Annotated in this window: 55 protein-coding genes, 1 tRNA gene and 2 pseudogenes (2 of these 58 cut by a window edge); 23 read left to right on the top strand and 35 right to left on the bottom strand. The window is 55.6% G+C overall.

Going from position 1 to position 56989, the window contains the following annotated elements; all coding sequences use genetic code 11:
- Positions 1-430: the 5' portion of a Cof-type HAD-IIB family hydrolase gene (locus GKQ23_RS21565; protein ID WP_212409395.1), read on the bottom strand. It extends 380 nt beyond the left edge of the window; only the first 430 of its 810 coding nucleotides appear in the window; its start codon is at positions 428-430; its stop codon lies off the left edge, out of view.
- A gap of 285 nt (positions 431-715) precedes the next feature.
- Entirely contained in the window at positions 716-1948 is a 1233-nt protein-coding gene (locus GKQ23_RS21560; RefSeq protein ID WP_371820037.1) for an MFS transporter, read from the bottom strand.
- 100 nt (positions 1949-2048) lie between these two features.
- Between GKQ23_RS21560 and GKQ23_RS21555 the strand changes: the two genes are divergently transcribed.
- Positions 2049-2990, top strand: coding sequence for a LysR family transcriptional regulator (locus GKQ23_RS21555; protein ID WP_249168449.1), 942 nt, complete (start codon positions 2049-2051; stop codon positions 2988-2990).
- 131 nt (positions 2991-3121) lie between these two features.
- Here GKQ23_RS21555 and GKQ23_RS21550 read toward each other — a convergent pair whose 3' ends face one another.
- The 5 genes from GKQ23_RS21550 to GKQ23_RS21530 all read right to left on the bottom strand — a co-directional run bounded on the left by GKQ23_RS21550 (position 3122) and on the right by GKQ23_RS21530 (position 9153).
- Positions 3122-3952, bottom strand: coding sequence for a hypothetical protein (locus GKQ23_RS21550; protein WP_056235278.1), 831 nt, complete (start codon positions 3950-3952; stop codon positions 3122-3124).
- Positions 3949-5934 (bottom strand): hypothetical protein, encoded by a 1986-nt coding sequence (locus GKQ23_RS21545; RefSeq protein WP_212409394.1) that lies wholly within the window; start codon positions 5932-5934, stop codon positions 3949-3951. The genes GKQ23_RS21550 and GKQ23_RS21545 overlap by 4 nt, the downstream gene beginning before the upstream one ends.
- A 14-nt stretch (positions 5935-5948) precedes the next feature.
- The gene (locus tag GKQ23_RS21540) at positions 5949-7532 is read right to left on the bottom strand and encodes an OmpA family protein (RefSeq protein ID WP_212409393.1); all 1584 of its coding nucleotides are present in this window, start codon (positions 7530-7532) and stop codon (positions 5949-5951) included.
- Positions 7533-7823: 291 nt separating this feature from the next.
- Entirely contained in the window at positions 7824-7982 is a 159-nt protein-coding gene (locus GKQ23_RS21535) for a hypothetical protein (RefSeq protein WP_212409392.1), read from the bottom strand.
- Positions 7983-8244: 262 nt separating this feature from the next.
- Positions 8245-9153, bottom strand: a complete 909-nt coding sequence (locus GKQ23_RS21530; protein ID WP_056235286.1) for a LysR family transcriptional regulator — start codon at positions 9151-9153, stop codon at positions 8245-8247.
- Positions 9154-9283: 130 nt separating this feature from the next.
- On the opposite strand from GKQ23_RS21530, the gene GKQ23_RS21525 reads away from it, so the two are divergent.
- From GKQ23_RS21525 to GKQ23_RS21515, 3 genes are read left to right on the top strand one after another with little or no spacing between them, the layout of a single operon-like run.
- On the top strand, positions 9284-10594 hold the full coding sequence (locus tag GKQ23_RS21525) for an MFS transporter (protein WP_056235289.1): 1311 nt from the start codon (positions 9284-9286) through the stop codon (positions 10592-10594).
- Positions 10595-10612: 18 nt separating this feature from the next.
- Positions 10613-11701: a tartrate dehydrogenase gene (locus tag GKQ23_RS21520; RefSeq protein WP_056235292.1), complete on the top strand. Its 1089-nt coding sequence runs from the start codon at positions 10613-10615 to the stop codon at positions 11699-11701.
- Positions 11701-12963 carry a glycerate kinase gene (locus tag GKQ23_RS21515; RefSeq protein WP_212409391.1) on the top strand — a complete coding sequence of 421 codons (1263 nt, stop codon included), beginning with the start codon at positions 11701-11703 and terminating at the stop codon, positions 12961-12963. The genes GKQ23_RS21520 and GKQ23_RS21515 overlap by 1 nt, the downstream gene beginning before the upstream one ends.
- A gap of 152 nt (positions 12964-13115) precedes the next feature.
- On the opposite strand, the gene GKQ23_RS21510 is transcribed toward GKQ23_RS21515, so the two are convergent.
- The 9 genes from GKQ23_RS21510 to pckA all read right to left on the bottom strand — a co-directional run bounded on the left by GKQ23_RS21510 (position 13116) and on the right by pckA (position 20938).
- Positions 13116-13790, bottom strand: a complete 675-nt coding sequence (locus tag GKQ23_RS21510; protein ID WP_056235299.1) for an HAD family hydrolase — start codon at positions 13788-13790, stop codon at positions 13116-13118.
- A 66-nt stretch (positions 13791-13856) separates the two neighbouring features.
- Positions 13857-14768, bottom strand: a complete 912-nt coding sequence (locus tag GKQ23_RS21505; protein WP_056235301.1) for a tagatose-bisphosphate aldolase — start codon at positions 14766-14768, stop codon at positions 13857-13859.
- A gap of 15 nt (positions 14769-14783) precedes the next feature.
- Positions 14784-15344 carry an AAA family ATPase gene (locus GKQ23_RS21500; protein ID WP_056235304.1) on the bottom strand — a complete coding sequence of 187 codons (561 nt, stop codon included), beginning with the start codon at positions 15342-15344 and terminating at the stop codon, positions 14784-14786.
- Entirely contained in the window at positions 15341-15778 is a 438-nt protein-coding gene (locus tag GKQ23_RS21495; protein WP_056235309.1) for a PTS sugar transporter subunit IIA, read from the bottom strand. Before GKQ23_RS21495 ends, GKQ23_RS21500 begins: the two co-directional genes overlap by 4 nt.
- A 6-nt stretch (positions 15779-15784) precedes the next feature.
- On the bottom strand, positions 15785-16048 hold the full coding sequence (locus GKQ23_RS21490; protein ID WP_146005490.1) for a hypothetical protein: 264 nt from the start codon (positions 16046-16048) through the stop codon (positions 15785-15787).
- A gap of 73 nt (positions 16049-16121) precedes the next feature.
- Complete coding sequence (locus tag GKQ23_RS21485; protein ID WP_212409390.1) at positions 16122-17459, bottom strand: PTS sugar transporter subunit IIC; 1338 nt, start codon at positions 17457-17459, stop codon at positions 16122-16124.
- Between the two features lie 15 nt (positions 17460-17474).
- Positions 17475-17765, bottom strand: coding sequence for a PTS sugar transporter subunit IIB (locus tag GKQ23_RS21480; RefSeq protein ID WP_056235317.1), 291 nt, complete (start codon positions 17763-17765; stop codon positions 17475-17477).
- Between the two features lie 9 nt (positions 17766-17774).
- A complete protein-coding gene (locus tag GKQ23_RS21475; protein ID WP_056235320.1) occupies positions 17775-18755 on the bottom strand; it encodes a 6-phosphofructokinase in 981 nt (326 codons plus the stop codon).
- Positions 18756-19327: 572 nt separating this feature from the next.
- Entirely contained in the window at positions 19328-20938 is a 1611-nt protein-coding gene (pckA, locus tag GKQ23_RS21470; protein WP_212409389.1) for a phosphoenolpyruvate carboxykinase (ATP), read from the bottom strand.
- Between the two features lie 160 nt (positions 20939-21098).
- On the opposite strand from pckA, the gene GKQ23_RS21465 reads away from it, so the two are divergent.
- Positions 21099-21983, top strand: coding sequence for a LysR substrate-binding domain-containing protein (locus GKQ23_RS21465; protein WP_212411922.1), 885 nt, complete (start codon positions 21099-21101; stop codon positions 21981-21983).
- 166 nt (positions 21984-22149) lie between these two features.
- On the opposite strand, the gene GKQ23_RS21460 is transcribed toward GKQ23_RS21465, so the two are convergent.
- Both GKQ23_RS21460 and GKQ23_RS21455 read right to left on the bottom strand, forming a co-directional pair.
- Entirely contained in the window at positions 22150-22803 is a 654-nt protein-coding gene (locus tag GKQ23_RS21460; RefSeq protein ID WP_212409388.1) for an RES family NAD+ phosphorylase, read from the bottom strand.
- Entirely contained in the window at positions 22796-23515 is a 720-nt protein-coding gene (locus GKQ23_RS21455; protein WP_212409387.1) for a hypothetical protein, read from the bottom strand. The genes GKQ23_RS21460 and GKQ23_RS21455 overlap by 8 nt, the downstream gene beginning before the upstream one ends.
- Positions 23516-24084: 569 nt before the next feature.
- Between GKQ23_RS21455 and GKQ23_RS21450 the strand changes: the two genes are divergently transcribed.
- The 3 genes from GKQ23_RS21450 (at position 24085) to GKQ23_RS21440 (ending at position 27842) form a co-directional block, all read left to right on the top strand.
- On the top strand, positions 24085-26100 hold the full coding sequence (locus tag GKQ23_RS21450) for an ATP-binding protein (protein WP_212409386.1): 2016 nt from the start codon (positions 24085-24087) through the stop codon (positions 26098-26100).
- Between the two features lie 22 nt (positions 26101-26122).
- Positions 26123-26554, top strand: coding sequence for a hypothetical protein (locus tag GKQ23_RS21445; protein ID WP_212409385.1), 432 nt, complete (start codon positions 26123-26125; stop codon positions 26552-26554).
- Between the two features lie 706 nt (positions 26555-27260).
- The gene (locus GKQ23_RS21440) at positions 27261-27842 is read left to right on the top strand and encodes a recombinase family protein (RefSeq protein WP_212409384.1); all 582 of its coding nucleotides are present in this window, start codon (positions 27261-27263) and stop codon (positions 27840-27842) included.
- A gap of 16 nt (positions 27843-27858) precedes the next feature.
- Here GKQ23_RS21440 and arsC read toward each other — a convergent pair whose 3' ends face one another.
- From arsC to GKQ23_RS21425, 3 genes are read right to left on the bottom strand one after another with little or no spacing between them, the layout of a single operon-like run.
- Positions 27859-28284 carry a glutaredoxin-dependent arsenate reductase gene (gene arsC / locus GKQ23_RS21435; protein ID WP_212409383.1) on the bottom strand — a complete coding sequence of 142 codons (426 nt, stop codon included), beginning with the start codon at positions 28282-28284 and terminating at the stop codon, positions 27859-27861.
- Between the two features lie 12 nt (positions 28285-28296).
- Complete coding sequence (locus tag GKQ23_RS21430; protein WP_212409382.1) at positions 28297-29586, bottom strand: arsenic transporter; 1290 nt, start codon at positions 29584-29586, stop codon at positions 28297-28299.
- Positions 29587-29632: 46 nt separating this feature from the next.
- A complete protein-coding gene (locus GKQ23_RS21425; RefSeq protein WP_212409381.1) occupies positions 29633-29953 on the bottom strand; it encodes a metalloregulator ArsR/SmtB family transcription factor in 321 nt (106 codons plus the stop codon).
- Positions 29954-30039: 86 nt separating this feature from the next.
- On the opposite strand from GKQ23_RS21425, the gene arsH reads away from it, so the two are divergent.
- Both arsH and GKQ23_RS21415 read left to right on the top strand, forming a co-directional pair.
- Positions 30040-30738 (top strand): arsenical resistance protein ArsH, encoded by a 699-nt coding sequence (gene arsH / locus GKQ23_RS21420; protein ID WP_212409380.1) that lies wholly within the window; start codon positions 30040-30042, stop codon positions 30736-30738.
- 238 nt (positions 30739-30976) lie between these two features.
- Positions 30977-31192: a hypothetical protein gene (locus GKQ23_RS21415; protein WP_212409379.1), complete on the top strand. Its 216-nt coding sequence runs from the start codon at positions 30977-30979 to the stop codon at positions 31190-31192.
- Between the two features lie 250 nt (positions 31193-31442).
- On the opposite strand, the gene GKQ23_RS21410 is transcribed toward GKQ23_RS21415, so the two are convergent.
- The 5 genes and pseudogenes from GKQ23_RS21410 to GKQ23_RS21385 all read right to left on the bottom strand — a co-directional run bounded on the left by GKQ23_RS21410 (position 31443) and on the right by GKQ23_RS21385 (position 35552).
- Positions 31443-31676 (bottom strand): hypothetical protein, encoded by a 234-nt coding sequence (locus GKQ23_RS21410; protein WP_212409378.1) that lies wholly within the window; start codon positions 31674-31676, stop codon positions 31443-31445.
- Positions 31677-32004: 328 nt separating this feature from the next.
- Positions 32005-32607, bottom strand: a complete 603-nt coding sequence (locus tag GKQ23_RS21405) for a hypothetical protein (protein WP_212409377.1) — start codon at positions 32605-32607, stop codon at positions 32005-32007.
- A gap of 116 nt (positions 32608-32723) precedes the next feature.
- Positions 32724-33341: pseudogene (locus tag GKQ23_RS21400) on the bottom strand (HEPN/Toprim-associated domain-containing protein).
- A 398-nt stretch (positions 33342-33739) separates the two neighbouring features.
- Positions 33740-34501 (bottom strand): DUF6650 family protein, encoded by a 762-nt coding sequence (locus GKQ23_RS21390; RefSeq protein WP_212409375.1) that lies wholly within the window; start codon positions 34499-34501, stop codon positions 33740-33742.
- Positions 34502-35333: 832 nt separating this feature from the next.
- A complete protein-coding gene (locus tag GKQ23_RS21385; RefSeq protein WP_212409374.1) occupies positions 35334-35552 on the bottom strand; it encodes a hypothetical protein in 219 nt (72 codons plus the stop codon).
- A gap of 54 nt (positions 35553-35606) precedes the next feature.
- Here GKQ23_RS21385 and GKQ23_RS21380 point away from each other — a divergent pair, with 54 nt between their 5' ends.
- Positions 35607-36014, top strand: coding sequence for a hypothetical protein (locus GKQ23_RS21380; protein WP_212409373.1), 408 nt, complete (start codon positions 35607-35609; stop codon positions 36012-36014).
- A 266-nt stretch (positions 36015-36280) separates the two neighbouring features.
- Here the strand turns inward: GKQ23_RS21380 and GKQ23_RS21375 are convergent.
- Positions 36281-37034: pseudogene (locus GKQ23_RS21375) on the bottom strand (DNA/RNA non-specific endonuclease).
- A gap of 399 nt (positions 37035-37433) precedes the next feature.
- Between GKQ23_RS21375 and GKQ23_RS24025 the strand changes: the two are divergent.
- The 5 genes from GKQ23_RS24025 (at position 37434) to GKQ23_RS21355 (ending at position 40362) form a co-directional block, all read left to right on the top strand.
- Positions 37434-37688 carry a hypothetical protein gene (locus GKQ23_RS24025; protein WP_249168448.1) on the top strand — a complete coding sequence of 85 codons (255 nt, stop codon included), beginning with the start codon at positions 37434-37436 and terminating at the stop codon, positions 37686-37688.
- Between the two features lie 83 nt (positions 37689-37771).
- Positions 37772-38014, top strand: coding sequence for a hypothetical protein (locus GKQ23_RS24020; RefSeq protein WP_249168447.1), 243 nt, complete (start codon positions 37772-37774; stop codon positions 38012-38014).
- Positions 38015-38433: 419 nt separating this feature from the next.
- On the top strand, positions 38434-38790 hold the full coding sequence (locus GKQ23_RS21365; RefSeq protein WP_212409372.1) for a hypothetical protein: 357 nt from the start codon (positions 38434-38436) through the stop codon (positions 38788-38790).
- 453 nt (positions 38791-39243) lie between these two features.
- Complete coding sequence (locus GKQ23_RS21360; protein ID WP_212409371.1) at positions 39244-39930, top strand: PAS and helix-turn-helix domain-containing protein; 687 nt, start codon at positions 39244-39246, stop codon at positions 39928-39930.
- A 150-nt stretch (positions 39931-40080) separates the two neighbouring features.
- On the top strand, positions 40081-40362 hold the full coding sequence (locus GKQ23_RS21355; protein ID WP_212409370.1) for a helix-turn-helix transcriptional regulator: 282 nt from the start codon (positions 40081-40083) through the stop codon (positions 40360-40362).
- 102 nt (positions 40363-40464) lie between these two features.
- Here GKQ23_RS21355 and GKQ23_RS21350 read toward each other — a convergent pair.
- The 5 genes from GKQ23_RS21350 to aspA all read right to left on the bottom strand — a co-directional run bounded on the left by GKQ23_RS21350 (position 40465) and on the right by aspA (position 46467).
- Positions 40465-40540 (bottom strand) — tRNA-Phe (locus tag GKQ23_RS21350).
- Positions 40541-40650: 110 nt separating this feature from the next.
- On the bottom strand, positions 40651-41226 hold the full coding sequence (locus GKQ23_RS21345; RefSeq protein ID WP_056235338.1) for a transcriptional regulator: 576 nt from the start codon (positions 41224-41226) through the stop codon (positions 40651-40653).
- A 27-nt stretch (positions 41227-41253) separates the two neighbouring features.
- Positions 41254-43218 (bottom strand): protein-disulfide reductase DsbD, encoded by a 1965-nt coding sequence (locus GKQ23_RS21340; RefSeq protein WP_249168446.1) that lies wholly within the window; start codon positions 43216-43218, stop codon positions 41254-41256.
- 397 nt (positions 43219-43615) lie between these two features.
- On the bottom strand, positions 43616-44917 hold the full coding sequence (locus GKQ23_RS21335) for an anaerobic C4-dicarboxylate transporter (protein WP_212409369.1): 1302 nt from the start codon (positions 44915-44917) through the stop codon (positions 43616-43618).
- A gap of 116 nt (positions 44918-45033) precedes the next feature.
- Entirely contained in the window at positions 45034-46467 is a 1434-nt protein-coding gene (gene aspA / locus GKQ23_RS21330; protein WP_056235347.1) for an aspartate ammonia-lyase, read from the bottom strand.
- A gap of 454 nt (positions 46468-46921) precedes the next feature.
- Between aspA and GKQ23_RS21325 the strand changes: the two genes are divergently transcribed.
- The 4 genes from GKQ23_RS21325 to GKQ23_RS21310 all read left to right on the top strand — a co-directional run bounded on the left by GKQ23_RS21325 (position 46922) and on the right by GKQ23_RS21310 (position 50203).
- Positions 46922-47383, top strand: a complete 462-nt coding sequence (locus GKQ23_RS21325; protein WP_056235350.1) for an FxsA family protein — start codon at positions 46922-46924, stop codon at positions 47381-47383.
- 233 nt (positions 47384-47616) lie between these two features.
- Positions 47617-47910 carry a co-chaperone GroES gene (locus GKQ23_RS21320; RefSeq protein WP_056235352.1) on the top strand — a complete coding sequence of 98 codons (294 nt, stop codon included), beginning with the start codon at positions 47617-47619 and terminating at the stop codon, positions 47908-47910.
- Between the two features lie 46 nt (positions 47911-47956).
- Positions 47957-49603, top strand: a complete 1647-nt coding sequence (groL, locus tag GKQ23_RS21315; RefSeq protein WP_056235355.1) for a chaperonin GroEL — start codon at positions 47957-47959, stop codon at positions 49601-49603.
- Between the two features lie 252 nt (positions 49604-49855).
- Positions 49856-50203: a DUF4156 domain-containing protein gene (locus GKQ23_RS21310; protein WP_056236363.1), complete on the top strand. Its 348-nt coding sequence runs from the start codon at positions 49856-49858 to the stop codon at positions 50201-50203.
- A gap of 399 nt (positions 50204-50602) precedes the next feature.
- Here GKQ23_RS21310 and epmB read toward each other — a convergent pair whose 3' ends face one another.
- On the bottom strand, positions 50603-51631 hold the full coding sequence (gene epmB, locus GKQ23_RS21305) for an EF-P beta-lysylation protein EpmB (protein ID WP_212409368.1): 1029 nt from the start codon (positions 51629-51631) through the stop codon (positions 50603-50605).
- A 41-nt stretch (positions 51632-51672) separates the two neighbouring features.
- Between epmB and efp the strand changes: the two genes are divergently transcribed.
- A complete protein-coding gene (efp, locus tag GKQ23_RS21300; protein WP_056235362.1) occupies positions 51673-52239 on the top strand; it encodes an elongation factor P in 567 nt (188 codons plus the stop codon).
- A gap of 163 nt (positions 52240-52402) precedes the next feature.
- Entirely contained in the window at positions 52403-52534 is a 132-nt protein-coding gene (locus GKQ23_RS21295) for an entericidin A/B family lipoprotein (RefSeq protein WP_056235364.1), read from the top strand.
- Positions 52535-52574: 40 nt separating this feature from the next.
- Here the strand turns inward: GKQ23_RS21295 and GKQ23_RS21290 are convergent, their stop codons facing one another.
- Positions 52575-53099, bottom strand: a complete 525-nt coding sequence (locus tag GKQ23_RS21290) for a lipocalin family protein (RefSeq protein ID WP_212409367.1) — start codon at positions 53097-53099, stop codon at positions 52575-52577.
- Positions 53100-53262: 163 nt separating this feature from the next.
- On the opposite strand from GKQ23_RS21290, the gene epmA reads away from it, so the two are divergent.
- Positions 53263-54240 (top strand): elongation factor P--(R)-beta-lysine ligase, encoded by a 978-nt coding sequence (gene epmA / locus GKQ23_RS21285; protein WP_056235370.1) that lies wholly within the window; start codon positions 53263-53265, stop codon positions 54238-54240.
- A 117-nt stretch (positions 54241-54357) separates the two neighbouring features.
- On the opposite strand, the gene mscM is transcribed toward epmA, so the two are convergent.
- A protein-coding gene (mscM, locus tag GKQ23_RS21280) for a miniconductance mechanosensitive channel MscM (protein ID WP_056235374.1) crosses the window boundary here: on the bottom strand, positions 54358-56989 show its 3' portion. 704 nt of this gene lie beyond the right edge of the window; the window shows 2632 of its 3336 coding nt (coding positions 705-3336); its start codon lies off the right edge, out of view; its stop codon occupies positions 54358-54360.

Below are 56989 nucleotides of genomic sequence, written 5' to 3'. Positions count from 1 at the left end.
TGTCGTTCAGCTGGCTGAAATCCTGACGCAGCTCCAGCCGGTGGTAGTGTTTCGACATCAGCGTGACCAGCGCCGGCGGCGACGTATCCAGCATGTAAGCGCTGCGCGGGCCGCAGACTACCACGTGAACGTAGGGCAGGTCAGACAGCACCGACAGCACCTTTGCCAGGTGATCCTGACTCAGCTCGCCGCAGAACAGCGTTTCGCCTTTATCGACAATATTGGCGCCATTTTCGGCAACGAAGGCGATCTCATCGCGGATTTCCGGGAAAAAACTGATCAGCTGGTAGTACTGGTTGCCGCTGGCGACGACAAACTTGATCTCCTGCTGTTTAATCTGCTGATACTGCTCAAGAAAGCGCGCTTTATTGTAGCGTTTCTCATCATTCAGAAAGGTGCCGTCCATATCGACGGCGATCATCTTAATCATTTTGCCAGGCCCCGGGTCAGTAGAAAGAACAACTTCTGTCATCATCGCGGGAAAATCATGCATGAAAAAGAGGTTGGTTTTTCCGGTTTTTTCCCCTTTTATCGCCTCTGCGGGTGCAGCAGTGGCTTTTATCAGAGAGAAGGCGGCCGGTTTTATGCCGCCAGGCTACTATCCGGTAATAAGGGGAAATCTTGAGTCAATAAAGCGGAAACTATTGTAAACGCTTATGACCTGTCCGACATACCGGGTGACCCGCCGGACAGGTGGATCTGCATCCCGGCGTGGCTACTCTGTGCAGCCCTGCGCCAGCGGCGTACGACGCTCGCTGATTCTCACCACAAAACTGGCGGCCCCCGCCAGCGTCAGCAGCACTACCACGCCGTTCCAGCCGGCTTTTTCCAGCACCAGACTGCCCAGCGCCGATCCAACGGCCATGCCGATAAACACGCCGGTAAACATCAGCGCATTCAGGCGGCTGCGGGCGGCCGGTTCGAGGCCGAAAATCAGCGTCTGATGGGAAACCAGCGTGGCCTGCACGCCAAAATCAAAGCCCACCGCCGAGACGGCAATCAGCGCCAGCTGCAGCGGAACCGGCAGCAGCGGCAGCAGGAACAGCGTGGCGAAGGAGACGGTAGCCAGCGCGGTGGCAACGCGGGTGACCAGCGCCGGGCCGTGACGGTCGGCCATCATGCCCGCCAGCGGCGCGGCCAGCGCACCGGCTGCCCCGGCCAGGCCGAACGCCCCGGCGCTGGCGCTGCCCAGCCCGTAACGGCCGTGCAGCATCACCGCCAGCGTCGACCAGAAGGCGCTAAAACCTACCGATAACAGTCCCTGAGCCAGCGCCGCACGGCGCAGCGCGCCATGGCGCAGCCACAGGTGACGCATCGAGGCCAGCAGCGCCGGATAGCTGAGGCGGGTGCTGGGGGCGATATGCGGCAGGCGGCGCCAGAGGATCAGCGTGATCGCCAGCACCAGCCCGGCGGCCAGCATAAACATTGCCCGCCAGCCGGCATACTCTGCCACCGCACCGCTGACCACCCGCGACAGCAGGATGCCGAGCAGCAGGCCGGTCATCACCGTGCCGACGGTTTTGCCGCGCTGCGCGGCCGGTGAGAGGCTGGCGGAGGCCGGTACGATATCCTGCGCCATGGTGGCGGTAATGCCGATCGCCAGGCTGGCAATCAGCAGCAGCGTGATACTGCCCGCCGCCGCGCTCATCAGCAGCGCCAGCGTCAGCAGCACGCCTTTCAGGGTGATGATGGTGCGGCGATCGTAGCGGTCGCCGAGCGGGGCCAGCAGCAGGATGCCCAGCGCATAGCCGATCTGGGTCAGCGTCGGCACCAGCCCGGCGGTGCTGACGCCGGCCTGCAGCCCGGAGGCGAGCAGCTCCAGCATCGGCTGGCTGTAGTAGATTGAGGCGACGCTGAAGCCGGCGCCCGCCGCCAGCATCAGTACGGTGCGCGCGGCCAGCGGTGACGCGGGCTGTTCAGCAGAAGAGAGCAGGGTGTCAGTGGACATGATTGATTACCTGATTAGGTCGTTAAGATGGCGCTATTGTGCGGGGTTGCCGTGATGCCCGGTAGACGGCTGAAAGGTAGAAGTGTTATACGTCATACGTATGAATATGATTAAATCACCTGCCACCGATCGCATAGAACTGATGCAGACCTTTGTGCGTATCGTCGAGGCCGGCAGCCTCTCCGCGGCGGCGGCGCGTCTTGCCACCACCCAGCCTACCGTCAGCCGACGCCTGCAGGCGCTGGAGAGCCTGCTCGGCCTGAAGCTGATCCAGCGCACCACCCACCAGATGAAGCTGACCGAGGATGGCGAACGCTGTTATCAGCACGCCTGCCGCCTGCTGGAGAACTGGCAGGGGATCGAGGACGATCTGCGCGGCGTCACCGAAGAGCCGCAGGGGGTGCTGCGGGTGCTGGTGCCGCATGCGTTTGGTCAGGACCAGATGATCGCCCCGCTGCAGGCCTATCTGCAGCGCTACCCGCAGGTCACCGTCGAGTGGATGCTGCACGACAGGCAGGCGGATTTTCTGGCCGAGGGCATCGACTGCGCGGTACACGTTGGTGAAGTCACCGAGCCTTCGGTGGTGGCGGTGAAGGTGGCGGAAGTGCCGCGTATCGTGATTGCCGCCCCCTCGTTGCTGCAGGGCCGTGCGGTGCCCGACCGGCCGCAGCAGCTGCAAACGCTGCCCTGGCTGGCGCTGAGCACCTTCTATCGTCACAGCGTGGCGCTGACCCGTACACAGGGCGGAGAGGTGCAGCGTTTCGATATTCAGCCACGCCTGCTGACCGACAGCCTGTACGCGCTGCGCAACGCGGTGCTGGCCGGTCTGGGCGTCGGCATCTCGTCGGCGTGGGTGGTGCAGGAGGATATTGCCCAGGGGCGGCTGCTGCAGCTGGCCCCGGCCTGGCAGGCGGCGTCGCTGCCGGTGTATCTGGTCTATCCGCACGCGCGCTACTACCCGGCGCGCTTACGCATGTTTCTGGCGATGATGCGTGAAGCGATGCCGGTGATGAGTGGCGCCCGGCGCCCGGGCGGGCGCTGAAGGGGGGCAACGTCACTGGCTGAGGATCGCAGTACAGGTCGGGAAGGGGTACCAGGTGGTGAACGCGTCGCGCGTTCCGGTGAGAGGAGGGCAGGCCACGCGACGTTCTGCACGTGGCCTGCCCGGGAGGATTAACGCAGATCCACCGTCAGCTCCGGCGCGCCAAAGCTGACTACCGTCGCATGGGAGGCCTCAAACCAGCCGCGCCAGAAGGTTTCCAGCTGCTGCATGATTTTTCCGGAACGGTAGTTATTCTTCGCATCCGTATCGATTAACCCGGCGCCGGCGATATAGACCCGGCTGCCGGCAAAATCGGCCAGCAGCTGCTGCTGGCTGACCCGCGCCATCTCTTTCGCCGGGGCCAGCAGGCGGATCTGATTGCTGCTGTAGAAGCTACCGAAATCGCTGTTTTCCAGCATATCGGAGACCAGCAGCACGGTACGCTGTTCGGCCGGGGTGGCTTTCAGATCGTCGGCAATACGCTTCAGGCTGTCCATGATTTCACTTTTCGCCACGTTATCGCCCTGACCGGCGAAGGCCGCAGCCATCTTTTTGCCGATGCTCTGGTCAAAGAACTGCTTCTGCTGCAGCAGGCAGCCGTCCAGTGATTTCAGGCTGTCCATGCCGAGGCTGTTACGCGCCTTTTGATCGGTAAACGGGCGCTCCAGCGTGCCGTCGAAGGCGCGCTTCATGTAGTTGTCCTGCAGCAGCGCCGAGAACTGATACATGATGATATGGTCGCCGGGCTGGGTGTAGCGCACCACCTGCTGCCAGATCGACTTTTTCAGGTCGTCCGGTACTTTGACCGTCTGATCGACGATCAGCACCAGCTCACGGCCGCCGCTGGCCGGACGCTGGGCGTCCAGTCTGGCAAAGCTGTAGCAGCTTGGGATGTCGTTACGGTCGGCAGCATAACCGCCAGCGGAAGCCGCCAGCAGCAGCAGGGCCATCAGACGCTTCATACCGTGGCTCCCCGCGCTTTATTCATCACCTGCTGCAGCTTCTGATGTTTCACCAGCGCGGCCAGCGGCAGATCCGTCCCTTCGGCCATCACTTCCAAATCTTCCTGATTCAGTACGGTCAGGTCACCCAGCTCGCTGATACGCTGCTTCAGCTCAGCCTCTGCGGCCGGGTTGGCCGGTGCGATAGCGGCGGTTAACGTCGTTGCTGCAGGGGCTTCAGCGGGTGCCGGTGCCGGGGCTGCGGGGGCCGCCGCTGTCACCGTAGCGACGGGCACGCTATCCGCCGGGCTACCGCCAGCCGGAGCCGCCGTCGGGGCTGGCGCATAGCCGGCAGAGGTCACTGCCGCCGGGGTATAGCCGGCCGCCGTTACCGTCGGAGCCACGTTTTCTACCGGCGCAGCGGCGGGCGCAGGCGGAGCCACGTTTTGTACCGGCGCAGCCGGAGCCACGTTTTCTACCGGCGCAGCGGCGGGCGCAGGCGGAGCCACGTTTTGTACCGGCGCAGCCGGAGCCACGTTTTGTACCGGCGCAGCGGCGGGCGCAGCCGGAACCACGTTTTGTACCGGCGCAGCGGCAGGGGCCAGCGGAGCCGCAGGCGTTACCGACGCCACGGCCGGCACAACGGATGCGGCGACGGCGGCGGCGGCGGCGCTGACGGCCTGGGCTTCAGCCGCTTTTTTCAGCTGGCGTGCCTGCTGGTCGGCTTCACGCTTGTCGGCTTCCTGCTGCTTGCCTTCAATATAGTCCTGGAAGGTCGGCAGGCGCGTAAGCGCTTCACTCTGGCTCAGGCTGCGTTTCATCAGCAGCCGGTTCTGCAGGGTGGCGAGTTTATCCTGGGCGCTGCGCGCCACCTGCTCACGGCGCATGGCGTGGAAGTCGGCAAATTCCTGCGAGCTGCTGAAATCGCCGACGTACTTCGCCGCCGCCTTCGAGTCAATCCCGACCAGCGAGTAGTACATGCCGATCAGGATGCCGATCAGCTGTACGCCGACGAAGATCACCGACAGGATGATAAAGGTCAGCTTGGAGGCAAACACCCGGTTGCTGGCAATCTCTGCGCCGGCCTTGTTATCTGCCGCCGCGTTATCGGCCACCGCCTCTGCGGGCAGATCGAACGGCGACGCCGCAGGGCTGACCTGCTGGCTGAACGGTGAACCGTTCACGGCCTGGGTGTCCTGGTTATCGATGGTGGCGGCGCGGACAAAGTAGGCACCGATGGCAAAGAACAGGATCAGCGCCACGGCAATCCCGGTGGCCCAGTACTGCGGCGTCACCTGAGCGTTGTGCGGTACGCGGTTGAGCATCTGCAGATAGTTCGGCTGGTTGTCATCCTGGTAAGTGGTTTCCAGCGAAATATCTTTGTCATTCTGCAGCGCCAGCGCCGTATTACTGTGGCGGGCTTCGGTGTGCCAGTAGCGAATCTTCTTCAGCAGGGTATTGCGGTGCAGCTCTTTACCCATGCGGTGGGTGGCCGGTACCAGGATCACCCCGATCAGCACCGAGACCACGATCGCTGAGGCTTCGGCCTGGTTGGCGGTAATATTGGTGGCGATAAACGGTGACAGCACCAGCGCAAAGATAAAGGCTTCCAGCGCCACCAGCCCGGCGGTGCAGAACCACAGCAGCAGGCTGGTTGGTTTACGGCCGCGCTCGTCCACCTTGCTCAGGTAGTCGACGCAGTGCAGATAGAAGTCGGCGGTGTGATTGGAGGTGCGGTAGTACTTCCAGTACTTGGCGCAGATCGCCTCCTCGGACGGATACCACAGGCCCTGACCGGTGCCGGTTCGGCGCGGTTCACTGGCGCGTGACAGACGCGCAATATGGCCGATCACCGGCAGGCTGCACATCAGGTTCAGGAAGAAATAGCTGACCTGATCCCACCAGCGGATCACCACCACCGTCAGCACCAGCAGGCTGAGCACCGGCACAACGATATGGCGATACAGGGAGAACGCCTCCATAAGACTTTGCAAAAATTCCATCTGAGTTCCTTGAATTAGCTGCGTACCGGGGTATAGCCGGCCATATATTCGCTGTTTTGATTGCTGTAGAAGAGTTGTCCCTGCTGCGCCTGTTTGGCCTTATTGGGCACCAGCAGATCGATACAGGAGATCGGCTGCTGTTGCGCATTCTGCAGCCAGACGCGGTAAAGAATGCCGTCTTCACCCTGCCAGGCGTTGGCCACCGCGCTCAGCGCGGCGTCGGGTTTGCGGTTGTTTTTCTGGTAATCGCGGGTGATATAGACCTTCGGATTCTGCGTTACCGTGGCGTCATCGCTGAGCACCCACACCGGGGAAAGCGTCACCAGATGGCCGTTAACCAGTCCGGCCCAGGCGCGACCGTTCATGCCCGGCAGATACGCTTTGGTGGCGGTATCGACCGCTTTGCCGCTGGCGAGGTTTTTCGCCTGGCCGCTGAAGCGGGCGCTGTCGCTGTAGCAGCTTTTCATCACGCCACCGGCGTTGGCTTCGGAGATCAGGCTGAAGCCGCTGCTGCGCGGTTTCAGGTTCAGCGCCAGCGACGGCGTGCCGCTGCTGACCGGCTGGCCGCCAAAATCAACCAGCGCCACCGGGCCACCGGCGCGTGCAGCGTTTTTTGCTGTCGTAGTCGGCTTCTCAGCGGCGGCGGTGCGTGAGGATGGGGTGGAGGACGCTGGCGATGCAGAGGAGGCTGATGCAGCGACAGAAACCGGCGAAGACGATGATGCAGGGGCGGATGCCGTAGCCGACGACGATGCAGAGGAAGATGCAGACACCGATGCAGTTGACGCCGAACGTGAGGTTTTCACCGCAGTGGTGCTGCGCCGCGTCGGGGAAGCTACCGGCGTAGCAGCAGTGCCGTAGCGCAGATAGGCGAGGTTGCTGCCCTCCTGCTCCAGGCGCTGTTTCAGCAGTGCTTCGCTGGCCAGCGCGGTCAGCTCCACGCGGCGGTTGGCCGCGCGGCCGTCGACGGTGGCGTTATCAGCCACCGGGCGTGAGGAGCCGGCGCCCTGGAAATAGAGGTTTTTCGCGCTCAGACCGGCCTGTTCCAGCACCCGCCCGACGTTCTGCGCGCGCTGTTCTGACAGCCGCTGGTTCGACTGCGCGTTGCCGCTGGCATCGGTGTGGCCGACGATCAGGATCACCCCGCCCTGGTTGCCCTCTTTCATCGCGGCCGCCAGTTTCTTCACCTGACGCAGGCCGTCGCTGGAGAGGCGGGCGCTGTCGGTATCGAACATGCCCTTGTCCTCGACCTGCGCCACCAGGCCTACCGCCTGCTTGCTGCTTTTGGCCTGGGCTTCCAGCGTGCGGGTGCGGATGGCGATATGCTCTTCCGCGGCGATTTTAGCCAGCGCCTTTTCGCGGTTTTGCCAGACGTTGCCGGCCACGCAGCCCGCCACGCCGCCAACTAAACCACCGACGAGGGCTTTTTTCGCATCGCCGGTGATCAGGTAAGTCAGGCCGCCGCCGAGGGTGGCGCCGCCGACGCAGCCGATGGCGGTGCCGTAATCCTGCCCGGCCTGGTGCATACCGGCGCAGCTTGAGGTCAGCGTCACCACTGCGGTGACCAGGCTTATTTTCCGTAACTGATAGCGTTTCAATTCCTCTCCTTACCCTGCCCTAAAAAGCCAAAATATCCGTTTATTCTCGTTGCGAAATAATCGTCGCATTATTTTTAGTCTGCGCCGGAATGGCGTTGTGCTGGTCAGACGTTGAAGATCGCTGGCCAAAATAATCCATTCACCGTCATTAATGACGATGCAGGGCGTTATTTCAGCCTGATAAAGATAAAGTTTGACTTAAGTTAACACGTTCTGCCTGAGGCACCCCGTGAGGTGGGTCTGTCCGCAGCGGTTATCATGCTGTCGACGTAATGCCTTGAGAAACCCCGGTTAATGCAGCCAGTCTTTCCCGTATGCTGCCCCGCGACTGCCGCCTGAGATGCCTGCAAAAACGGCGAAATAGTAGAACATTTGAAGTGAATCGGTCAACCAACCCACGGGCGAAAATTCACCGCTATCGGGGGAGAGATCGCTGAATAAATAAGTCATCAAACGTCAGGAAAGTGATTAGCCCTCACACCTCGTAAACAGGTTCCTCTATTTCAGCGGCATGATACAGGAGAGGACTAACCGCCAGCGGTTAATTGACGCGTGGCAATCCTTTTGCAGGGCAGGTCGACAGGTGCCGGTTGAGCAGCGTTGGCGCAGGAGCAGGGCTGTACGCTACCGGTTTGCCATGGTCTGCGTAAACGCCGGGCCGATCGCTGAGGGGTTAGCGTAGCTTGTTCAGGTGCTGGCAACAACGCAGCCGCTACAACCGGCCGGTCAGCACGCTTTCATGTTCGTCAAGCAGCCGCAGCATCTCCAGCAGATAGCGATCCTCGCTGCCTTTTTGCCAGGCAATACTCAGCGGCAGCCCTTTCAGGTCGGCGTGCAGATCAAGGTCGATATAGGCGACGGCGTCGCTGTTCATATTGCGGTAGGAGGCCGGCACCACCGCCAGACCCAGCCCGGCGGCGACCAGGCTCAGGATGGTCTGCTTCTCTTCGGCGAACTGGCCAATATGCGGGCTGATCCCGGCCAGTTTGAACATCGTCATGGTCAGATCGTGACTGTGCGGGCGGGTACGCCGTTCGGGGATAATCATCGCTTCGTGGCTGAAGTCAGCGACGCTGACCCGGCCGCGCGCGGCCAGCGGATGGTCAAGCGGCACGGCCAGCACGCAACTCTCGCGGGTGATAAAACGCACCGCCAGGCTGGCGTCGAGGGTTTGCGGTTCACGAAAGAAGATCATATCCAGCCAGCCGGACTTCAGTCGTGGAATAAGGTTACTGGTCTTGTCTTCGATAATATGAATATCGCTGTTCGGGTGCAGCGGCACAAACAGATTTAACAGCGCGGGGACTAATCCGCGGGCCGCACTGTCAATCGCACCAATACGTAAGGTGCGGCGGTCGTCTTTTAATCCACCTTTAAATCGCTGCGCCAGCGCGTCAAATCGCTCGATAATTTTTTGAGCTTCGTCAAAAAAAATAGCCCCTTCGGCGGTGAGTGAAACATTGCGCGTTGAGCGGTTTAACAACCGTACGCCCAGGTCATCTTCCAGCAGGCGAATGAAGCGGGAAAGTGACGCAGGCATCATTTCCAGCTTTTGGGCCGCGCGGCCGAAGTGCAGCTCTTCACCGACGGAAATCAGACAACGCAATTGATTTATATCCACTTTTCACCCCTGAAAACATTGTTCAAATTATTTATATAATCTGGCATTAATGACCCGCCGCCACAAATCAGCATACTGACTTCGACTACAAAAAAATAACACAACCCTACAAAAATCGGAGCACGTTAATATGAATCATCACCTCGAAAAAAGGGTGATGCGTAAAGTGACGTTACGCATTATTCCCTTCATCATGCTGCTCTACTTCATCGCTTTTCTCGATCGCGTCAATATTGGTTTTGCCGCGCTCACCATGAATCAGGATTTAGGTTTCTCGCCCACCATATTTGGCCTCGGTGCGGGGATCTTCTTCCTGGGTTATTTTCTTTTTGAGGTGCCCTCCAACCTGATATTGCACAAGGTGGGGGCGCGGATCTGGATCGCCCGGGTGATGATCACCTGGGGGCTGGTCTCCGGCTGTATGGCCTTCGTGCAGGGTACTACCAGCTTCTACACCCTGCGCTTTCTGCTCGGCGTCGCCGAAGCCGGTTTCTTTCCCGGCATCATCCTCTATCTCAGCTACTGGTTCCCGGCGGCACGGCGTGCGCAGGTAACGGCGATCTTTATGGCCGCCGCGCCGCTCTCTACCGCGCTGGGTTCACCGATTTCCGCCGCGCTGCTGGAGATGCACGGATTCCTCGGCTATGCCGGCTGGCAGTGGATGTTTGTGCTGGAGGCCATTCCGGCGGTGCTGCTCGGCATCGTGGTGCTGTTCTTCCTCACCGACCGGCCGGCGAAAGCCCGGTGGCTGACCGATGAAGAGCGCGAGTGGCTGGAGACGACCATGCTGGCGGAGGAGCAGGCGCGGGCGTCGAAACAGAGCCACAGCAGCGCATGGCGCGGGCTGGCGGACAAGCGCGTGCTGGCGCTGGCGCTGGTCTATTTCGGCACTTCGGCGGGGCTCTATACGCTGGGCATCTGGTCACCGCAGATTATTCACAGCTTCGGCGCTTCCTCAATGGAGATCGGTTTCCTCAACGCCGCACCGGCGGTGGTCGGGGTGATCGGCATGATCCTGTGGGCGCGCCACTCGGACCGCAGCAACGAGCGCAGCTGGCACGTGATCGGTGCCTGCCTGCTGGCGGCGGCCGGGCTGATCTATGCCGGCAGCGTCAGTTCGCTGCTTAGCGTGATCCTCGCGTTAACGCTGGTCACCGTCGGCATCAGCGCCTCGAAACCGCCGCTGTGGAGTATGCCGACCCTGTTCCTCTCCGGTCCGGCGGCGGCGGCGGGCATCGCCACCATTAACTCAATCGGCAACCTGGGCGGCTTCGTTGGGCCGATGATGATCGGCATCATCCGCCAGCAGACCGGCAGCTACACCGGCGGCTTGTACTTTGTCGCCGGGCTGCTGGTTATCTCGGCGCTGACCGTGCTGATCCTCTCGGCCAGAGGCGCAAAGCCGCAGGCCAGCAAACTTTCTCATCCTGAAACACACTGAACCCATTCGGAGACTATTATGCGTAACTACAAGATTGCTGCCATCCCTGCCGACGGTATCGGCCCTGAAGTGATTTCTGCCGGCGTCGAAGTGCTGCGGGCGCTGGAGCGCCACGATCCGCAGCTGAGCTTTGCCATTGAAACCTTTGACTGGGGCTCTGACTACTATAAGCAGCACGGGGTGATGATGCCGGAGAGCGGCCTGCAGACCCTCAAAGCGTTTGACGCCATCTACTTTGGTGCGGTGGGCGCGCCGGACGTACCTGACCACATCACCCTGTGGGGCCTGCGCCTGCCGATCTGCCAGGGCTTTGACCAGTACGCTAACGTACGGCCAACCAAAATCCTGCCGGGCATCACGCCGCCGCTGCGCAACTGCGGCCCCGGCGATCTGGACTGGGTGATTGTCCGCGAGAACTCGGAAGGCGAGTACTCCGGCAACGGCGGTCGTGCGCACCGTGGGCTGCCGGAAGAGGTCGGCACCGAGGTGGCGATCTTCACCCGCGTCGGCGTCACCCGCATTATGCGCTATGCCTTTACCCTGGCGCAGTCGCGTCCGCGCAGGCTGCTGACCGTGGTGACCAAATCTAACGCCCAGCGCCACGGTATGGTGATGTGGGATGAGATCGCGGCGGAAGTGGCGCAGGAGTTCCCGGACGTGCAGTGGGACAAGATGCTGGTGGACGCGATGACCCACCGTATGACGCTGCATCCGCAGAGCCTCGACACCATCGTCGCCACCAACCTGCACGCCGATATTCTCTCCGATCTGGCCGGCGCGCTGGCGGGCAGCCTCGGCGTGGCCCCGACCGCCAATATCGATCCGCAGCGCCGTTTCCCGTCGATGTTTGAACCGATCCACGGCTCGGCCTTCGATATCACCGGTAAAGGCATCGCCAACCCGGTGGCCAGCTTCTGGACCGCGGTGCAGATGCTGGAGCACCTCGGCGAGCATGACGCCGCCGCGCGGCTGATGGCCGGGATTGAGCACGCCTGCCGTAAAGGGGTGCTGACGCCGGACGTGGGCGGTAGCGCCACCACGGCCGACGTTACGCAGGCGGTAGTGGAATTTATCACCGCACGCTCCACCGTTGCTGAGACCGTCTGATGGACCATCAACAGGCCGCAGCCGTGCTGCAGGATATCTTCAATCAGGCCGTTGACCGCGCCCGCCCCGGGCTGGTTATTCCGCCGGCGCTGCCGGAAAAACCGCGCGGGCGCTGCGTGGTGATAGGCGCAGGTAAGGCCTCGGCGGCGATGGCCGCCGCCGTGGAGACCGCCTGGCCGGACGTGGCGCTGAGCGGAGTGGTGGTGACCCGCTACGGCCATGCGGCACCGGCCGGGCGCATCCGCATTCTCGAAGCGGCGCACCCGGTGGCAGATGCGATGTCTGAGTTTGCCGCGCGGGAGATCGTGGCGGTGTTACAGGGGCTGACCGCCGACGATCTGGTGCTGGCGCTGATCTCCGGCGGCGGTTCGGCGGTGATGGCGCTGCCGGCGGCAGGGATTACCCTGGCGGATAAGCAGGCGATCGTCCGCGCGCTGCTGCACAGCGGGGCGACGATTAAGGAGATGAACCTGGTGCGCCGCCATCTGTCGGCGGTGAAGGGCGGTAAGCTGGCGGCGCTGGCGCAGCCGGCGCGGCTGATGTCGTTGATGATCAGCGACGTACCGGGGGATAACCCGGCGGATATCGCCTCCGGGCCGACGGTGGCGGATGGCAGCACGCCGCAGCAGGCGCTGGCGGTGCTGCAGCGCTACCGCATTGAGGTACCGGCGGCGGTGCAGCGGTTGCTGAGCCAGCCGCTGGCCACGACGGCATCCGCTGCAGGCAACGGCGAGGTGCGGATGATTGCCACCCCGGCGCTGGCGCTGCAGGCGGCGGCCGAAGCGGCGCGGCGGCGCGGCATCACCCCGCTGATCCTCGGCGACGCCCTTGAAGGCGAGAGCCGCGAGGTGGCGATCGTGATGGCCGGCATCGCCCGCTCGGTGAAGCAGTACGGCCAGCCGCTGAGCGGCCCGGCGGTGCTGCTGTCGGGCGGCGAGACCACGGTAACGGTCAGCGGTGGCCGGGCGGGCAAGGGCGGACGAAATACCGAATTTCTGCTCAGCCTGGCCTGCGCGCTGCAGGGGGAAGCGGGGATCTGGGCGATCGCCGGCGACAGCGACGGCATCGACGGCACCGAGGACGCGGCGGGGGCGTTCGTCGCCCCGGATACGCTGGCGCGGGGCCGTGAGGCCGGGCTGGAGGCGACCGGGTATCTGGAGGGTCACGACAGCTACAGCTACTTCCAGGCCACCGGAGATCTGATTATCACCGGACCCACCCTGACCAACGTTAACGACATCCGTGCGATCCTGATCGCCTGAATGCCGGCTTTCCCGACAGGCGGGAAAGCCGGTAGCTTCTGACACCGATCTGCTGAACCTGGCGTATTCGGACTATGGGGCCCCCTTTACTCAATCCGGAGGCCGGTGGTTTCTGGCCCCCAGTCAGGCTGGCCTCTTTTGCCATCGGCCCGCTAAGTCCGTTCTGCCAGCACCTGCGGCAAATGCGCCATCTCCGCCATCAGCCGATCCGCCCCGGCGGCCAGCAGCCTGTCGCCGTGCTGGGGGAAAGTGTGGGCCCCGCCGGTGAAGCCAATGACCTGCATGCCGGCACGTTTGGCGGCCGTGACGCCGGGCACCGAGTCTTCGATCACCAGCGTGCGGGCGGGATCGGCCTTAAAGCAGGCCGCCGCGTGTAGGAAGATGTCGGGCAGCGGTTTGCCGCGTCCGGGGCCGAGGTCGGCCGCCGAGTAGATCGCCCCCGCGAACAGATCCTGCAGCCCGACCTTACTGAGCATCAGCTCCAGCTGCGCGCTGGCCGAGTTGGAGCAGATGCATTTCGGCAGGGTCAGCGTGCCGATCGCCTCACGGGTACCGGGAATCCGCGTCAGCCGGGCGTCGAACTCCGCCAGCAGCGCGGCGTAAAAGGTCTGATACAGGCTGGCCGGCAGGGGCACGCCGGTACTGGCCTGCACCTTTGCGATCAGCGTATCCCAGTGCAACCCGCTGTAGTGGGTGCAAAACGCCTCAAAACCGATCGCGACGCCGTGCTCCGCCAGCAGCGATCGGGTCAGCGTGATGCCGATAATCTCGGAGTCGACCAGCACGCCATCGCAGTCAAAGATAATCAAATCAAGCGGGGGATTCATTGCTCACCTCAACGCAAAGCGGGCCGTCCGCACTGAGGCGGACGGCCCGGATAGTCAGTCACCGGTTCAGGCGTGAGCCGGGGATTTTTTATATTTCGCCAGCAGCGCCTGGATATCACGCAGGCGGCCGATCGCTACCGACGAGAGCTTCTCTTTCGACACGTTACGGTCGAGCGAGATGCAGTCTTTCCACAGCGAACGGCCGGCAATTACCCCGGACGCGCCGTTGCGCAGCGAGATATCCACCTGGCCTAAGAAGGTGGCGTGATCGACGCCGGCCGACAGCACCGCCCACGGAATATCGCCGCAGATTTCGGTGACGCGGGCGCAGGCCGCTTCGCTGCCCGGATACGGGATCTTCAGCACTTTCGAGCCGCAGTCGATACAGGCCCGGCAGCCGTCTTCAATCAGCTGCGAGAAGGCCTGCTGATAGGCCTCTTTGCTCTCGTTCTCCAGCTGATAGGTGAGGAACTCCACCACCAGGAACAGGTCTTCACGGGCGAAATCGGCAATCACCTCGCGCAGCGTCGCCAGGTTAGCGGTATTGGCCGCTGGCGTATCGGTACGCAGGTAGATCATGATTTTACCGCCGGTGGCACCAAGCTCACGCACGCGGCGGGCGGTGATCCCCTCCACCATATTAGAGATGCGGTAGCCTTCCGGCGAGGTGCTCCAGCCGGAGGCGTCGAGGCCGACCAGCAGGCCAGTGTTACGCGGGATCACCCCCTGGTCGACGATGCCCGGTACGGCGCAGATTGGATCAACCAGCACGCAGCCCGCTTCGGCGGCAAGATAGCTGGTGATGTCATACTTGGTTTCACCCAGCGTGGCGTTACTGATACCCGCCTGCTCTTCCGGCGTGGCCGCTAGCAGGGTGCGCATGCCGCCACGCTGGTCGCAGGCCACCACCATCATTGAACCGTTGGCATCACAAATCATCTGATAGCCGCGACGTTCGGCCGTAGTCATTTTATTCATTGCGTTAATCCTCATTCAGAGACGGGTAATTTTCGATTTATTCGGATCCAGCCGTTGCTGAACCCAGCGTATTAATTCTTCGCTGTCACCAGCGCGATCCTGGTCCAGCGTATACACCTCACCGACCGCCATTGGCCGGGCTTTTTCTGCCAGCTGCATTAATTCGGGAATATATTCCGCACCGGGGTGCCCTTTAACACGGCACTCGCAGCGTGACCGGTAGCGTTGTGCCACCGTTTCCGGTGCTATCTGATTCCATATTTCAATGACCTGCTGGCAGCCGCTTGAGGCGATATAGGCTTCCAGCACGTTTTTTTCGCGGAAGCCAAACCAGGCATCCATAATAAAGTTCACTTCCGGCGGCGCATTTTTGACAATATCGAACATCGCGGCGTAGGCGGCATGCCCCAGCTTCCGGTTTAACGGTCGGTCAATAATGTCTGCAAACTGCACCATAAAAGGTTCTTTAATCAGATCGATGCTCAGTAGCGGGAAACTAAACCGGTCAGCCAGGACTCTGGCAACCGAACTTTTTCCTGACGCCGGAACGCCATTGACCAGAATAAGTGTTTTCATAGTAACCCAAGAATATCTTCAGCCGTGGTGGCCTGCCTGATTTGCAACAGCGTTTCTTCCTGCTCCAGTAGTCCGACGATTGATGCAATCCCTTCGGTAATATGCGAATCACCGTTTACGCCACCGAACATTACGATAATGTCCACCGGCTCACTGCCGTGAATAGAGACCGGCTGATTTAACGTCACCAGGCTGAAGCAGTTTTTAATCACGCCACACTCCGGCCGGGCGTGTGGGATAGCAATACCTTCATCAAACACGTAATAAGCACCGTACTCCAGCGTGTTATTAATCACGGCCTGCGGATACTCCGCCGTAACAAACCCTCCTGTAATCAGCGGCGTGGCCGCGGTAGCGATAATTTCATTCCAGGTGTTAATCTCTTTCTTTACCTGAATAAAAGGGTGTCGGGAAAGAAACTGTTTAATGCTCATATCACCTCATAGATTTCTGCGGATGGTGTTTCTGAGTTCATCCATTTTTACGAAAATATCATCAACGCGCTGGCGGTAACGCGGCTGAGCGGAGTAGATTTTGATTGCCTGGTTATATTTCACCATCAGCTGCTTCTGAGTGGCATTATCTGCCGGGTTGGCCGCTAACTCGGTTTCCAGTTGCAGCAGCGTCTGGGCTATTTGCTCTGCCGCCGCCTCATCTTCGGGCTCTGCCTGCGGCGCAGATGAATGAAACAGCTTCTTCAACATTGACAGCATATTGCCTCCTTAGTGGCGGATCGTTTCCACCGGCCAGGGGTAACACGGTGGATGACTCCCCGCGTTACTTATTCAGCTTGCGGTTAGCAAACCAGACGATAAACACCACGAAGGCGATAAAGCCGGCGACAAAGCCCCATTCATTCTGGAAGGCGTGGCCGAGTACCAGCCCGGTGCTGATTACATCGGAATCGCTGAAGGTGACGCCTTTAAAGCCAAAGGTCTCCAGCAGCGGTACCAGAATCGCCGGTAGCAGGGTAATAAACAGGCCGTGTACCACGCCGCCGATAATCGCCCCTTTGCGGCCGCCCATCGCGTTGCCAAACACCCCGGCCGCTCCGCCGGCGAAGAAGTTGGTCAGCAGGCCGGGCAGGATCATCGCCAGGCCAAACATCGGGAAGACGATCATGCCGATAATCGAGCCGACGGTGGTGGCGAGGAAGCCGACGATCACCGCATTAGGGGCGTAAGGGAACAGCACCGGGCAGTCGAGCGCCGGTTTGGCGTTGGGCACCAGGCGCATGGCGATACCACGGAAGGCCGGCACCAGTTCGTTCAGCAGCAGACGCACGCCGCTGTACAGCACGAAGACGCCGGCGACAAACTGCATCGACTGCATAAACGAATACATGACGTAGTTGGTTTCACCGGCAAACTGGGCGATATAAGTCGGCCCGGCGAACAGCGCGGGGATGATGTACATCGGCACCATAATCACCGCCATCGACAGATAGGTGTCCTGCAGGAACTTAAAGTTGTCCGGCAGTTCCAGATCTTCGGTTGAGCGTGAGTTCTTGCCAATCACCCGTGCCACCGCCGCCTGTACCAGATAACCGATGGTGCAGAAGTGGCCGAGGGCAACGTCATCCGAGTCGGTGATTTTGCGCACGATAGGCTGGGCAATCGCCGGCATCAGCACCGCCATAATGCCGCCGAAGATGCCACCGGTGAGGATCAGCGTGGCACCGGTCAGCCCGGCCTTGTAGCCGATCACCGTACCAATGGTCGCCATCCACAGCAGCGCCTGGCCGGTGAGGAAAATGTATTTAAACGGCGTGATGCGGGCAATCAGGATATTGACCGCGAAGATCACCAGCAGCGTCAGCGCCACTTCTGAACCCAGCTCACGGTTGGCCACGCCGGCAATCGCCGCCACGTCGGTAATGTAGCCCTTCATACCGAAGCCGCTGGTGAAGATATCGTTGAGGAAGGTCAGCGCTTCCACAATGATGTTGATGCCGGCCATCATGATCAGGAAGCCGAGCAGGGTTTTAAAGGTTCCCTCCACCGTCTTGCCGATCGATTTTTTCTGCAGGATCAGCCCGAGCATGGCGATCAGGGCAATCAGGATCGACGCCTGGCCTAAAAAGTCTTTCACAATAAAATGGATAATTGCGTCCACGTGACACCTCGCCTGTTATTTTGCGTTAATATAAGCAAGAATTTTTTCTTCAATCTCTTTCTTATCCGTCAACCGGTTGAGGATAATCACTTTACGTTTATCCTCTTCGCTGGCGTCTGAATTTAAAATATCGGCAAACATTTTCTGAGTCAGAATAATGTCATATTTAAATGACGAGGCTTCGGATACCGTGGTGTGATCGATATCCGCGTCAATCGACAGCTTCTGCAACACCGACTTGGCGCTCATTTCGATGGCAAAGCTGGAGCCGAGGCCGCAGCCACATACGCAGAGTACTTTAAGCATGGTAGACCCTCAGATAAGGTGAGTTATTTTCGCCAGCTTATAAAGGTTGCTCTCTTTATCGACCAGGCGTTTTTCAGAGTTTTCAAGATCTATCGGTATGGCTTTGTTGTTATTATTGATGACAATAATTTTATTGCTCAGGCCGCTGTGAATACATCTGACCACTTCCTCTGCCAGGATCGCGCCCTGAATAATCTCTTCGCCGGTGGGCATACCGCTTCTCAGCCCATAGCCGAGAATCGTTTTACGGATACGAATACCAATTTTGTGCTCAAGTTTTCCAATCATGGTATCAATCGCGCCCTGGAAACCCGGCGTATACTCTTTGGTGTAACCCTCGGAGCATAAAATCACCACGCTGTTCTGCTGTTTGATTTTATTCTTTATTTTTTCCGCCAGCAGGTCGATATCCCAGACTGATTCCGGGATCAGCGCGATATCCGCGTTGCTTTTCAGCGCTGCCTGCAGGGTCAGTTCGCCACAGTAGCCGCCCAGCAGCTCAATCATAAATACCCGCCCCGGCAGGCCACGGCCGGTATTGCGTAATTTGCCGACCTCGGCAATCACCTGTTCGCAGGCGGTGGAGAAACCGACGGTATAACTGTTGCCGCTGATATCGTTATCAATGGTCATGCCGATGCCGTAACAGTTGATGCCGTAACCGCTCAGCACCTTAAGAAATTGAAAAGAGCCGTCGCCGCCGCCCATAATCAGGCAGTCAATTTTCTTTTGCCGGATGTTTTTAACGATTTTCTCATAGTCAGACTTCTTACACTTCTCCTCTTTACGGCCGGAGGCGATCAGCGGTACTGAGGATATCGACAAATCGACCAGGTCACGGCGGGATATTTCTTTCGCCCGGTTGGCGATCAGACCATTAATGCCGCCGTCAAAGACCACTATTTCAGAGTCGGTCATCCGGTTTATCTGAAACAGAAAGTTGTTCATGCCGCTGACATCACCACCACTAATCACTAATCCTATTTTCATGGTTGACCTCAGAGTTAAGGGAGCCGTTAAAAGTAAGATTGATGTTAATGATGGGGGGATTCCGTTTTTAGAAGCTGGTCACACTTTGATAAGGTTTTTCCCGGTGAGCCGATCTTGACAGCGATTTTAAAGAGGTAAATTTGTGATGCTAATCACTCTATTATCGACACTAATCACGGTAGTGGAGGTTAACTGTCTGTTTAATAATGAATTTAATTTTGTGAGCCAGGTAATGTTTTATTCAGAGACAGGTTACGATCGTCAATCAACGCTTTTGTGAGTTAAATCACTTTATAAAGGTTCGCGGGATAAAATGACCGGTCAGGGGGGGCACACAGGTATCGATCGCGCCGATCTCATCAGACGCAATAAAAGGAATGGAGGAGGGGCGGTGCAGGGAGCGAGACGTCGCCAGGAGTGCAGAGCCCGGGAGCGGTGACACAGGAGGCGAGGAAGCAGGGGGGCATCTGCCGGTGGAAAGCCTGGCGTCAGCCAGAAAAAATCCGTGGCAGGCGTGCACCACGGATTTTAGTCCCCGGCGGCTCAGAGGCCGGGTGGCTCAATGGCCGGAATTACAGCGCCGGGCCGGCTGACTGAATACGCGCACCGGCTTCGGTGGTCGCGTACTGCGCGAAGTTACTGATAAACAGCTGCGCCAGCTTCTCCGCCTCTGTCTGCCAGCTGGCGTTGGCGTTACGCGGGTCGAGCTTCGCGCTCTCCACGCCCGGAATGGATGCCGGGATCGCCAGGTTGAAGATCGGCAGGGTTTCTGTCTGGTTATCACCGGCGGTGCCTTCCAGAATCGCGCTGATGATCGCCCGCGTGTCCTTCAGCGACAGACGCTCGCCCGCGCCGTTCCAGCCGGTATTGACCAGCCAGGCTTCGGCACCGCTCTGCGCCACTTTGGCCGCCAGCACGTCTGCGTACTGGGTCGGGTGCAGCAGAAGGAACGCCGCACCGTAGCAGGCGGAGAAGGTAGGCGTCGGCGCGGTGATGCCGCGCTCGGTTCCCGCCAGCTTGGAGGTAAAGCCGGAGAGGAAGTGATACTGCATCTGGTCCGGGGTCAGGCGTGATACCGCCGGCAGCACGCCGAAGGCGTCCGCCGCCAGGAAGATAATGCGCGCAGGCTGGCCGGCGCGCGATACCGGACGCACGATGTTCTCAATATGATCGATCGGGTAGGAGACGCGGGTGTTTTCGGTTTTTGAACCGTCGGCGTAATCCACGCTGCCGTCCTCGCGCACCACCACGTTCTCCAGCAGCGCGTTGCGGCGGATCGCGGCATAGATTTCCGGCTCCGCTTCCTGCTTCAGATTGATGGTTTTGGCGTAGCAGCCGCCCTCGAAGTTAAACACGCCGTCGTCGTCCCAGCCGTGCTCGTCGTCACCGATCAGCTGGCGCTGCGGGTCAGTGGAGAGGGTGGTTTTACCGGTGCCGGACAGGCCGAAGAACAGCGCTACGTCGCCCGCTTCACCGCGGTTGGCCGAGCAGTGCATCGAGGCAATGCCCTGCAGCGGCAGCAGGTAGTTCATCACCGAGAACAGCCCTTTCTTCATCTCGCCGCCGTACCAGGTGCCGCCGATCAGCTGAATCTTTTCGCTCAGGTTAAAGGCGACGAAGTTCTCTGAATTAAGGCCCTGCGCCTGCCAGTGCGGGTTGGTGCAGCCCGCGCCGTTGATTACCGTAAAGTCCGGCGTAAAGCTGGCCAGCTCGTCGTCCTGTGGGGCGATAAACATGTTTTTGACGAAGTGCGCCTGCCAGGCGATTTCGGTCACAAAGCGCACCGCCAGACGGGTGTCGTTGCTGGCACCGCACCAGGCATCAATGATGTACAGCGGTTTGGCGGAGAGTTGCTGCGCCACCAGGCCTTTCAGGCTGCTCCAGACCTCCTGCGTCATTGGTTTGTTGTCGTTGCGACCGAGGCCGGCGTCGGACCACCACAGGGTGTTCTGCGTTAAATCATCGCGCACGATGTACTTATCGCGCGGTGAACGGCCGGTGAACTCGCCGGTATCCACCGCCACGGCGCCGGAGGCGGTCATCACGCCGCGCGCCGGGCCGGTCAGATCGGCTGCCGTTTCGTGTGCGATCAGCAGATCGTAATCCGGGTTATGGATTATCTCACCGACATCCCTGATGCCGAGGCTTAAAAGGTGTTCTTTAACTGATGCAATAATCGACATACGCTACCTGACTCAATGGATGACGTGCGGGGCGGAACTATTCCGGCCCGATGGAATAGGCGGATATTAACACCGGGCTTCTGATGCATAAATTGCATAAATGCTATGCGTCATGCTAAATTTGCATAGCGTTGGCGGACTTGTTGAAGGATTTGTGACGGTGCTCAGTAATCTTGAAGTGAAGTGGTTGTACGACGTGATCGCGCTGGAAGAGTGCCGCAGCTTTACGCTGGCGGCGGAAAAACGCAATATTTCGCAGCCTTCATTCAGCCGACGCATTAAGTCGCTGGAGGCCGCACTGGGCTTCAGCGTGTTTGATCGCAGCGTCAATCCTCCTCAGTTAACGCCGCAGGGCAGAATATTCGTCGGCTACGCGCGCAATATGCTCGACGATATGGATTTTCAGATCGGCCGCATCAAAGGCGATCACAAGCTCAAGCAGAGCATCCGCATTGACGCCGCCCCGTCGCTCTCGGTGCTGCTGCTGCCCGACCTGCTGGCGGAGTACACCGACGGCCCGGATAAGGTATTCTTCGTTGAATCGATCAACGTCAATGATGCGGTGTTTAACCTGAAAGAGGGCAAGAGCGACTTTATCCTGTCGTTCTACAACGAAGAGCTGATGAACTACCCGTTTATCAACCACAAGATCTTCGATTCTGCGCTGCACCTCGTCACCCCCTGCGACCCCCACGGCCAGCCGCTGTTCAGCCTCGACGGCGACACGCTGCCGTTGATGAAGTACGCCAACGACAGCTATATGGGACGTCAGGTGAATCAGGTGATTGACCGCCACCCGGAGATCGTCTTCCAGCTGCGCTTTGTCTCATCGATGAGTGAATTGCTGAAGCGGATGATCCTGAAGGGAGACGGCGTCGGCTGGCTGCCCTACTACTCGATTCAGCAGGATCTGGAGGAGGGACGGCTGGCGATTATGGACCCGAGCCTGTCACTGAATATTGCCGCCTACGTGTACCGCTCCGGCGCGCGGTTAAACCTGACGGCAGAGCGGTTCTGGCACTATCTGAAGGGAAGGAAGAGCTGAGGCGGCTCAGGGTTCGCTACTTTACTCTGTTCTGACTCTTTACCCCGGCAGCGAACCGCTGGCTCACTGCTAACGCCGAACGTTGAGCGCCGACCGCCAAACGCCAAACGCCAAACGCCAAACGCCAAACGCCAAACGCGGGGCGCTCAGCCCAGTCAGGATTTATCTAGATTAACCCGCCGGGAATCAGCACCAGCGCCATTTCACTGGCAAGGTTTTCCATCGCTTCATTGACTGCGACTGAAGTTGAGGCTGATTCGGAATCAATCGTGACGTCAAGGTCGCTGGTATTAATACGATCGCCAAACAACATAACAGCCTTGTCGCCATGCTGTTTAGAAGACCACCGGATCCCCTGAGCTTCAGGGTTATCATCGTGGATTTTCTCTGCCCACTGACGCGTTTCGGGATAATGATCTGCGGAAGACCCCAGTAAATCGCCCTGCGTAATACCATGTTTTTTCATGAAGCGGGGATTGAGATCAACAAACTGAATATCTTTCCGAGGCGATAACTGACTTCGGGCAAGGTTGTCCAGCACGGACAGTTCGATGGGGGCATCTTCACAGGGAGTAGGGAGATCGTGTAACACCGTCTCCATCAACGCAACGGGCAGGCTATCTCCGCCGTATAATGTCGAAATGCTTTTCCCTTCACCGTCATTTATGGGGCTGAAGCGGCTTTTCCCTGCTCCGGGGTTAAATTCTGTCGCGCCATATTGCGATGGGTGAATTCGCTCAATGATTTTCCCTTTCGGCCAGGCGACCAGGCTGGCCGAGAGATCGGCATTTTTCCCAGGCGTATTAATTTTTTTAGCCATGTACCGGTCCTTCCTTAGCCCGTCGTGCCGCTTCCAGTACCTTATTGGGTTCTGATATCAGGAGATCTTTAGGCTTTTTATTGCCCAGCCAGCTATTCAGAGTGCCAAACCAGACGGCGAGTGACCAGGGGGTTTTGGTTTCTCCGAATACATCGATGATTTTCTTCATCAGTGGCAGCGGCTGCCCGCCAATATCCAGCGCGTAAGCCGGATAGAGGTCTCTGCCTTCTGATGTGATGGCAAAGATTTTCCTGGCCCGCTTCCAACGATTGGGTAAGCCACTGGGGTTTCTTACTGTAATACTTCCCCCGCCACGGCGTGAAACTTCCTGAGCAGGTAGCCACTCACTGTCATCAAGGATGGTCTTTTTGAGTTTTTCCAGCCGTTCGGTGTTGGTTAGAGTGGCGTTACCCACTCTGTTTTCGGCGGTAACATCACGAATAACAGTAATTGTTTTTTCGTCAGTAGCCAGAAGGATAAGGTTGCTTACGGCGCGGAAAGCGGCCTCAAGGGCAACTTTAAAGGCGGCGTCATCAATGGAATCCGGACGTTTCACAACATAGTAATGCTTTGTCTGATTGTCCCGGCGATTGTCAACTTCTGGCAATGAAATGGAGATGTCAGCATGCTCTCGACTGGTTTTAAAGTACGAGATGTTATCTGCCGGGACGGCAATAACCTCAAAATCAGCGTCTTTTTCCCGTGTAATCATGATTTGACTCCCGGTGATAGTTTGACCATATATCGAATATCTACAATATAGACTACATCACGGTTGTCCACCATCACCTGATCCGAAGGCGCATTTTTTATCGGCTTATCTTTGGTCGGGAAGCGCGGGGGCGGATCTGTAGGAGAGGGGGAGTGCTCATGGGCAAGAACAGTGACTTAAGAGAGTCAGATACAGAATTCAGTACCCAGAAAAGCAAAAACCCAGCCAGTGGCTGGGTTCTTTAAATAGTGGTGCCTGGACTCGGAATCGAACCAAGGACACGGGGATTTTCAATCCCTTTAAAACTGCTGTGAAAAGCAGCAAGACAAAGTGCCAAAGTGGCTAGTTTTTATCTAAGCCCCTTACTTTTGGGTCAAAAACGGCCACATGCTAGTATGTTTCTAAACGATTGGCCATGCTTATGTCTGAACTTCCACTGTGATGGTTCTACCAAGATGCTACCTTTTCAATGTATGAAGTGAAGGGTACTTTTTGATCGTAAGAATTATGATAAACTTTCGGGCATTAGAATTGTATGTTCTCTAAACCTTCAAGGACGGACACTACCCATGAGCAAAAGAGAGTTTGTCGGTACCACAAACATTACTCATGCTGGTATCAAGAAGCTTTTTACTCGCTGGAAGGATGAACCTTCGCAGGCGGTTGTCGAACTAGTAGCAAATGGATTCGATGCAGGAGCCAGTAAGGTTGATGTCCAAATCAAACGGAATGATCTTGGAGGGCTGGAATCTGTATCGGTGTTAGATAATGGTTCCGGCATTAATATTGATAAATGTGAAGAACATTTTTCAAGATTTAATGAGTCCCTTAAACAAGGAAATGATGATTTACAAGGTGCTCATGGTAAGGGACGCTTATCCTTTCATTTGTTTAGCCAGGAAGCAATTTGGTTTACCCGTTATCAAGGGCACGACTTTAAGATTACGATAAATAGCGAAAGCCTTCGAGATTTTAAGGTTGTAGAGCTTCTTGAATCAGAACAACATGCATCCTTAAGAAATTTGCAAAATGGAACATGTGTTGTTTTACGGCATTTTACCAAAAATTTGCCCGGTAAAGATCCTATCATCAAGAAACTGCAAAATAATTTCGGCTGGCGACTGTCATTAAATAAAAACAGAAAGCTTTTTCTAAATGATATTGAAATCAGTGTTCCGCTGAATGTATCTATTGAAAAAAATATTGAATTTGAAAATTTCACCTTTAATGTCTTATTTGTTCGCTGGGTAAGTAAGCCTGGTGTTGAAAAATCATATAATTATCTTGTTAATAATCAAGGCAGAATTGTTTTTCGAGAGTTAAGCAGTTTTAACCATAAGCCAAATTTTTATCTTAGTACCTATACTCGTTCTGATTGGGTAAAGCTTTTTGATATTCATGATTCTAGTTTGAACTTTAGTGACGAGAAAAAAGCCAGTATTAGTTCTGATGAATATAGAAAATTAAAATCAGAAATTCAAAAGATAGGAAAAGAAATTTATGATAATTTCCTAAAAGAGTTTGTGGATGAAAAAATATTTGAGTATGAAGAAAAAGGATATTTCCCATCTTATTCTAATCTTTTAGAAGTTGATGCTAAATGGAGAATGCAGGCCATAAAAAATACAATAAGTAGTATTTATTATGCTGATCCATCGATCTTCTCAAATTTAAAATCCAAACAAGCTAAGATTCTTATACATCTTATCGATAAATTAATAGTATCTAATGAAAATAGCGAGCTTTTTGATGTATTAGAAAGCATCCTTGAATTAGATCATAAAAGCCTATGTGAATTACAATATCAAATAGAGAAAACATCACTTCAGAATATAGTTTCTACTATTGAAGTTTTGCAGCGTAGAGAGTCTGCTGTTCAGAAATTAAAAGAAGTTGTAGTAAGTCATTATGATAAGGTAAGAGAAACACCTGATCTACAACTTGTCATCGAGAATAATACATGGTTATTCGGCAATAAATATACCATGTTAGGTGCTGAGGAAGATGATTTTCAGAGAATAGCCTATAATTTGAGAAATCACGTTAAGGGTATAGATACACTTACATCAGATGATTTTGATCAAAATGATCTTGCTGATGGACTGGATATTGAAGGAGTCCGCAGACAGGTAGATCTCTTTCTTGCAAGACGACGAGTTGAGTTTAATGGCCGTGGTGAAAGCTACTTCCAATGTACGATTATAGAGATAAAAAAACCGAGTGTTTCTTTAAATGAAAAACATCTTAAGCAGTTGAAAGATTACGCAAAAATAATCCTTCAGCACTCTGGTTTTTCGATGGAAAATATGAGGTTTGAGTTGATTCTTGTTGGCAGAAAAATATCCAGCTCTGATTTTGAAATTGGTGCTGCGTTAGAAACTGCGGAAGCAAGAAATGAACCAAGCTTAGTGTTTGATGTGAAAAATGGCCGTATAAAAGGATATGTTAAAACTTGGAGTACTATATTCTCAGAGTTCGAGTTGTCTAATAATTATTTGCTTAATAAACTAAAGCTTAGAAGAGAGTATTTAGATGGTTTTGATGCTGAGGAGCTAATAAAAGACCTGCATGAACCGACAGAATAATTTTAATTGGTGGTGTAATTAAATGGAAATTAAAGGCAGTGATTACTACAGCATTAAAAAAGAGATAAGATTTTACGCCAGAGATATGAATCAATGGTGGAAGAATCTACAAAAAGACTCTGTGGCAGAATGGTTATTGCTTACAACTATTGGTTGCTGGGGGATACCTAACCACTTATTCCAAATGTTGGCATTCATTCTTACAATTTTATTTTTTACTGGTAAGCTCAAAGTTCTTCAGCGAAAGTATTCATTTGTTAAGTCAGAGAGGGTGATTTTAGCAAAGATCATGAAAGATAATATTCCTGAAAAAGAAAGAGAGGTGCTTATTTATCGGTTAGGTAAAATAAAGAAATTCAGGCGTAACAGAAATATCATTTTCATTCTCAAAAGGAATTGGCGTTTTATCTTTGGATATACCTTCTTGATGGTTTCATTTGTCTATAATTTATAAGTGGATATGATAACTGAATTTTTAGATTGCAAAATAGACCAGTCAAATAGATTACATTGACTGGTCTTTCTTATAATATCACATTTTAAAACGGGTCGTTTTCTGTGTCGGTTACGTTATTTATGCATCTGAAAAGCTGACGGCTAGGCTTGTGTTTTTCATTCGGATAGAATCGCATTGCGGATGCACAAAGAGATGAAACCTGTCTTGCTATGTTTTCCCGAAGTTAACAAGAAGACCGTGCTTTATCTTCTCACCATCTGTTCTGACTTTAATGATAAAACTGAACTGATAAATGCTTATGTCAGTCAGGTCATTGCCAAAAGTTACGCTGGCCGCTCTGTTTATTTCTCTTTCAACGTCACGCAGGTCAGTGTTAAGTCTGGCTGTCGTATCTACAAGTGCGTATGACCCTGACACCGTATGTGATCCATTCATAATCAGGAATAACCGGCTTCTGACCCTGACCCCGAATATGATCCAGTCATAATGAGGAATAACCGACCTCATGTTGGCTGCATATTCTGGCAACCGGCAGATTTTTCGGCAAATTCGGAAGGTGTCATAGTTCATTGTGGTTATCGTTTTGCACTGACCGAAACTGGTCGGTTTCGTACACTGTTTTGTGAATCTGTCCGAAAGTAAGTGAAATTTATTTCGTACAGGCGTTATAATTCGGACATCCTTTTCGTACGGAAAGTTTCCTATGTCACGTGTTTTTGCTTACTGCCGGGTCTCCACTCTGGAACAGACAACCGAAAATCAGCGGAGGGAAATTGAAACGGCGGGTTTTGCCATCAGACCCCAGCGACTGATTGAGGAACATATAAGTGGTTCGGTTGCTGCCAGCGAACGCCCCGGATTTATCCGGCTGCTTGATCGCATGGAAAATGGTGATGTGCTGATAGTCACCAAGCTGGACCGTCTTGGGCGTAATGCCATGGATATTAGAAAAACAGTTGAGCAACTGGCTGCGTCAGATATCCGTGTTCACTGCCTTGCGCTCGGGGGTGTTGACCTGACAAGCGCAGCCGGGAGAATGACCATGCAGGTTATTTCAGCGGTGGCGGAATTTGAACGGGATTTGCTTCTTGAACGTACACACTCTGGTATTGTACGGGCCAAAGCATCAGGAAAAAGTTTTGGCCGTCCGTCAGCGCTGAGCGAAGCTCAAAAGCAGGCTGCGATGGAACGCCTCAATGCGGGAAGCAGTGTCAGCGCTGTTGCTCGTGAATTTAGCACCACCCGGCAAACCATTCTCAGGGTGAAAGCGGCATTCAGTACCTGAGAATGGCGTTCTCCGATTATCTGAGTCGCTTACCTGACTCGTCGGTGACTCTTTCACCATCTTCTTTCGTAAATGCGCTTTTCTGTGGCTCCGGAAGAATATCCAGCACCACTTCAGAAGGTCGGCACAGTCGCGTCCCCAAGGGACTCACCACAACCGGACGGTTTATCAGTATCGGATGCTGGAGCATGAAGCCGAGCAACTGCTCGTCAGTAAACTTATCGTCGGCAAGGCCCAGTTGATCGTATGGCTCTACGTTCTTACGCAGCAGCGCACGTACTGTCATCCCCATATCGGCAATGAGTTTTACCAGCTCGTCATGTGAGGGCGGGGTCTCAAGGTAATGAATAATCGTCGGCTCTGTGCCGCTGTTTCTGATCATCTCCAGCGTGTTGCGCGACGTGCCACAGGCCGGATTGTGATAGATGGTTATATTGCTCATATCAATATCTCATTACAAAGTGACGGAAAGCCGCAACGCCAGAGCGGCCAGAGTGACAAACAGCACGGGCAGCATCATGATAATGCCTGTGCGGAAGTAATAGCCCCATGTGACGGTCATGTTTTTCTGGGACAGTACGTGCAACCAGAGCAAGGTTGCCAGACTCCCGATGGGGGTGATTTTGGGTCCCAAATCGCATCCAATAACGTTGGCGTAGATCATCGCTTCTTTGATGACACCTGATGCCGTACTTCCGTCAATTGATAATGCCCCAATCAACACTGTGGGCATGTTATTCATAACGGACGACAGGAACGCCGTAAGGAAGCCAGTACCAAAGGTTGCTGGCCATAATCCCTGTTCTGCCAGCGCATTCAGCACCCCGGAGAGGTACTCTGTTAGTCCGGCGTTGCGAAGACCGTAAACCACCAGGTACATTCCCAGGGAGAAAATAACGATTTGCCACGGTGCGCCACGTAAGACTTTCCCGGTGTTAATGGCATGACCTTTTTTCGCTACGGCAAACAGAACTCCCGCCCCCGTAGCGGCGATCGCACTGACGGGGATGCCCAGCGGCTCAAGCAGAAAGAACCCTACGAGAAGCAACACAAGGACTATCCAGCCAGCCTTAAACGTTGCCGGGTCCTTTATCGTGCTGGCTGGTTCTTTTAACAGTGAAACGTCATATGTCGCTGGAATATCCCTTCGAAAGAAAAGATGCAGCATACCCAGCGTGGCGGCAATGGCCGCGATATACACGGGGATCATGACAGAAGCATACTCAGTAAAGCCCAGTCTGAAAAAATCGGCAGAGACTATATTCACCAGATTGGACACAATAAGCGGCAAGCTGGCGGTATCGGCAATAAACCCAGCGGCCATCACAAAGGCAAGCGTAGTCCCTTTACTGAACCCCAGAGCGAGCAACATGGCAATCACTATTGGGGTCAGGATGAGCGCAGCGCCATCGTTGGCGAATAATGCAGCAACAGCGGCACCAAGCAGTACAATCCAGGTGAACAGCAAGCGTCCACGGCCATTGCCCCAGCGAGATACATGCAGTGCAGCCCATTCGAAAAAACCTGATTCATCGAGCAGCAGGCTGATTATGATCACGGCGATAAACGTCGCCGTCGCGTTCCAGACAATATTCCAGACCACAGGGATATCGCCAGGATGAATGACGCCGAAAATCAGTGCCAGCACCGCGCCAATACCCGCGCTCCAGCCGATACTCAGTCCTCTGGGTTGCCAGATAACCAGGACCAGCGTCAGTAAAAAAATACTTCCTGCCAGTAACATTTCAGACTCCTTTACATATGATTTTAAGAATGTGTATGCGTGTTATTTAACAGGATGACGGTGCGGATTTTGTCATCCATTCCCGGATCTCTTCCCGTAGGCATAACCAGGACGTAGTGATGGTTTCAGCAGCCCAGGCAGGTATGTGTGGGGATAGTCGATAGTGGATCCATTTCCCTTCCCTACGGTCAATAACCAGTCCTGATTCGCGTAATATAGCCATGTGCCTGGATATTTTGGGTTGTGACAGCGCGGTGACTGCGCAGATATCGCAGACGCACAACTCGCCAGACTCCCTGAGAAGCATAACAATAGCCAGCCGGGTTTCATCCGACAGAATTTTGAAAAGCTGAAGAGGCTGTAGCATTTTCTTTCCTAATGGATTTAGAGTATACATATGTTAAATCATATGTGTAATTTTGAGAACAACTGATCATTGAAGAAGAAAGAAAAATGGAGCAATTTCCGTCATTGAATAGAGAATACTTTGATAAACAGATTGCTGAACGGCTGTCAATGCAGGAGCCGCCACGCATCCTGATCCTTTATGGTTCAGTTAGAGAGCGCTCATACAGCCGTTTTGCAGCTGAAGAAGCTGGCCGCTTACTGACGTCAATGGGCGCAGAAGTCAGAGTGTATAACCCTTCGGGTTTACCTCTACCTGATGATGCTCCGGAAACGCACCCGAAAGTCGTGGAGTTACGCGAACTGGTGAGATGGTGTGACGGAATGGTCTGGAGTTCTCCGGAAAGGCATGGCGCGATGAGTTCTGTAATGAAAGCTCAGATTGACTGGATCCCATTAACTGAAGGGGCAGTACGCCCATCTCAGGGGAAAACACTGGCTGTCATGCAGGTTTGTGGCGGTTCACAGTCGTTTAATGCAGTCAATCAGATGCGGATCCTTGGACGATGGATGCGAATGTTCACCATTCCCAACCAGTCATCAGTGGCAAAAGCCTGGCCGGAATTCGACGAGAACGGGCGCATGAAACCTTCTTCCTGGTACGATCGGATAGTCGATGTCACCGAAGAACTGTTCAAAATAACGCTGTTACTGAAAGGGCATAATGATTATCTGGCCGACAGATACAGTGAGCGTAAGGAAAGCCATCAGGAACTGTCCACGCGCGTTAATCAGGCCAAAATTTAGGAGCCTCGCGATGCCTGCTGGCCTTGAGCGAAGTACTTCACAGGCATCGCACTTCATTCTGTATAAAAAACATCCCTAGCGTAGGATATTTTCCGTTTTCCAAGCGGACCCCTACCTGTTCTGTTACCGCCGGTGGAAAGCGTGAAAAAATGAGGGAATTTGTTGCCCGCGCTTCCGGTCGTGATCGCAGACTGTCACCGGCTGCGCGGGCCTGCCGCGCGTATACGGAAAAATATCCATGAAAGAATATATCGATAAGCTGGCGCGTAACGCGCGCCACGAGCTGGCCCGCCGGGCAGACCCCGTTGCAGTACTGGCGCTGTACGCAGCGCAGTACAACCCTGCAGCGGCTTATGACAGGCTCCTGGAGCTGGCGGCGGGTACTGACCCGCTGCTGATGGAGGAGGAAAGAGAGTACGCGGCGGAAAGGCTGGCAGAACTGTGCATGCCGTAGCGCAGGAAAGAGAGGCCGCTTCGGCGGCCTTTTTCGGATCTTAACGCGGGCTATTTACGCCCGAACTTCGCCTCGCACATTTCATCTATAAAGCTTGCGGCATACCGGCTGCCGTCCGTTTTAAGGTGGGCCAGCACGCAGTCCTCGTAGTTTCCCGGGCGCGTAATATACTCATACGCGAGACACAGGCCGAATATTACCACGCAAAGTATCACTGCGTTACGCAGAGAGCTGCCGCTGAAGTCTATTTTCACAGGCTGGCTAATGTCCCGGGCCTGCTGAATACGGCCAGAACGTGAGAGTTTTCCTCACAAAATTCCTCGCTGACGTCAGCAAGGCATTCGCCGAATTCCAGGACAAATTCGTTGTCGCCATCACGCTTGAACCGGTAAAAGGTCATACCGCCTGCAAAACTGATAACGGCGTCGTCTGACATACCAGACAGCTCTCTTTTAAAATCGCCTGCGGTAAATTCTGTTTCCATAGCTGATAATCTCCGCATTTCGATTCAATGACACTATCTGTTAACTATACAGGACGAAGAGTAATTTTTAACCCGCCGTTTTGTAACTTTTTTAGCTAAATTAAGAAATTCGGCCTGGAGCGCAGGGGGGCTGTAGCTTCCGGTGTGCCCCCCGCGCGCTGCGGCTTCACTTATCCAGACCTGACGAGCACCCAGGTGCTGTGTGGCTGACGGTCTGCTGTAAGCTAGGAGCGGACATTGCTTTATAATAGTAGGGGATTTTATCGAAAAGGTGTGATATCACTCCCCTTCAGTTAGAGATGACGAATCGCCGGATTAAAACCGCAAGTTAAAAATCTGGATGATGATTTTTGATCAGCTCATGACGGATATTACTTGAGACTCTAACACGATTTTCTATAACTGAATCAAGCAGGGCTTCTAATTTAGATGTATCATATTTACCTTCAAGGATGTTCATATCTGAAGTATCTAAAAATCTTTTCGAATAATACTCTTTATGCTCCAGCGCACCATGATAAACTCCTAATTCTTTTTTGAAATTAGTCCATCTAACAGAGTGCGTTGGATAGTCACTATAATTTAAGTTCAGATAACATTCGATAGCGGCAGCTTGGCCATTTATATTAGACAACCGAAGTCCATTCGGCCCCTTAGCCGGGAAGCTTTTAAACTCAGGAATGTCTGGAAATCGCATGCACCCCATGTTAGATGGCAATTTTATCTTCATTATTTTATTAAAACCTTTAAACCCCTCACCATCATTACCCAATAAAAAAATAATACGGTTTTGGACATCAATTTTTACTAATCCTTCAGCAAACTTTGATAACCCACCGGTACCAGAGAACGGGTGCCCATCTGTAACATCGATAAATCGGAAAAAATCAGAAACACTAGGCTTTAGTAATCTGAAAGCCTTTTTAAGCACATGAATGTTTGATTTCCCTTCAGTGGCTATAAGGATAGACTCTTCACGACCAACCTCTGTTTTTATCTCATCTATATTAACCCAGCCATTTACAACAATTTCCCCATAGTCCCACTCTATATTTTCTTTGTGATTATTTTTATTTCACTCAATAACCTAATAATTGAATATGGATGCAAAAAACTCATCAAGCCAATAAATGCAGATCTTTCAGAAAATGAAAAATCTTCACTACGCACATAGCAAGGTATTTTTTCAAGCAAATCTTCTGAAATTATTTCACTCGTTGTTCTTTTCATGTCATGACGAAAATCAGTATCTATGTATTGGTTGCTAAAATCACTAAGGTTATACTGAATTATAAAGGTCAAAAATTCATCAAAACTGAGCTTCGCACCCATTGATTGATAGTGCTCAGGATAGTATTTAATCATCTCATTTCGTTGATGAAGTTCATTTATCACTGCAATTTCATATTCAGTACGAATAACTTCAATACTGAATCCAAGTAGCTCCACCCGGCCGGCAACCTCAGCTAGTGTTTTACGAAGAACTGTCCACTGTTGGCGTCTTTCATCATCAATGACCTCCGTTTATTCAAGGCCATATGCTTCATATTGAGGCTTAAAAAAGTGATCTCCGCTCTGAAACAGCATCCCGTGATCGATGCCAAGGCTATTCTTACTAAAGTCTATAGTAACTTCTGATACTGTGAGTGAAATTTCCGTCCCCATTTGTCCTCCGGTGCATGTAAAATCAGATCCCCACGAGTTAACATAGCAAAATGTTAGCAGCATGGGGTTCAGGCAAAAATCAACCAAAACATCACATTCCGGCATTCTTTATTAAATAGCATGAGTTATTATAGTAAAACTCTATTCTAACATCCCGGTGTAATTTGAAAAAATGTAAGCTATATCTGTATGCCAAACAAGATGGCGAGTATTTTTAGATAGATAGTACAAACTTCTCCCTGAAGTTGGCTGGTATTCTGTATAATCTGGGAGCAGGCAGGAATTGACGACCCGCTCCGGATTTCACAACGTGCTGTGGATTAAGTTGTTTGTCAGTAACAGCCATTCCGGCTCACTGTGAATGGCAGTCTGTTCCAAACGAGGTGCGCGCATCTTTACTACTGTGCCCATCGCAATTCATAACCTGAATCACCTGATAAAACCTTCAAAATTATGACAACTGCCTTCCTGAATTTTTCAATTTCCTCACTGAACTTAACCCATTTCGGATCATTAGAGTCACACTGTAAAGTTCTAAGGTCGGTATCCCTTCCTACGCTTGCTAAAAATTCATTGATAGCTGTTTGAATTTGATTCAAAGAAGTAGATACGTGCGCATCCCCAAAGACCTGAGCCCTTAATTGTATAACCCTCGACCTCATCATTTCAATGGAATCTATGACTCGCGGAGGAAACTCCATATCCAACCCTTCATATAAAACTCTTCTATCATCCATAAATGACAAGAATTCCCTTACGTCTTGGCGATGGTGTTTTTTGTATCTTAATTCTAAGAGGGCAGTTTCAATATCCTTTCCCACGAGCCTGCGTAGAAGTTCTGTGTGGTTTGATTTCCACTCCTTAAGCTTTGACTCAGTATAGTATTGAGGGTCATTATCTACTTTTTCATGGCAAATAGAACACAACCAAATTCCGTTCTCGGCAGAACGAATAAACTCGCCGCTCTCTTTATGATCTGCGCGAGGCCCTGCTTTAGACGCGGCTAATATATGTGCCCCTTCAGCTATAGTCCGTGCTTTACCTTCAGTTGTGTTATAGCTGGTAAGACGATAGCAATAAGGCGATGAGCAAATGTACATGGCCTCTCTAGCAATTTTTTCCTTCACCCTTGGTGTGAAGTTTTGTCTCTTTTTACACATATGATCCTCATTGACATTATGGTCGCCTTACCCCCACCAAAAAAAATAAATTTGGTAGCACCCGCTCATGGCTTACTATGAGTCAAGTTAACTGGAGAAGGTTGAATATATCCAAAGCAACTTCGTAATTTATTTCATGCTTACTGTGTGGCGTTGCCTTAATGAAGCTGTGCATCTCTTGTGGAGAGAATGAGAAATTGCCTGGTAGCTTTAATTTTCTCTTTGCAGTACCTTCCGCACCATTACACTGGCCACTTATCAACGTCTCCGGGAATCGAGCCTGTGCCGACTCATTAAAGTCAATGGAGTGGTCATGATGTTTATGTAATGCTGCAACCCAACCCATAAAGGAATTAGACTTGTTCGGAAATCTTTTCGTCCATTTCATTATCTGGAATTTACTGCGGCCACACCCAGGACAAATCCACTTATCTCCAATTGAGACCCATAACAGATGGTAATGAAGTCCGTTATGGTCCTGATAATCTTCGTATGTAGGTATTATTACATTCATCTAATTCCCACCTATTAGCAGCATTGTTGATGAATCCGGCCTGCGTACCCCTGAATTTTAATGATATTCATAATTCTGGAGGGTTTTGTCAATTTTTTTAGTCATTTCTGGCTGTCTCAGGGATTCCTTTTGCCCGCCTATGGCGGCGAACAGAAACCAGAGCTGGGGAGAACCGGCTGCAGCCTTACTGCCAGTATTGATGGTCTCCGCCTGCACCTGGATCCGACTTTTACAGAAACCGGATCTGCGCGTTTAATAAATGATAGCAAGAGGAGGATTTTTTAACAGAAAGGTAGATTTGTGCCTGTAGGTTTGATTTCAGGCGGCAGGCATCTTTGATGCGCGGTTGAGATTTTCCATGCTCACTGCTCTTCTGGCACCCGCCAGATGCAGCGAGTCCTTTTGTAAGTATCCCCAAAATCCTGCTCCATTAAGAAGCAGAATTCCGGCATGATAAACACTCCCCTGATCGGAGGTTGTACCGATGAAAAAGTCACGATTCACCGTGACCCACTCGCCGTTTTTTGGTGTTTCCATCACTGGGGCATTTGGGTTTTTATTGGTCAAAATTACTAATTGCGAGTGACAAACATGTTTGCAAATTTTATTGAATACGGTAGTTTTCTGTCTATTTTTTGCGCGGAATACGCATCCGTCATGGCTGTTAGGATCGCAAACGACGTAAGAAAAGACCCATACCTGATGCATACACCTGGGTTAATCCGTCACCCTCTTTTTACGATAGTGGTGATTCTCGCTATCCCATTGTCCATCTGGCAAGCAGTCTACGTTGGCCTATTTGATGGCTTCTGGGCAGGTGTACTGGCGTGGCTGATTCTTCAGGTAGGAGGGTCTTTAGTTATGAGTTTTGCTTTAAGCATTATCCCTGCTTTCGCCGGCAGATATGCGCTTTTGGCTTTACTTATCATTCCAGCCATAGCCATAGCATATGTATTGAGCATACATTCTTCTCTTTCCTGGCTGGGTTACCTGTCCTGATATCAACATGCGAGCATCTGTTAGAACACACGTACAATAGAGTGTTAAAAGGAAGAAAAAAGAATTGTTGGTTAAAATGATCCATATGAACGAGACTGGTCTTAGCCCACTTTCGTGGCCTCGTTCGTCGGGGATACGTCGCGGTCTATGGGAAGTTCGTGATTTGACACACCGTGACTTCCACTGTCCAGCCAGTATCGGGGGACCTTTTGCAGCCTGCAGCAGTGTCTCTCTTCGGATGACACCTCAGCTGCAGGACAGCGTTGTTACGGACAGCCGAGATCGTGTGACAAATTCCCCTTTACGGACTTAACCAGCGCAGCGATCGCCGGAGGCAGCGCCAGCCACCGTCAGGACAGGGCGGGTCTGTGCCTCAATGGTGCTGACTGTGACCTGATAGTCACAGTAACTGGCACTTCGCGGCACATTCTGGCCAATAAGAAAGGCGGCAAATTTCACGCTGGCAGGACTCGTACCTGTGAAAATAACCTTCCAGTAGGCTTCGGGCAGGTGAACCGCCGGTGCATCCGGCAGGGCGGGCATGCGGTCATCAAAAACGGGCCCCGTTACGCTATAGACGGCGTCAACATCAGGACGGTTCGTCAGCGCCCGTTCTTTATTTTCGAGCCTGGCCCAGGCACCCTGATTGAGTGAGGACTTCTGTGGCGTGATGTTGGAGAGATAGTTCAGAGATGGCCAGTCAGGATTACCCGCCAGGCTTGCAAGTGGTGCCTAGTGCCCCCGGTCAACGGCCAGCGTGGCACTGGCTCCTCTGTACGCCGGTGGCGCCAGCGTGTCTGCTTCCAGCAAATCAGGATCACGCTTCCAGCTGCGGGGTTTACCGCCAGCCTAGCTGGCCCGGGTGACTTTATACGCCATCCAGTTCGCCAGCTTCTGCTGCGGGTTATTGTTAAGGGTGTAGGCTTTCCTAAACAGGGTCTGACTGCTGCCTCCGGAAGGACACCCCACAGGACAGTTGTCATTCACGGCCAGCGCAGACTGCACATCTGCCCTGTGCATCCGGCCCGGTTCGTCTCCGGTAACAGTACAGCCGCTCAGAACGAGCAGGCAGGAGAAAGAAAGTATTTTTTTGCACATCGGCCAGTTCCCTCCGGCTATGTATTTTCAGAATAATGGCCGCACTCCGCCATTCAGACACTTCCACAGCTCAGATGTACAAAAAGCCACCTTAAAGTGCAATGATTTTCGATATCCAAACTGCCCCCGGTAATGCGATCAACGATGATCCGGCTTTGACCAAAACCGGATCTGTATGGCTTTGGGGAAAGGAACGGGTCAATAAATATCATTCCAGCACCACATTAATGAATGTGATTGCAGGCTGTACATTTATATGTAAAAGCACAGAGTGCTGGCGAATAATGGGCCGGCGTTACTGAAACTGACCGGGAGAGCGAAGTGGACAACCATACTGAAAAAGAAGAAAAGGGCTTCACTCGCACGCTGACGGTACGAAATGTGCCCCTTGACGTCGATATCGTGCTCACCGAACAGGCGCACGCCGCCGGCAAGTCGAAGAGTGACTTTGTGAGGGAGTTTCTTTCGGCCTCATTCGGCGATCTGATCGGGAACTTTATGCGGTCAAACGGGCTGGTCGCCCTGATGGATAAGGACGTGGCCGGGATGATGAACGCCGGCCTGGCCGACTACTGATATGACAGCGCCCAGCCGCTGGCCGAAAACCCAAGTGGTGCCGCCTGCTGGGGCTGCGCAGCTAAGACGACCTGCAGCGGATCATGGGCGACGGCGTCCCGCTGCTGGAGATCCGCGCCGCTCAGCTCCGCGACGTCACGCACATCCCGCACGGGACGTCGCTGTCGTTTGCCCTGTTCGCGGAGGCGGCCCAGCGCGACCTGAGCACCCTGATAGGGGTACATCAGGCGCTCTTCTTCCTGCAGAAGGAAGAAGAGCGCCTGAACATGGCCGATCAGATCCGCGAGGCCCTGCGCCTGCCGCCGACGGAACGACCGGTATTCTGACAGACCGTGCCGGCCGGTTGCTTCCCCAGCTTCACGCGCCACGGACGCCCGGATGACTGAAAACGGTACTGCTCCTTCAGCGTTCCCCGTGGTGATGGCACAGGGAAGGCACCAAAAGCAATCTTTATGTAAGGACATTCCCGTTAGCCGGATTGACCTCTGCCCGCCACGTTCAGGGAGAAGCTGGATCTGCAGAACCGGCGGTCTGCCCTGGACGGATATCTTCGATTACATTGAAGTGTTCTGCAACCGTGCAGCCACCACGGCCATCCGGAAGGCGTCAGCCCTGAGATCTTCGAAAAGACACCGTCGTGAAGACCAGAACTGTCTGTGATGGTGTGGCAGTCTAACAGCGGCTTAAGTCAGAAAATTTCTTGCCGATAATGATTCTCAGTGATCAACTTCCCTGTGAGACAGATATGAAAAGAGTCATTTGTTGTATGATTTATTTGAGTTTTTCTGGTGTATGTGCCGCTGCTGAGGATTCAGGCCCAGGCACTTATTTGTGTGATATCCGGATAACCAGTGCTAATACCGAGACTCAGCTTTTACCAAAGTCTGCTGTCGTTGAAGATAACGGAAGCAGCTACAGAGTAAAAATGCTAGGTAATGAGGTGGCATCGCCGGAACTGGTAAGTGTTATGGGTGGCATAAAGCAACAAGCGACGATTAACGGTATAACGTTTGTAAGACGCCCTAATTACGATGATCGTTTTATCATCGAAAACAGCCATTCAGGGTTCTTCTATAAGATGAGAAACTGCAAAAAAGGCTGATTTTTTTCGCCAGCAGGTATTGAGGGCATCGTCATCAGACGGCTTTTAAGTTGCGGATACTTAAAGTCGTCGCTTTTATCATCACATTTGTTGCGTGCACCGCCTCATACGCCATCATCGCCTGCGGCAACCCGAATCCAACCAACGAGCAGGTACGCCATTACCTCAACGCACGTGGCGGCAGCAGCCCTGTCAATCAGCAGCGCAGGGCACAGCCTGCGGGTTATCCACAGAAACGGGGATAAGAGAGGTATAACCGTTTAGGACAACCCGCTGGTCCGGAACGTCCTCCGATTCACCACCACCCCTTCTCGCTGCCAGCGTTAGCCGCGAAGCCCTGCACACTCAGGTCCCCCTGTCGCATCCTTTTTCGGCACGAAACGTTCAAGGAATAACCGGCCAGCCGTCCAAACTGATCCCTGCCGGCCGCCGGCATCACAACAGGGAGGAGATATGTCACGCGAAGCAGAGAGCATCATCAGCACGCTGATCCCGTTTTGGGAGGAGAGCGAAGAGCCGTGGGGCGCGCGCGACGACGCCTCGATATTTATGTTCGCCAACCGGCGGTTCTGCGAGCTGCTGAACCTGCCGCGCGACTTCAGCGTGGAGGGGCGCACCGACGAGGAGCTGCCGGCCAGCGTCAGTGAATTTCAGAAGGAATTTCGCATCCACGATCGTGCCTGCATGACGCGGCGCGACAGGGCGACGTCGTTCGAGGTGCATCCGTACGAGAAGGAACAGAACATGCAGCCCTGGTTCTTTGACAAGTTCCCGATCGTCGGCCGGGACAGGCAGGTGCTCGGCACCATCTTTCACGGCCGCCCGGTGGGCGCGCTGATGCTGAACCGGTTGAATCGGCTGACCGTCCCCACGTCGCTGGTTTTCACCCCGCCAACGGAGTTGTTTACGCCCCGCGAGTGGGAAATCATCTTCTACCTCATCCAGCAGTTCACCACGCGTGAAATCTGCGCCCGGCTGCAGCTGAAGCGGCACACGGTGTGTAACTACGTCCAGAACATTTTCAGTAAGGCCGGTGTGTCGAGCCGGTCACAACTTATTGAATACTGTTACGCGCACAATATAGCCAATTACATTCCCGAAAGTTTCTTCGAACGCAGCGAATCCATTGTGATCCGGTAATTTTCGCGACGACGCGTTTCAGCCACGGCTTCCGGTAACGGGCCGTGGCACCTCCGGCAGGGTATCAGGTAATCTGTTATGACATGTCACCTGCGGTTAAATGATACCGGTGGCACTGCAGCCGGTGCCGTCATCATAACCGGAGGAAACATGATAGGGAGCAAACGGGAAGACTGGCACGCAGCGGATATCATTGCGGCAGTAAAAAAGTCCGGCACCTCGCTGGCGGCGCTGTCACGGCAGAACGGGCTGAGTTCGGGTACGCTGGCCAACGCGTTGAAACGGCCCTGGGCAAAGGGGGAATGGATCATTGCCGCACAGGTAGGGGTACCGCCGGCGACCATCTGGCCACAGAGGTACTTTGACGCTAACGGGCGGCCGCTTAACCGCCGCCCTGGGCGCAGGAAAAAAACGCTGGACCCCGCATTGTAAATGTGCGGCCCTGCGCATCAGGGCGCCGGTCTGGTTTTAATGGAGTGCTGCTCAGTACCCAGAAAAGCAAAAACCCAGCCATAGGCTGGGTTCTTTAAATAGTGGTGCCCGGACTCGGAATCGAACCAAGGACACGGGGATTTTCAATCCCCTGCTCTACCGACTGAGCTATCCGGGCAACGGGGCGTATTAAACTGTAAAGGCCGTTCGACGTCAACGGCTTTGTCATAAAAACTTCGCCAAATCATGCTGAGCGGGTGATTTTTAGGCTTGCAGCGCAAAATGCGATCAGCCCAGCGCTCCGTTCTTCCGGCACAGCGCAATGGTCAGCACGTCCTCCGCCAGACTGCGCGCGATGTCCACTTCATGCACCTTGCGTTTAACCAGCAGGCGCGACAGGCAGCCTTCCAGAATCAGCTCCATCTGGTGGGCGACCAGCGCCGGATTATCGGCCTCCAGCCGGGTCAGCAGTTCGTGGGTGTACTGCCACGATGCCTGCTTCTGCCGTTCGGCCAGCTGGTGAATCGGGTGATCCGGCTGCGGCCAGAAGCTGCAGGCGGCGATAAACAGGCAGCCGGGGTAGCGCTGGTTGTTGACCGCCTCGGCCAGCCGTTCATAGCGCGCCAGCAGCTTCTTTTCCGGGCTGAGGGTCTCATCCAGCAGCAGCTGGCGCCGCCAGCTGTCAATCTGTTCGCCGTGGTAGCGCAGCGCGTCATACAGCAGCGCCTCGCGGTCCGGCCAGAAGGCGCGCAGGTCAGCCTCGCTGCTGCCGGTTTCTCCGGCCATCATACTCAGCGTGGTCGCCGCCAGGCCATTAATTTCCAGCACGTTCAGTGCATGATCCAGAACTGCTTCTCGCTGCACGGGGTGCTCCTTATCTCGGACTCTCGGTCAGGGTTGAGACCTTAGTGTTGCTGAGTCGGCCAGTTTCTGCAAATGCGCGTTAAACGCTGCGGGCCGCATAAAGCCGGTCACGCGCGATCCGGGGATCTCCCGGCCGTGGGCGTCAAAGAACAGGATGGTTGGCAGCCCGAGCACCTGCAGATGCTGTAACAGCGCGCCGTCTGTCGCGTTGTTAGCGGTGACGTTCGCCTGCAACAGCTGCATATTTTTCAGCGTCTGCTGCACCGCCGCGTCGCTGAAGGTGTACTTCTCAAACTCTTTACAGGCCACGCACCAGTCGGCGTAGAGGTCGAGCATGCTGATGCGTCCCTGCACCTGCTGCAGCTGCCGATCAAGCTGTTGCGTGGTGCTGACCGGGGTAAAGTTGATATGCGCGGCGCTGGCCGCCGTCTGCGGCGCACCGAACGCCCAGTCCTGTAGCGGACGGGCGGCGATCAGCATCGCGCCCAGCAGCAGGATCTGCAGCACCCGTCGCCAGCCGCGCGGGCTGTTCAGGCTGGTGATAAACGCCCAGCCGAAGAACGCTACGCCAAGCAGGCTCCACAGGCGTAGCCCCCAGGCCTCGCCGATCACCCGCTCCAGCAGAAACACCGGCAGCGCCAGAATCACAAAGCCAAAGCCCTCTTTGACCGTCTGCATCCACGGGCCGCTTTTCGGCAGTACGCGGCTGCCAAACAGGGTGATCAGCACCAGCGGCAGGCCCATGCCCAGCGCATAGAGGTAGAGGGTGCCGGCACCGGCCAGCATATTGCCGCTCTGGGCGATATACAGCAGGATGGCGCTGAGCGGCGCGGTGGTGCACGGCGAACAGATCAGCCCGGCCAGCGCGCCCATCAGGAATACTCCCGGCAGCGAGCCCCCCTGCTGGCGGTTGCTCCACAGCGTCAGCCGGGTCTGCAGCGAGGAGGGCAGCTGCAGGCTGAACAGGCCGAACATCGACAGCGCCAGCAGGATAAACAGTGCCGACAGGCCGATCAGCACCGCAGGGGCCTGCAGGGCGGCCTGGAAGCGCAGCCCGGCCGCGGCGACCACGATGCCCATCAGCGTGTAGGTCAGCGCCATGCCCTGTACGTAGACCATCGCCAGCGCAAACAGCCGCTTCATGCCGTAGCGGCGGTTGCCGCCGAGGATGATGCCGGAGATCAGCGGGTACATGGGCAGCACGCAGGGGGTAAAGGCCACGCCGATGCCGATCAGCAGCGCCCACAGCGGGGAGAAGGGCAGCGGGGCGGAGACGGGATCAGGCGCGGATGAAACGTTATGTTCGGCTGCAGCAGATGTGTCGCCAGCCGGTTGAGGCGCTGTGCTGCCAGGCATGGCACGATTCGCAGCAGCACTTCCGGCAGTGGGCTGACTATCAGAGGAAGCGCCTGACGGGCCAGTAGCCGTGGGCGATACCGGCACTGATGAAGTCGGATCGCTGCTGGTGACCTCTTCAGCAGAGGAGGAGTGGAGTGCAGAATTCCCGGATGTTGAGGGGCTGCCCGCAGTGGCACTGTTTGCAGCTCCTGCGTCTGCCACCGCGTTCAGCGGCACGATACGCGTCTCCGGCGGGTAGCAGAAACCGGCGGCGGCACAGCCCTGCCAGGTGACGCTCATCTCTGCGCCGCTGGCCGCCTGCAGTACGTTAAACGGCAGGGTCAGGTTGTTCGGGTAGATCTCGGTTTTACCGTAAAACTCATCTTCGTGAGGCTCGCCGGCGGGCAGGCTCCACTGCGCCAGGGTAGCACCCTGTACGCTGATTTTGATCTGCTGGCGATAGAGGTAATAGCCGGGTTTAACCTGCCAGTTGAGGGTCAGCTGGCGCTCCTGCTGGCTGAAATCAAAGGCAAACGCCTGGCTGGACGGCACAAACTGGCTGTTGTTCTTCGGGCCAAATAACGAGGCGCTGGCGGTAGTGCTGCACAGCAGGCTGAGCAGCAGCAAAAGGGGGGTGATCAGGCGCTGAGCCATAAAGATGTTCTCTTAATCCTTGCTGACGCGGTGAATAAGCCCGCCAGCTCAGACGATGAAACCGAGGCCGGCCGGACGTTCCTTATACTGAATGGGCGAATGATAGCATGATGCGATGACGGTAACTTTTTCAGGATGTAACGACCAGAGTTGATGACTGAAATGCAGAAAATTAAGAAGATTTAAGGCGAATGCGGGGCTCTGGCGGACCGATGCTGATGCCAGAGTCAGAGTCAGAGTCAGAGTCAGAGTCAGAGTCAGAGTCAGAGTCAGAGTCAGAGTCAGAGTCAGAGTCCATGTCGGTGGCGACTGCGATGGAGGTGAAGCTATCGGTGAGACAAGTATTGCGGCACTGACAGGGAGCAGAGCCGGTGTCACCCGGCCCGACTCCGGACGACTACAGCACCAGGTGACCCACCAGGAAGCCAAACGCCACTGAAAGCACGATCGCCAGCGTGCCGGGGATCAGGAACGAGTGGTTAAACACAAAACGTCCGATGCGCGTTGAGCCGGTGTCGTCCATCTCTACCGCCGCCAGCAGCGTCGGGTAGGTTGGCAGCACAAACAGCGCGGAGACTGCGGCAAAGGAAGCGACGGCGGTGAGGGGAGACACGCCCAGCAGCAGCGCGGCGGGCATCAGCGCCTTGGTCGTGGCGGCCTGCGAGTAGAGCAGGGTGGAGGCGAAGAACAGTACCACCGCCAGCATCCACGGATAGTCGTTGAGCAGCTGGCCGGCCGCGCCCTGGATTTCGCTGAGGTGCGCCTTCACGAAGGTATCCCCCAGCCAGGCGACGCCCATTACGCAGATGCAGGCGCTCATGCCCGATTTGAAGGTGCTGGCGCTGAGGATCTCGCCGCAGTCAATTTTGCAGCAAAAGCAGATTAGCATCGCCACCGTCAGCATAAACACCACGATCGCCTCGTTACGCGGCAGCACCGGGTTGCTGATTAGCCCTACCGCATCGCTGATCGCGGTGGCGTAACCGACTACCGCGATAATGCCGAGCAGGAACAGCATCACGGCGCGTTTCGCACCGGGCTTCGCTTCGAACTTGCTGGCACCGCGCAGGGTGATTTCGCCCTTTGCCAGCCGCGCCTGATACACCGGGTCATCCTTCAGCTCTCCGCCGAGGAAGCTGGTCACCAGCGCCGCCAGAAATATTGCCACCATGGTGGAGGGGATCGCCACCGCCAGCAGCGCCAGGTAGCTGATGCCTTTCGGCTCCAGCAGCGCGGCCATAAATACCACCGCCGCGGAGATTGGCGAGGCGGTAATGGCGATCTGCGACGCGACTACGGCGATCGACAGCGGGCGCGACGGACGCACGCCCTGCTCTTTAGCCACTTCGGCGATCACCGGCAGGGTGGAGAAAGCGGTGTGCCCGGTGCCGGCCAGCAGCGTCATACCGTAGGTGACCAGCGGTGCCAGCAGGGTGATATAGCGCGGATGGCGGCGCAACAGGCGTTCCGCCAGGCTGACCAGGTAATCCATACCGCCGGCGATCTGCATCGCGGCAATCGCGGCGATCACCGCCATAATGATTTCAATCACGTCGAAGGGGATGGCCCCGGGTTTGATTTGAAAACCCAGCGTTAATACCAGCACGCCAAATCCGCCGGCAAAGCCGATGCCGATACCCCCTAACCGGGCACCCAGCCAGATGGCGATCAGCACCACCATTAACTCGGGAAACAACATAGTCCGCGCTCCTTAAAAATATTGAAAATAAAAGGTTAAAAATCTGTATCGGGCAAAAAGAAAAAGGGCACGTGGTGATAAACCTACGTGCCCTTGAGCATTATTCGCGCTGACTGTTATTCGTTGTCATCGGTGTAGCGTTTGGCTTTGTACACCGGGAACATCAGGTTCTGGGTGGAGAAGATGTCGTCCAGCTCGCTTTCGGTCAGCAGACCGCGCTCCAGCACCACTTCCCGCACGCTCTTACCGGTTTCCGCACAAATTTTACCGACGATGTCACCGTTGTGGTGGCCGATATACGGGTTAAGGTAAGTCACGATGCCGATCGAGTTAAACACGTAGGCTTCACACACCGCACGGTTGGCGGTGATGCCGTCGATGCATTTCTCCAGCAGGTTGTGGCAGGCGTTGGTCAGGATATGGATCGACTCAAACAGCGCCTGACCAATCACCGGTTCCATTACGTTCAGCTGCAGCTGACCGGCTTCGGAGGCCATGGTGACGGTGATGTCGTTGCCGATCACCTTGAAGCACACCTGATTGACCACTTCCGGCACCACCGGGTTAACCTTGGCGGGCATGATCGAGGAACCTGCCTGCAGCTCTGGCAGGTTGATTTCGTTCAGGCCAGCGCGCGGGCCGGAGGAGAGCAGGCGCAGGTCGTTACAGATTTTCGACAGTTTCACCGCCAGGCGTTTCAGCGAGCTGTGCACCATCACGTAGGCACCGCAGTCGGAAGTGGCTTCGATCAGATCTTCCGCCGGCACGCACGCCAGGCCGCTGACTTCCGCCAGCTTCTGCACCGCCAGCTGCTGATAGCCATCCGGGGTGTTCAGGCGGGTACCGATAGCGGTGGCGCCGAGGTTCACTTCCAGCAGCAGTTCGCCGGTGCGCAGAATGCTGCGGATCTCTTCGTTCAGCAGCACGTTGAACGCGTGGAACTCCTGGCCGAGGGTCATCGGTACCGCGTCCTGCAGCTGGGTACGGCCCATCTTAAGGATGGTGTCGAACTCCACCGCTTTACGCTGGAAGCCTTCGCTCAGTTTGCCAATCGCCTCCAGCAGCGTCAGGATCGAGCTGTAGACCGCGATGCGGAAACCGGTCGGGTAGGCATCGTTGGTGGACTGGCATTTATTGACGTGGTCATTCGGGTTGAGGAACTGGTATTCCCCTTTCTGGTGACCCATCAGCTCCAGGCCGATGTTAGCCAGCACTTCATTGGTGTTCATGTTGACCGAGGTGCCTGCGCCGCCCTGATAGACGTCGATGGGGAACTGGTCCATGCATTTGCCGTTCAGCAGCACTTCATCGCAGGCGCTGATAATGGCGTTTGCCACGTTGCGCGGGATGGTTTGTAATTCTTTGTTGGCCAGCGCAGCCGCTTTTTTCACCATCACCATGCCGCGAACGAACTCGGGGATGTCACTGATCTTGCTGTTACTGATGTAGAAATTTTCAATCGCACGCAGAGTATGAACACCGTAGTAGGCATCGGCCGGTACTTCGCGGATACCTAACAGGTCTTCTTCGATACGAATGTTATTAGCCATGAGAACCTTCTTGTCAGAACTGCCGGAAAATCATCACAATTTAAGCGCCTGCAACGCAAAATCTCAGTCACCGGCTGACGGCCAGGGCAATGCCCATCCTGCGCACCCCCCTTGTCTAAAATGTCAGCAACAATCACCATATTTCTGCTGCGTTACGGGGTATTACCGGGCCGTGGAACACCGGTAGCAACATTTTATCCGTTTGCCAGCACGCCAGCACGATCATATTCGGCTACAGTGCAAAAGCGTAACGCAGATCACTTAAATGATGGCGCGCGTGAACCCGTTACCATCATAGGTGATAGCCGCGACAAAAGGATCCGGCGAATGAATTTCCACATATCCGGTTGAAAACGGCACCGGTCGTGCCCATCTCTTATACTCAGGATCGTGACGATCGCCATTTTATGCTGTTCTGCCTCAGGCGGAGCGGCAACAAATACAGGAGAGACCGGTGCGCTGGTTACCGTTGTTAGTTATTTTTGCCCTGGTGTGGATCGAGATTTCGCTCTTTATCCAGGTCGCCCACGTGCTGGGCGTACTGCTGACCATGCTGCTGGTGATTTTCACCTCCTGCATCGGTATCTCGCTGGTGAAGAACCAGGGCATGAAGAATTTCATGCTGATGCAGCAGAAGATGAACGCCGGTGAGAGCCCGGCCGCCGAGATGATTAAAAGCGTCTCGCTGGTGCTGGCGGGGTTCCTGCTGCTGCTGCCGGGCTTCTTCACCGACTTTATCGGGCTGCTGTTGCTGCTGCCGCCGGTGCAGAAGATCCTGACCTTACGGCTGATGCCACACCTGCGGGTGTGGGGCGGGGCGGGCACCCGCAGTGCCGGCTTTACCGTTGACGGTGAGTATCAGCGTAAAGAGACCCGCCTGATTGAGCATGACGACAGCGACGATAAACCACGCTAAATCCCTCAGTCGTTCTGCTGCGGCGCGCCCCTCAACCGGCGCGCCGTCTTTTTTTGTGTAGTTGTGCGCAAATAGACCAGAAAAACGCCGTTTTGCCGTAACGGTAAAAATTTTTATCGCCGGCCCTTGAAAGCCGCCCCCCCCGGCCCTATCTCATTCGTCACGAGGCCGGTTGCCCGTTGCCCGGTTCATCCCAACAATGCCTGATTGGACTTCTCAAAGGAGAGCTATCAATGAAAATTCGTCCATTACACGACCGTGTGATTGTTAAGCGTAAAGAAGTTGAATCTAAATCTGCTGGCGGCATCGTGCTGACCGGTTCTGCTGCGGGTAAATCAACCCGTGCGGAAGTTCTGGCAGTCGGTAACGGCCGCATCCTGGAAAATGGCGAAGTGAAGCCGCTGGACGTTAAGGTTGGCGACGTGGTGATCTTCAGCGAAGGTTACGGCGCGAAGACTGAGAAGATCGACGGCGAAGAAGTGCTGATCATCTCTGAAAACGACATCCTGGCGATCGTTGAAGCGTAATTAACGCGTAACTCACTGAACATAAAAATTTAAGGGAAGAGAGAAAATGGCAGCTAAAGACGTAAAATTCGGTAATGACGCGCGCGTAAAAATGCTGCGCGGTGTGAACGTACTGGCAGATGCAGTAAAAGTTACCCTGGGTCCGAAAGGCCGTAACGTGGTCCTGGATAAATCTTTTGGTGCACCGACCATCACCAAAGATGGTGTGTCTGTAGCGCGTGAAATCGAGCTGGAAGACAAGTTCGAAAACATGGGCGCACAGATGGTGAAGGAAGTCGCCTCTAAAGCGAACGATGCTGCCGGTGACGGCACCACCACCGCGACCGTACTGGCTCAGTCAATCATCACTGAAGGCCTGCGCGCAGTTGCCGCCGGCATGAACCCGATGGACCTGAAGCGCGGCATCGATAAAGCGGTTATCGCTGCGGTTGAAGAGCTGAAAAAACTGTCTGTCCCTTGCTCTGACTCTAAAGCCATTGCTCAGGTAGGTACCATCTCTGCTAACTCCGACGAAACCGTGGGCGAACTGATTGCTCAGGCGATGGAAAAAGTTGGCAAAGAAGGCGTGATCACCGTTGAAGAAGGCACCGGCCTGCAGGACGAGCTGGACGTGGTTGAAGGTATGCAGTTCGACCGTGGCTACCTGTCCCCGTACTTCATCAACAAGCCAGAAACCGGTGCAGTTGAGCTGGAATCTCCGTTCATCCTGCTGGCTGACAAGAAGATCTCCAACATCCGTGAAATGCTGCCAGTGCTGGAAGCCGTTGCTAAAGCCGGTAAACCACTGCTGATCATCGCAGAAGACGTGGAAGGCGAAGCGCTGGCGACTCTGGTCGTGAACACCATGCGCGGCATCGTGAAAGTGGCTGCGGTTAAAGCCCCTGGCTTCGGCGATCGCCGTAAAGCGATGCTGCAGGATATCGCTGTGCTGACCGGTGGTACCGTGATCTCTGAAGAGATCGGCATGGAGCTGGAAAAAGCCACCCTGGAAGATCTGGGTCAGGCTAAACGTGTGGTGATCAACAAAGACAACACCACCATCATCGACGGTACCGGCGACCAGGCGAACATCTCTGGCCGCGTTACCCAGATCCGTCAGCAGATCGAAGAAGCGACCTCTGACTACGATCGTGAAAAACTGCAGGAGCGCGTAGCGAAACTGGCAGGCGGCGTAGCCGTACTGAAAGTTGGCGCAGCAACTGAAGTTGAGATGAAAGAGAAGAAAGCCCGCGTTGAAGATGCCCTGCACGCAACCCGTGCAGCGGTAGAAGAAGGCGTGGTTGCCGGTGGTGGCGTGGCGCTGGTGCGCGTAGCCTCTAAACTGGGCGAACTGCGTGGTCAGAACGAAGACCAGAACGTCGGTATCAAAGTTGCACTGCGTGCAATGGAATCTCCACTGCGTCAGATCGTATCTAACGCCGGTGAAGAGCCATCTGTTGTGGCCAACACCGTGAAAGCGGGTGAAGGCAACTACGGCTACAACGCGCAGACCGAAGAGTACGGCGATATGATCGCTTTCGGTATCCTGGATCCAACCAAAGTGACCCGTTCTGCCCTGCAGTACGCGGCCTCTGTGGCTGGCCTGATGATCACCACCGAGTGCATGGTTACCGACCTGCCGAAGGGTGATGCACCAGACCTGGGCGCAGGCGGTGGTATGGGTGGCATGGGTGGCATGGGCGGCATGATGTAATCGCCCTGTTCCCGGTCGTTTGCCGGGAATACACCTGAACGGCCTGCCAGTCTATGACTGGCAGGCCGTTTGCTTTTGTGCGCCGGGTGCCGATAAGCTCTGTTTCTCTTTTACCGGCTAAAAAGGTATAAGTAAGAGCACAGATTACCACCTGACCAATAGCGGCCAGCGTAAGGCAAAGAATGAACAGGACTTTTCTTAGATTTCTGTTACGCTTCGGCCTGACTCAGATGAAAAAACATGGGGATTAAAATGCGTATCAAGGTTCTGGGACTCTCGTTTGCCGCCGTGATGCTGGCGGGTTGCAGCAGTTCGTCCAACGGTCTGTCGGCCGCCGGGCAGCAGGTCAGCTTTGTCGATCAGCAGCCGTCCAGCCAGTGCCAGCTGTTGGGTAACGTTACCGGCAGCCAGAGCAACTGGTTTACCGGCACCGGTGGTGAAGGCAGCTCGCTGCGCGGCGCGGCCAACGATCTGCGTAACCGTGCGGCAGAGCTGGGCGGTAACGTGATTTACGGCGCAACCAGCCCAACCCAGAACATCTGGTCAAGCTTCGCCCCGCTGGACAGCAAAATGAGCGGTCAGGTGTATAAGTGCCCATAACGGCACTCATCTGAAGACTGTCAGGTTGTCTTCTCGCCTGTTGACGCTGTGACAGGCTCCCTTCGCTTTACGTTCAGAGTTGCCTGTTGGTCGCCTGTTGGCTGGGGGGCCAGCTCAGGGAGCCTGTACACTGCGCAAAGACGCAAAAAACGTCATCCCTGACAGCTCAGCGCGGGCCTTCCCTGGCCCGCGATGCTTTGCTCCGTGTACAGGCTCCCATCGCTTAACGTTCTGCGTTGTCTGCTCTGCTGGTAGCCTGTTGGCGCTTGTGGGGTGACATACTGAGGAAGCCACACCCCAACTATCGGGCAATCGGGTATATCCGGAACGCCGGGCACCGGAACCGGCAGCAACCTCTCGCAGCGCGTACCGGGTGTCTGCTGGCTCAGGGCACTGGCACTATTCCTGGCGCAGCTGCAAATCTAACGGCGTTTTGCTGGGCTCTCCGCCGATTTCCCGCGCCAGCTTTGGCACCATATAGCCGGACACTTTTGCCAGCAGCTCACGCACGATAGCGCGCGCCTGTACGTCGGAAACGTAGAAGTGGGCTGCGCCCTGCACCTTATCCAGCACGTGCAGATAGTAGGGCAGGATGCCGGCGTCAAACAGCGCATTGCTCAGCGCCGCCAGCGTGGTGGCATCGTCATTGATGCCGCGCAGCAGCACGCTCTGGTTGAGCAGCGTGACCCCGGCGCGCTTCAGCATGCGCATACCGTCGCGCAGCTCGTCGTCGATCTCGTTGGCGTGGTTGATATGGGTAACCATCAGCACCTGCAGCCGCGACTGCGCCAGCCGCTGGCACAGCGCTTCGGTGATGCGTTTTGGAATAACCACCGGCAGGCGGCTGTGAATGCGCAGCCGTTTCAGGTGCGGGATCTGCTCCAGTTCGCCGATCAACCAGTCCAGCTCGTGATCTTTCGCCATCAGCGGGTCACCGCCGGAGAAAATAATCTCATCCAGTTCCGGCTGCTGTCGGATATACTCTAGCGCCTGCTGCCAGTTACGCTTGTTGCCCTGATTATCCGCATAGGGAAAATGGCGGCGGAAGCAGTAACGACAGTTAACGGCGCAGCCGCCCTTAACCAGTAACAGCGCACGATTGCGATATTTATGTAACAGACCCGGCACCACGCTGCTCTGCTCATCGAGCGGGTCGGTACTGTAACCCGGCGCGTCGACAAACTCCTGCTGTGAGGTGATCACCTGCAGCAGTAAAGGATCGTGCGGATCGCCCCTTTGCATGCGTGCCGCAAACGCGCGCGGCACCCTGAGTGCGAAAAGACGACGGGCACCGGCACCAGAAGCCAGCTCCGGGTGGTTTTGCAGCGCTAAAAGCTGCAATAATTCATCGGGATCGGTGATTACATCGGCAAGTTGATGTAACCAATCTTCTCGGACGGGGGGTTTTAGGGTTACAATGTGTGCCATTTTTTTGGCTTAGTACCAGTAATAAATTGTAGAGGGCCTTTATGGCGACTTATTCTAGCAACGATTTCCGTCCCGGTCTTAAAATCATGTTCGAAAGCGAGCCTTATGCGATCGAATCAAGCGAGTTCGTTAAGCCAGGCAAAGGCCAGGCATTCGCTCGCGTTAAAATGCGTCGCCTGCTGACCGGTACCCGCGTTGAGAAAACCTTCAAGTCTACCGACTCTGCTGAAGGCGCTGACGTGGTTGATACCAACCTGAACTACCTGTACAACGACGGTGAGTTCTTCCACTTTATGCACCCGGAAACCTTCGAACAGCACCCTGTTGAAGAGAAAACCGTTGGCGAAGCGGCAAAATGGCTGCTGGACAACGCCGAGTGCATCGTGACCCTGTGGAACGGCCGTCCTATTGCCGTGCAGCCACCGAACTTCGTTGAGCTGGAAATCACCGATACTGACCCAGGCCTGAAAGGCGATACTGCCGGTACCGGCGGCAAGCCAGCCACCCTGAGCACCGGCGCCGTGGTTAAAGTGCCACTGTTCGTGCAGATTGGTGAAGTGATTAAAGTTGATACCCGTTCTGGCGAATACGTTTCACGCGTTAAATAAGCCTGAATTCGCAGAGCCCGGCGTCGCCGGGCTTTGAGTCCTGCTCTGTTCCCGCCCGGTTTCTTCATCCTGTTCACATTTCCTCCCGCTCCGCCAGGCGCACGGGAAAATTACGGCTATGCTTTAACTGCTGTACTTTAACTCTGAATAAAAGGACATTGTTATGAAGAAAAGTATTCTTGCTGTAATTTCTGTGCTGCTGCTCTCATCGGTATTAACCGCCTGTAACACCACGCGTGGTGTGGGTGAAGACGTTGAGGCCGGTGGCAAAGCCATTCAGAAAAGCACCCAGTAAACAGTTTGACGGGCCGGTGCCTGCGCACCGGCCATGCTGGCTAGAGCTGGCGAACCCAGATCAGTTTATCCACCTCGAATCCTGCTCCGCGTGCCTTAGCCACCAGCTCCGCTTTTACCCCGGCATCCATCTGCGGCGTACGCGATAAAATCCACAGATAGTCACGGTTTGGCCCACAGATCAGCGCATGCTGATAGTTTTTATCCAGCGCGATAACGTTATAGCCGCCGTAAAACGGCCCAAAGAACGACACCTTCAGCGCCGCCCGGTCCGTTGGCCCGGTGAAGTAGGCTTTACCTTCACTTTCCTGCCAGCGCTGTTTCTTCACATTATAACCGCGGTTAACCACCTTCAGCCCGCCGTCATCACGCTTGCTGTAGCTGGCGGTGACCTGCTCCAGCCCGCGCTCAAAACGGTGATCCAGCCGGGCGATCTCATACCAGCGTCCGAGGTAGCGCTCGCTGTCAAAGTTATTGACCGGCGTCACGCCCTGCGGAGGGGTGGGGGCGCAGGCCACCGACAGCAGCGCACCGGCGCCCGCGGTAAGCATTTTCCACAGTGACATAAATCCTTCCTTTTCTTGATTATTTTTTTGAGTATAGCGGCTGCTGGCAAAAACAGCTCTCCGCACCGCGCACGGCGGCAGCGCTTTATATGTCGCGCAGAATTGTGTGTTGCAGCACGGACAGGTAGACTTCCTGCCCCTGACTGATTCCGGAGTAGAAAAGATGAGCGATACGGCCAGCTGGATGCCAAGTGCACCCATCGCCAATTTATTAAAGCGTGCGGCGATTATGGCTGAAATCCGGCGCTTCTTTGCCGATCGTGGCGTGCTGGAAGTAGAAACCCCGGCGATGAGCCAGGCGACGGTGACCGACGTTCATCTGTTCCCTTTTCAGACACGGTTTGTCGGGCCAGGAGCCTCCGACGGGCTCGATCTCTATCTGATGACCAGCCCGGAATACCATATGAAGCGCCTGCTGGCGGCGGGCAGCGGCCCGATCTATCAGCTGTGCCGCAGTTTTCGTAATGAAGAGATGGGGCGTCACCATAACCCGGAATTCACCATGCTGGAGTGGTATCGCCCGCACTACGATATGTACCGCCTGATGAACGAGGTGGACGACCTGCTGCAGCAGGTGCTGGAGTGCGCGCCGGCGGAAACGCTCTCCTATCAGCAGGCGTTTTTGCGCCATCTGGAGCTTGACCCGCTCTCTGCCGATAAGGCGCAGCTGCGTGAAGCGGCGGAGAAGCTGGGAGCAGGGGATCTGGCCCACCGCGAAGAGGATCGCGATACGCTGCTGCAGCTGCTGTTTATGCTCGGCGTGGAGCCGCAGATTGGCCTGGATAAGCCGGCGTTTGTCTATCACTTCCCGGCTACCCAGGCGTCGCTGGCGGAGATCAGTACCGAAGATCACCGGGTGGCGGAACGTTTTGAGGTCTACTTCAGGGGAATGGAGCTGGCCAACGGCTTCCGCGAACTGACCGACAGTCGCGAACAGCGTATGCGCTTTGAGCAGGATAACCGCAAGCGCGCCGCCGCCGGCCTGCCGGTGCAGCCGGTGGATACCAATCTGCTGGATGCGCTGAGCCACGGCATGCCGGAGAGCTCCGGCGTGGCGCTGGGCGTCGATCGTATCGTGATGCTGGCGCTGAAGGCCGAACAACTCAGTGAAGTGATTGCGTTCAGCGTCGATCGCAGCTGACGCCAGCAGAAATAAGTGAGGCGCGGACAATCGCGCCTCACTAAAACACCTGCCCAAAACGCCCGACGGGCGCTGCTCAGCGGCGGCTATTCCGCGGCAGCATTGCGGCCATCCCGGTTACAGTCCACCTGATTTGTAGTTGCGTGCCGCCGGCGCACCGTTGCTGGCCGGCGTTTTGCGACCCAGCGTCTCCATACGCACCTGGAACGGTGGGAACGGCATCTCCAGATTGTGCTCCTGATAGCCGCGCAGGATCAGCTGATGCAGCTCATGGCGCAGCGGCATGCGGTGGCCCATCTCGGCGGCGTGAATACGCAGCTCAAACAGCTGAATACCCTGCTGCAGGTCCACCAGGAAGGCTTCCGGCGGCGGCGTGTCCAGCACGTATGAGCAGCGCTGTGCCGCCGTCATCAGCACGTTGGTCACTTCCTCACTGTTGGCCTCGGCAGACGCCGGAATGGTCAGCACCACGCGGGTCACCGAGTCCGACAGCGACCAGTTGACGAACTGCTCGGTGATAAAGGCCTTGTTCGGCACGATAATCTCTTTGCGGTCCCAGTCGGTGATGGTGGTGGCACGGGTGTTGATGCGGGTGATGCTGCCGGTCAGATCGCGGATGGTCACGGTATCGCCGATACGGATCGGTTTCTCAAACAGGATAATCAGGCCGGAGACGAAGTTAGCGAAGATCTCCTGCAGCCCGAAGCCCAGCCCCAGCGTTAAACCCGCCACCAGCCACTGCAGCTTCGACCAGTCAACGCCGATCATCGAGAAGCCGACCAGCCCGCCCACCAGCACCAGCACATATTTGGTGATGGTGGTGATAGCGTAGCCGGTGCCCGGCGTCAGGCTGATGTGCTGCAGCAGCGCCAGCTCAAGCAGGGCGGGCATATTGCGCACCAGCTGAGTGGTGATAATCAGCACCAGAATCGCGATCAGCACCGAACCGAGGGTGATCGGTTGCAGGCTCTCAACGCCCTGCACGGTGGTGCTGACGTCCCACAGGCGGATGTTTTCGAGGAAGCCAAACGCCGAGTGGATCTCTGACCACAGCACGATCACCGACACCAGCGCGATTAACGTCAGGATCGAACGCACCAGCCGCAGCGACTGGGCGCTGATCGCATCGAGATCGATCACCGGCTCTTCAACATCGATGCTGTCCGCCGCGCTCTGCTGGGCGGCCAGATCCTCTTCGCCGCGCGCGCGCTGGGCGAGGATCTCTGCACGGCGCTGGCGGGCGCGGTCAAAGGCGATTTTACGCCGCTGGATCAGCATCCAGCGGCGGATAATGTGGTAGATCACCAGCAGCAGGAACCAGATCGCCACCGAGGTCTCTAACCGCGCCAGCAGCGCCTGGGCGGTAGCCAGATAGCCGATGCACGAGGCCAGTGCCGCCACCAGCGGGATGGCGATCATCACGTTCCACAGGATGTTATTGATCACGTTCTCGCCGTTGCCCTCTTTATCAAGGTGCAGCGGGATGCCGGCGCGTTTCAGGCTGACGGTCACCAGGCTCAGCGCGCCGCAGATCAGAATAAAGCAGACGCGGCCCAGCGTCGGTGAGAACTGGCGCTCTTCGAGGTTGTCGAAGGCGATCAGCAGCATGATCAACGGCACGACCAGCCCGACGCACAGCGTGTAGAAGCGCATCGCCCGCGCCACGCGGGCCTGCGGCCAGCGGAAGTGGACGATAAACAGCCCCTGCGAACGGGCAAAGGTGGCGCTGATCATAAATGCCCACAGCAGCGGGACGCTGGCGGTGACGCCGTCGCCAATCGCTACCGCCAGCGGATAGGGCCAGGCGTGCTGTAAGCCGTAGCCCAGCGCCGCCCACAGCACCGGCAGCGGCAGCGCCACCAGGATCGACCAGAAGACGGTGCGCAGCGTCAGGCTGAAGTGGTCCAGCGTCACCTTGCCGACCTTGCCGGACGCCCGTTCGAGGAAGCGGCGGAAGTGGCGGCGTGAGCTGAGGCTGAAGCCGACCAGCAGCACGGCACCGAGCAGCGGCAGCACCGTCTCCCGGCTGGTGACCATCATCACCAGCGCGCCGCCCAGCTGGCCCAGCGTATCCAGCGACAGCAGCTTCTGCAGGTCGCGCGCCAGATCCAGCGGGAAGCTGAAGCCGATAGCGCTGACGTCGGCGGTCCAGAACAGGTAGCGGTGGGCGGCCTCTTTCACTTCGTTCAGCGCGTCCACCAGCTGGGTGTTGCCGACCTTCAGCTTGGTCACTTCCAGAATCAGATTGTCGCAGCCGGAGAGCAGCGAGGTCAGCAGCTCGCGCTGGGTTTTCAGCTGCGCGTCAAGAATGCGCCGCTGCTCTGTGGTCAGGTTACTGTTGTCGTCCTGGCGCAGCTGGCGCAGCGTCTGCTGGTGTTCCAGCAGATCCTCATACTTCAGACGCTGGACGCGCAGCTCACCCATTTCGCTGTCCAGCTGCTGCGGTTTCGGTATATCCGGCAGGCGGGCGACCTGCGCGCGCAGCGCTTCACCGAGCACGTTAGAGACGCCCAGCCACTGCGACTGTTCACGAATGGTGCTCAGCGCCTGGCGCACCTGCAGGGTCTGGTTGGCGGCGGTGCGCTGCTGCGAGGCCACCAGGTCCAGCCGCTGCGCCTGTTGGTTCAGCGCGGCGGAGAGCTCGCGGTTGACGCGGAACTGCTCGGCAATCCCGGCAGGCAGGTCGCCGCTGTTCTCCGCCAGCTGTTCGGTGCGGGCCAGCGCGGTTTCGGCTTCCCGCTGGCGCTGG

This window comes from Erwinia sp. E602, from assembly GCF_018141005.1.
Taxonomy (GTDB): domain Bacteria; phylum Pseudomonadota; class Gammaproteobacteria; order Enterobacterales; family Enterobacteriaceae; genus Erwinia.
Note: the sequence above shows the minus strand (reverse complement) of the source record. Positions and strands in the feature narration are given on the sequence as shown.

Coding starts and splice junctions, on each gene's coding strand:
- epmA (WP_056235370.1), top strand. CDS start 53,263: ATGAGCGATACGGCCAGCTGGATGCCAAGTGCACCCATCGCCAATTTA.
- GKQ23_RS21430 (WP_212409382.1), bottom strand. CDS start 29,586: ATGTTACTGGCAGGAAGTATTTTTTTACTGACGCTGGTCCTGGTTATC.
- GKQ23_RS21560 (WP_371820037.1), bottom strand. CDS start 1,948: ATGTCCACTGACACCCTGCTCTCTTCTGCTGAACAGCCCGCGTCACCG.
- GKQ23_RS21290 (WP_212409367.1), bottom strand. CDS start 53,099: ATGTCACTGTGGAAAATGCTTACCGCGGGCGCCGGTGCGCTGCTGTCG.
- GKQ23_RS21495 (WP_056235309.1), bottom strand. CDS start 15,778: ATGAGCATTAAACAGTTTCTTTCCCGACACCCTTTTATTCAGGTAAAG.
- GKQ23_RS21490 (WP_146005490.1), bottom strand. CDS start 16,048: ATGTTGAAGAAGCTGTTTCATTCATCTGCGCCGCAGGCAGAGCCCGAA.
- efp (WP_056235362.1), top strand. CDS start 51,673: ATGGCGACTTATTCTAGCAACGATTTCCGTCCCGGTCTTAAAATCATG.
- GKQ23_RS21295 (WP_056235364.1), top strand. CDS start 52,403: ATGAAGAAAAGTATTCTTGCTGTAATTTCTGTGCTGCTGCTCTCATCG.
- GKQ23_RS21545 (WP_212409394.1), bottom strand. CDS start 5,934: ATGGAATTTTTGCAAAGTCTTATGGAGGCGTTCTCCCTGTATCGCCAT.
- arsH (WP_212409380.1), top strand. CDS start 30,040: ATGGAGCAATTTCCGTCATTGAATAGAGAATACTTTGATAAACAGATT.
- GKQ23_RS21475 (WP_056235320.1), bottom strand. CDS start 18,755: ATGAAAATAGGATTAGTGATTAGTGGTGGTGATGTCAGCGGCATGAAC.
- GKQ23_RS21525 (WP_056235289.1), top strand. CDS start 9,284: ATGAATCATCACCTCGAAAAAAGGGTGATGCGTAAAGTGACGTTACGC.
- GKQ23_RS21385 (WP_212409374.1), bottom strand. CDS start 35,552: ATGGAAACACCAAAAAACGGCGAGTGGGTCACGGTGAATCGTGACTTT.
- GKQ23_RS21340 (WP_249168446.1), bottom strand. CDS start 43,218: ATGGCTCAGCGCCTGATCACCCCCCTTTTGCTGCTGCTCAGCCTGCTG.
- GKQ23_RS21440 (WP_212409384.1), top strand. CDS start 27,261: ATGTCACGTGTTTTTGCTTACTGCCGGGTCTCCACTCTGGAACAGACA.
- GKQ23_RS21460 (WP_212409388.1), bottom strand. CDS start 22,803: ATGGCTAAAAAAATTAATACGCCTGGGAAAAATGCCGATCTCTCGGCC.
- GKQ23_RS21510 (WP_056235299.1), bottom strand. CDS start 13,790: ATGAATCCCCCGCTTGATTTGATTATCTTTGACTGCGATGGCGTGCTG.
- pckA (WP_212409389.1), bottom strand. CDS start 20,938: ATGTCGATTATTGCATCAGTTAAAGAACACCTTTTAAGCCTCGGCATC.
- GKQ23_RS21500 (WP_056235304.1), bottom strand. CDS start 15,344: ATGAAAACACTTATTCTGGTCAATGGCGTTCCGGCGTCAGGAAAAAGT.
- GKQ23_RS21335 (WP_212409369.1), bottom strand. CDS start 44,917: ATGTTGTTTCCCGAGTTAATGGTGGTGCTGATCGCCATCTGGCTGGGT.
- GKQ23_RS21355 (WP_212409370.1), top strand. CDS start 40,081: ATGATAGGGAGCAAACGGGAAGACTGGCACGCAGCGGATATCATTGCG.
- GKQ23_RS21515 (WP_212409391.1), top strand. CDS start 11,701: ATGGACCATCAACAGGCCGCAGCCGTGCTGCAGGATATCTTCAATCAG.
- GKQ23_RS21310 (WP_056236363.1), top strand. CDS start 49,856: ATGCGTATCAAGGTTCTGGGACTCTCGTTTGCCGCCGTGATGCTGGCG.
- GKQ23_RS21555 (WP_249168449.1), top strand. CDS start 2,049: ATGAATATGATTAAATCACCTGCCACCGATCGCATAGAACTGATGCAG.
- GKQ23_RS21520 (WP_056235292.1), top strand. CDS start 10,613: ATGCGTAACTACAAGATTGCTGCCATCCCTGCCGACGGTATCGGCCCT.
- GKQ23_RS21445 (WP_212409385.1), top strand. CDS start 26,123: ATGGAAATTAAAGGCAGTGATTACTACAGCATTAAAAAAGAGATAAGA.
- GKQ23_RS24020 (WP_249168447.1), top strand. CDS start 37,772: ATGGGCGACGGCGTCCCGCTGCTGGAGATCCGCGCCGCTCAGCTCCGC.
- groL (WP_056235355.1), top strand. CDS start 47,957: ATGGCAGCTAAAGACGTAAAATTCGGTAATGACGCGCGCGTAAAAATG.
- GKQ23_RS21410 (WP_212409378.1), bottom strand. CDS start 31,676: ATGGAAACAGAATTTACCGCAGGCGATTTTAAAAGAGAGCTGTCTGGT.
- GKQ23_RS21480 (WP_056235317.1), bottom strand. CDS start 17,765: ATGCTTAAAGTACTCTGCGTATGTGGCTGCGGCCTCGGCTCCAGCTTT.
- arsC (WP_212409383.1), bottom strand. CDS start 28,284: ATGAGCAATATAACCATCTATCACAATCCGGCCTGTGGCACGTCGCGC.
- GKQ23_RS21450 (WP_212409386.1), top strand. CDS start 24,085: ATGAGCAAAAGAGAGTTTGTCGGTACCACAAACATTACTCATGCTGGT.
- GKQ23_RS21535 (WP_212409392.1), bottom strand. CDS start 7,982: ATGACTTATTTATTCAGCGATCTCTCCCCCGATAGCGGTGAATTTTCG.
- aspA (WP_056235347.1), bottom strand. CDS start 46,467: ATGGCTAATAACATTCGTATCGAAGAAGACCTGTTAGGTATCCGCGAA.
- GKQ23_RS21320 (WP_056235352.1), top strand. CDS start 47,617: ATGAAAATTCGTCCATTACACGACCGTGTGATTGTTAAGCGTAAAGAA.
- GKQ23_RS21390 (WP_212409375.1), bottom strand. CDS start 34,501: ATGTGTAAAAAGAGACAAAACTTCACACCAAGGGTGAAGGAAAAAATT.
- GKQ23_RS21415 (WP_212409379.1), top strand. CDS start 30,977: ATGAAAGAATATATCGATAAGCTGGCGCGTAACGCGCGCCACGAGCTG.
- GKQ23_RS21365 (WP_212409372.1), top strand. CDS start 38,434: ATGAAAAGAGTCATTTGTTGTATGATTTATTTGAGTTTTTCTGGTGTA.
- GKQ23_RS21455 (WP_212409387.1), bottom strand. CDS start 23,515: ATGATTACACGGGAAAAAGACGCTGATTTTGAGGTTATTGCCGTCCCG.
- epmB (WP_212409368.1), bottom strand. CDS start 51,631: ATGGCACACATTGTAACCCTAAAACCCCCCGTCCGAGAAGATTGGTTA.
- GKQ23_RS21380 (WP_212409373.1), top strand. CDS start 35,607: ATGTTTGCAAATTTTATTGAATACGGTAGTTTTCTGTCTATTTTTTGC.
- GKQ23_RS21425 (WP_212409381.1), bottom strand. CDS start 29,953: ATGCTACAGCCTCTTCAGCTTTTCAAAATTCTGTCGGATGAAACCCGG.
- GKQ23_RS21505 (WP_056235301.1), bottom strand. CDS start 14,768: ATGAATAAAATGACTACGGCCGAACGTCGCGGCTATCAGATGATTTGT.
- GKQ23_RS21360 (WP_212409371.1), top strand. CDS start 39,244: ATGTCACGCGAAGCAGAGAGCATCATCAGCACGCTGATCCCGTTTTGG.
- GKQ23_RS21550 (WP_056235278.1), bottom strand. CDS start 3,952: ATGAAGCGTCTGATGGCCCTGCTGCTGCTGGCGGCTTCCGCTGGCGGT.